Below are 57671 nucleotides of genomic sequence, written 5' to 3'. Positions count from 1 at the left end.
ATAAAAACCAGCACTTACTGTTCTCAATACTATTTTTATTTTTCTTCGGATGGAAATCCTTTTCACAAGAAAAAGTAATGCATCCTAAAAATGAATTTAGAGGTGTTTGGATCGCCACCGTGGTAAACATCGACTGGCCAAAAACATCAATTGATAATGTTGAAAAAGAAAAAGCTGACTATTTAGAAATTTTAAACACCTATAAAAAACTAAATTACAATGCTGTAATTGTTCAAATTAGAAGTGTAGGTGATGCTATTTACCCAACAGAACTAGCTCCTTGGTCAAGATTTTTGACAGGAAAAGAAGGTCAGGCACCAAATCCGTATTATGACACTTTGGCTTGGATGATTGAAGAAGCCCATAACAGAGGTTTTGAATTTCACGCATGGCTGAATCCATATCGTGCCACTTTCGATCTAAACAAACAGCAATTGAGTCCAAATCATGATCTTTTTAAACATCCGGAATGGATGATTGAATATGGCGGAAAATGGTATTATGATCCAGCTTTACCTGAAGTTCAAGAACATTTAACTAAAGTCGTTAAAGAAGTAGTTGAGAAATACGATATTGATGCCATTCATTTTGATGATTATTTTTACCCGTATACAATTCCTGGAAAAGTTTTTAATGATAACGCTTCCTTCAAAAAATATGGTTCAGGCTTAAGCCGTTCTGACTGGCGTCGTGCAAATGTGAGCAATTTTGTACATACCATTTCTACTACAATAAAAGAAAGCAAACCGTGGGTTCAATTCGGAATTAGCCCATTTGGGGTTTGGCGAAATAAAACACAAGATCCTAAAGGTTCTGAAACACAATCTACTTCAAACTATGACGATTTATATGCTGATCCTCTTTTATGGATGGATCAAAAGTGGATCGATTATATTTTACCACAATTATATTGGAGCATGAACAATCCAAGAGCTTCGTACTCAAAATTGGTAAAATGGTGGTCAGAAAACTCCAATAATACCGCTATTTATATTGGACACGCTTCTTATAAAATTAGAGGCGACGGCGATAAAAGCTGGAATTTTGCCAATGAAATTCCAACGCAAGTCGACTTTGCAAGAACTTTCAAAAATGTATCAGGCAGCGCTTATTTCAGCTCGAAATGGTTTATGAATAAAAACTTTGATGTTGCACGAATTTTAGAAGAAAATCAATATAAATATCCCGCAATTCCTGCAGCTGTTCCTAATTTAAAACACATTATAATTGATACGCCTGTTGTTACTGAATTTGTAAAAGACAGTACAAAATATTCATTCAGCTTAAAAAATCCACTTAATACAAATGTGCGTTACATTGTAATTTATGGAGGCGATCATATTTCAAAAATTGATATTAACGATGCAACGAAAATAATCGACAAAATAAGAGTGATTGAAAAAGATGGTATTATTTCATTTTCAATCCCTGCTGAAAAAATCAGACCATATAAAGCCTGCGCAGTTACCTTTATTGACTATTACGCCAATGAAAGCACTCCGGCTGCTGCCGACTTAAAAAAGAATTTTAAAATCTATTTACCTGCCCAACCTAATGAAAACAGATAATCACTCTCCTTGGTTTTGGATCCCGCTTCTTAACTTTGCCTCTGGATTACCATACGCCGTAATTATCTCTGTTTCGGTAATTATGTACAAAAACTTAGGAATTTCAAATGAAGATATTGGTGTTTATACCAGTTTATTATATCTCCCGTGGGTAATTAAACCTTTATGGAGCCCTTTTATTGATTTAACCGGAACCAAAAGAAAATGGTTTTTATCGATGCAGTTATTAATTTCAATTGCATTTTTACTCGTAGGATTTACAATTCCGCTCAATGGTTTCTTTATAATGACACTGGCTATTTTTTGGGTTGCTGCTTTTGCATCGGCTTCAAATGATATTGCCAGCGATGGCTTTTATTTATTGGTTTTACCAAAAGAACAGCAATCTTTTTTCCTCGGAATCAGAAGTACATTTTACAGACTTTCGATGTTAGCAGGAAATGGATTAATTGTACTTTTTGCAGGTTATCTAGAACATAAATATAGCGACAATACTAAAGCTTGGTCCTATACCATGATTGCTGTTGGTTTATTAATGACATTTATAACTGCTTACAACTTTATCTTCACGCCAAAAAATGAAATAAACACATCTGAAAATGATAAAAAAGCACAGCAGCACCAAAGCTTTGCAACGGTATTTATCAGCTTCTTTCAAAAAAAACAAATTGGTTTAATTCTGGCTTTTATCCTTGTTTTCAGACTTGGAGAATCTCAGCTTCTAAAAATGTTAAGCCCATTTTTACTTGACGGAAAAGAATTAGGCGGAATGGGATTAGATACAGAAGCAGTTGGAATAATCTATGGAACTTTGGGTATTTTCGCATTAACAGTTGGAGGAATTTTAGGCGGAATTGCAATCTCTAAACATGGACTTACAAAATGGATGCTTCCTATGTTTCTTGCCATGCATTTACCTATTATAGGTTTTATTGGATTAGCTCATTTTCAGCCTGAAGAAATCTTTCACCTGCATTTAAATCTGTATTTTTTCGAAATTAACTCTCCTCTAAATCTCTATACCTGTATAACGGTTGTTCTTGAGCAGTTTGGATACGGTTTTGGTTTTACAGGGTTTATGATGTATTTAATACATGTTGCCGAAGGAGAATCGAAAACAGCACATTATGCTCTCGCAACTGGTTTTATGGCTTTAGGAATGATGCTTCCGGGAATGTTAAGCGGGTTTATACAAAAATATCTAGGTTACGAGAATTTCTTTATCTGGGTATTATTAGCTACAATTCCAGGTTTGATACTTTCTAGATTTTTAGATTTCCCGAAAGATTTCGGTAAAAAAATAGAATAAACGCTATACCAAATAACGCCCATGGAAATCAATGAAACTAAACAGGCCGAAAGAAACCTGAAAGCAATTGAATTTGAAAAAGCTGGAGAAATTGAAAAAGCAATTGCGTTATACGAAGAAAACATAACAGAAGGTTTTAAAGGAAATCATTCTTATGATCGACTTGCAGCTATTTACAAAAATCAGCTCGATCTAGAAAATGAAATTCGAGTTTTAGAAAAAGCTATTATTGTTTATGAAGCGATTACAATCGAAGACAGAATTGAAGGTTTGCCAAAACTTTTCCGTTTTAAAAACCGATTGGAAAAAGCAATTGAAACCAAAAAACAATTGACAAAACAAAAGAAAGCAAAACTAAAATAAAAGCGATTTTACACTATTTCAGAAATCATGATTATCATAAAACGAACAAATTCTGACGATATCGATTTTAAAAATCTGGTTGTTTTATTAGATCAGGATTTAGCTATTAGAGACGGCGATGATCATGCTTTTTACAATCAGTTTAACAAAACCGATAAAATAAAACATGTTATTGTTTTTTATGAAAATGATAAAGCGGTTGGATGTGGTGCTTTTAGAGAAAAAGAATCAGATACAGTCGAAATTAAACGAATGTATGTTCATCCTGATTATCGAAAAAAAGGAATAGCCTCAAAAATACTGGCCGAATTAGAAATTTGGGCAGCCGAAGTAAAATACAAACACACTATTCTGGAAACGGGAAAAAACCAGCCAGAAGCCATAAATCTATATCAGAAATTAAACTACACCATCATTCCAAATTATCCGCCTTACGAAAAGGTCGATAATAGTGTATGTATGAAAAAGACTTTATAAAAATGAAAATCACTACCGAAGCATTAAAACAAAAAATTGGACAGTTCTTTTTCCCTGCCGTTTTTATTAACGATACCGAAGAAAACATTCAAGAAACGGAACGCCTTATAAAAGAACATAATATTGGCGGACTAACTTTTTTTCACAGTCGTGCAAGCGCTGCAACGAACTACGAAAGCAAGAAAAAAGTTGTTTTTAACGATGACAGCTATGAGAAAATTAAAGTACTGATTGCTCGTTATCAAAAAGCAGCTTCTACTCCCCTCTTAATCAGTATTGATGCTGAATGGGGATTGGCAATGCGTATCGAAAAAACGCCACAATATCCATATGCAATTACGCTAGGTGCTTTGCCTGAAAGCAAATCGAATTTAGTTTACGAAGTTGGAAAACAAATTGGTTTAGATTTAAAAACAGCTGGAATTCAGTATAATTTATCGCCTTTGGCAGACATCAATAATAACCCCAATAATCCGGTTATTGGATATCGTTCTTTTGGTGAAAACAAACAAAAAGTAGCCGATTTTTCGATTGAATATTTAAACGGAATGTCTGAAGTTGGCGTTTTAGGCTGTCTGAAACACTTTCCCGGACACGGAAATACGAATGTTGATTCACATTTAGGATTACCGGTTTTAAAGGAAACTCTTGAAGAACTGATGGAAAACGAATTGTATCCTTTCATAAAAGGAATCGAAAATAATGTCGATTCGATTATGATTGGTCATTTGGCTGTTCCGAGTTTGAATGACGGAAAAGACACATCGGCAACTTTATCAAAAGCTGTTATTCAAGATCTTTTGCGTGATAAACTAGGTTATGATGGTTTGGTTATTTCTGACGCACTAAATATGCGCAGCGTTTCCAAACTATACGAAACCAAAGGACATCTAGAATGGGAAGCATTTAATGCAGGTAATGATGTTTTATGTTTTGCAGAAAATGTTCCGGAAGGAATTGAAGAAATTTTAAAAAATGCTTCACCAGAACGCATTGAAGAAAGCTTTAATAGAATCATGAAAGCGAAAGAAAAAGCTGGAATTCTTTCTGGAAATACTGCTGCTTTGGGCGAATTAAACTTCGAAAAAACAGCAGCTCTAAATCTAGAAATTGCTCAAAATGTAATTACAAAAATCATTGACAATTCAAGCACAGAATTAGCTCTTGCCTCTCAAAAGAACAATAAACTAGCCAAACTAAGTTTATATAAAAATACCGAAAACAGCTTCTTCAAAACCTTAAGTACAAAATTACCTTCCCCAGAATTCGCCTTTGAAAATCTGGAGAATTCAGATAGTACGACAATTAAAAAAGAATTAGAAAATTTCGAAACCATAATCATTTCATTATTTGTTCCAAAAGCAAAACCAATGAATAATTTCGAAATCGACAATGAAGTTTTAAAATTGCTTTCTGATTTGCTTGAAACCAAAAAATGTATCATTTATGTTTTTGGAAATCCATACGTTTTACCCATAATTCCAAATCTTAAAAAGGCTTCAGGATTATTTCAGGCGTACCAAGATTTTGAAGAATTTCAAAAAACGGCAGGAATTCAATTTTTAGAAAATTTTATCACCAGCGGGACTCTTCCTGTAAATATTGATATTCAATAATTTACAACCAAACATAATCAAAACTTATCAACTTATAAATTTTTATAATCACAACTTATTGTAAGAACCTGTAGTTATGTCCTACTTTTGCATCAAATAAATTTTTAACGTAAAACGAATATTATGTCTTTAGTAGGAAAAAAATTCCCAAGTATTGCAGTAGATGCTATCTCAGAAATGGGTGACAATTTAAAAATCAACATTTTTGAAGAAGCAGTAAACAACAATAAAAAAGTACTTTTATTTTGGTACCCAAAAGATTTTACTTTTGTATGTCCAACTGAATTACACGCCTTTCAAGCTGCATTACCAGAATTCGAAAAAAGAAATACTATCGTAATTGGTGCTTCTTGCGATACTAACGAAGTTCACTTTGCTTGGTTAAATACTCCAAAAAACAATGGTGGAATCGAAGGTGTTACTTACCCAATCTTAGCAGATACAAACCGTAACTTAGCTAACATTTTAGGTATTCTTGATATCGAATCTACAAGCTACAGCGAAGATACTGATTCAGTTATCATCGAAGGTTCAAACGTAACTTATAGAGCTACTTACTTAATTGACGAAACTGGAAAAATCTTCCACGAAAGTGTAAACGATATGCCATTAGGACGTAACGTAAACGAATACTTAAGAATGGTTGATGCTTACACACACATCCAAACTAAAGGTGAAGTTTGTCCTGCAAACTGGGAAGCTGGTAAAGAAGCAATGTCTGCAGACAGACTTAGTACAGCTGAATACTTAAGCGCTAATTAATTCTTTTTAAGATTCTGAGGTTCTAAGGTACTAAGACGCTAAGTCTTTTTTTACTGAACTTCCAAATCTTGAATAAAATTCTACAATATAGTTATCAGGTTCTAAGATTAACACTTAGAATCTTAGAACCTTGATGACTTTAGATCTCAAAAAAATAATTTTAACGTTAAGTCATTTTATGGACTAAGGGCTAAAAAAAACTTAGAACCTTCGTACCTCAGCGACTTAGCACCTTAAAAAATAAAGAAATGTTAATCGACTTAAACGAAGATACGTTAGCAGATTTAGTTGCTAAAAACGAAAAAGTAGTAGTACAATATTCAGCATCATGGTGTGGAAACTGCCGTATTATGAAACCAAAATTCAAAAAATTAGCCACAGAAAATGAAGCTATCACTTTTGTTTTGGTTGATGCAGAAAATTCTCCTGAATCAAGAAAACTTGCTAACGTTAGCAACTTGCCAACATTTGCAACTTTTGTAAACGGACAATTAGTTGGAGAAACTCAAACCAACAAACAAGAAGTTTTAATCGATCTTGTAAACGCAATTGCTTAAATTTAGATTAGTTAGACTGGCTTAGATTTTTAGACTTCTTAGAAGTCGTCTATAAATTTAAAAAAGGTCTAAGAAATCTAAGAATGTCTAAAAATCTAAGAAGTCTAAATTATGAAATTACCAGTAATAAAGCACTTAACGCAATTTATAGAAGAAAACGATCAGGATTATATCATTGAAACTATCGAAGTTCTAGAAGCTATGACCGAAATTCCTTCTTTAAAAGATGAAGAATTAGACGTAATTGGCGAATTGATTTCAAATATGTATGGTGCTCTTGAAGTGCACAAAATGGTTTCGCAAGGAACTGATAAAAAAGAAGCTTTAAACGCATTCATGAAACGCGTTTTGGGCTCGATTGACAAATAATATCGTCCTCTTTTTCAGAGAAAAAACAAAAAAACATGACCGAGAAAGCGTTTCTGAATAAGAGACGCTTTTTTTTGTAGTTTTCAGTCAAAGTTTACAAGTACTTATTGTCAGACTGAGCGGAGTCAAAGCCCACGCAAAGCAAATCGACAAAGGTTATCAATTTAAATTGTGGAGCTACTTACTTAGGCTTCGACTCCGCTCAGCCTGACAAGCGTAATAAATCTAAAATTATGAGATAAATTCGTGAATTCGTGGCTATCCAAAAACCAACCTTAATCTCTCCTTAAACCCAAAACAAATACTTTTAGATTCAAATATTAATCCTTACTTTTGAGCCTCATTAATTTTAAACAAAAATCATGGCTTCAATAACATTAGGAGGTAATCCAGTTCATACATCAGGTGAATTACCAGCAGTTGGTTCTAAACTTGCTGACTTCAAATTAGTTCAAAACGATTTATCAGTTGCTTCATTAAGTGATTTCGCTGGTAAGAAATTAGTTTTAAACATTTTCCCAAGTGTTGACACAGGAACTTGCGCAGCATCTGTTAGAAAATTTAACCAAAGTGCAAGCGATTTAGAAAACACAAAAGTTTTATGTATTTCTAGAGATTTACCTTTCGCTCAAAAACGTTTTTGTGGTGCAGAAGGTTTAGAAAATGTAGTTAATTTATCTGATTTTAAAGAAGGAAGTTTTGGTAAAACAAACGGCTTAGAAATCGTTGACGGTCCTTTGGCAGGTTTACATTCAAGAGCAATTATTGTTGTAGATGCTGACGGTACAATTACACATACAGAGCAAGTTGCAGAAATTGCAGATGAACCAAATTACGAAGCAGCTCTTGCTGCACTATAATATTTTCCTATAAATGGAGTTTCAAAAAGATAATACCTTTGTTACCGGCCGATTAAAAAGTATGACATATGCTTTTAACGGAGCTGTAAAACTTATAAAAACAGAACACAGCATTATGGTTCAATTCTCATTGGGAATTATAATGACTATTGCTGGATTCTATTTTCATATTTCACAAACCGAATGGCTTTGTCAAACCTTAGCCATTGGTTTAGTTTTAAGTGTTGAAGGATTGAATACGGCTGTTGAAAAAATTGCCGATTTCATTCATCCTGATTACAGCAAACGAATCGGTTTTATTAAAGATATTGCTGCTGGAGCGGTGTTTTTTGCCGCAATGACTGCAATAGCAATAGGCTTAATTATTTATATTCCAAAATTTACATAGGCAAGGAAAGCAAGAATGGCAAAAACAACCAAAAAGGAAACTGCAGACAAAAAAAACGAATCAAAAACAGAGACAATTAGGTCGTGGAAATTTTCCAAACAGCAAAAATTTGTTGTGGGCTGTCTTTTGGTGCTCTTTTCAATTGCACTATTAGTTGCATTTATTTCTTTTTATGTTAACGGACAATGGCAAGCAGACCAAAGTGCGGTCAGCCAGCTTGGAGACCGAGGCGAAGTTGTAGAAAACTGGCTCGGAAAATTCGGAGCATTTCTTGCGGACTTAATTGTTTATAAAGGTTTCGGAATTGCCTCTTTTATATTTGTACGTTTATTTTTCCTAACTGGTTTATTTTTAGCATTAGAACTTTCTACCAAAAAACTAAAAAACACTTGGTTTTGGGATTTATTTGCAGTGATAATCATTTCAATCCTATTTGGATTTTTCGCAACTTCGGCACCAGAACTTGGCGGAACAATTGGTTATGAACTAAATCTTTTCCTTCAAGACTATATTGGTAAAACAGGAACTTTATTAACATTACTTTTTGGACTGATCGTGTATTTGATTTTTAAAATTAAACTTTCGCCAGAAAAAATTCAATCTTACTTTGACTCTACTAAAAAAGAGTTCAAATCTGAATTAAGTGCTATAAAACCTGTATCACAACCAGAAAGCGCTTACAATCTAGAAGAATTTGCGATTGAAGAAGATCCTGAATTAGATAATATTCATCTTAAAACAGACGATTCTAAATTCGAAATCAACAAAGAAGCCTTAAAACCAACTATTTCACATTCATCAGAAATTGATTTAAATCCAGTTGTAAAACCAGTTCAAATGGATATCAATCCAGTAACTGTAACTACTCCTGTTCATACTGAAGAATTTGTTATTGAAAAAGCCGAGGAAGAAGATATTATTGAAGAAAATCTAGCTTCAAGATTAGTTGCTGATTTTGGATTATTTGATCCAACTTTAGATTTATCAAATTATAAATTCCCAACCATCGATTTATTAAAAGAATATTCGACAGGCGGAATCACTATTAATCAAGAAGAATTAGAAGAAAATAAAAACAAGATTGTAGATACACTTCGTAACTACAAAATTGAAATTGCACAAATTAAAGCAACCGTTGGTCCATCTGTAACTTTATATGAAATTGTTCCGGAAGCCGGAATCAGAATTTCAAAAATTAAGAGTTTAGAAGACGATATTGCATTATCATTATCGGCATTAGGAATTCGTATTATTGCTCCAATTCCAGGAAAAGGAACTATTGGTATCGAGGTTCCTAACAAGAATCCTACTATGGTTTCAATGAAAAGCGTAATTGGTTCAGCCAAATTTCAAGAAGCTGAAATGGAACTGCCAATTGCTTTAGGAAAAACCATTTCGAATGAAACTTTTGTTGTCGATTTAGCCAAAATGCCTCACTTATTAATGGCGGGTGCTACGGGACAAGGAAAATCTGTTGGATTAAATGCTGTTTTAACTTCGCTTTTATACAAAAAACATCCAGCCGAAGTAAAATTTGTGCTGGTTGACCCGAAAAAAGTAGAACTTACGCTTTTCAATAAAATCGAAAGACATTATTTAGCCAAACTTCCAGATACGGAAGATGCTATTATTACAGATAATGCAAAAGTTGTAAATACTTTAAATTCTCTTTGTGTTGAAATGGACAATCGCTATTCTTTATTGAAAGATGCAATGGTTCGTAACATCAAAGAATACAACGAAAAATTCAAATCAAGAAAATTAAATCCAGAAGCGGGACATCGTTTTTTACCTTACATTGTATTGGTTGTCGATGAGTTCGCCGATTTAATTATGACTGCAGGAAAAGAAGTCGAAATTCCAATTGCTCGTCTTGCTCAATTAGCACGTGCCATTGGTATTCACTTAATTATTGCAACACAAAGACCGTCTGTAAACGTAATTACAGGTTTAATTAAAGCCAATTTCCCGGCAAGAATTGCTTTTAGAGTAACATCAAAAATTGACTCTAGAACTATTTTAGATACGCAAGGTGCTGATCAATTAATTGGACGCGGAGATTTATTATACTCAAACGGGAATGATGTAATTCGTGTTCAATGTGCCTTTATTGACACTCCAGAAGTGGAAAAAATAACTGATTTTATCGGTTCACAAAAAGCATATTCAACAGCTTATTTACTTCCAGAGTTTGTTGGCGAGGAAACTGGCATTAATCTTGATATGGATATTTCCGAAAGAGATACCTTATTTAGAGAAGCTGCCGAGATTATTGTCAATGCACAGCAAGGTTCTGCTTCATTACTGCAACGAAAATTAAAATTAGGATACAACAGAGCCGGTCGTTTGATCGATCAACTGGAAGCAGCTGGAATTGTTGGGCCTTTTGAAGGCAGTAAAGCGAGAAGCGTGAACATCTCTGATCTAAGTGCTCTTGATCAATTTTTTAACAATGAACAAAATTAATCCAATCATGAGAACAAAAATTCAGGAAATCAAGAACAATTCTATCACTAACGCGACTAAAAAGTGTTTTCAAATGGCAATTTTATTGCTTTTGAGCTTCACTTCTATTCAAGCTCAGGATAAAAAAGCCAAAGATTTATTGAACGAAGTGACTTCTAAAATAAAAAGCTACAACAATATTGTAATCGATTTTAAATATTCTTTGAATAATGCAAAAGAAAATATTAATCAAGACAGTAAAGGAAATGTAACCATGAAAGGAAATCAATATGTATTGAATTTTATGGGTGTAACTAAAATATTCGACGGACAAAAAACATATACTATTAATCCAGAAGACGAAGAAGTTACTATTTCTAAAGTAAACGAAAAGGATGACAACGCAATCACACCTTCAAAAATGTTGACTTTTTTCAATTCTGGCTACAAATACAATATGGATATTGTACAAAATGTTAAAGGAAGAAAAATCCAATACATCAAACTTGCTCCTACAAACGCAAAAGACCAAAGAAAAGAGATTCTTTTAGGCATTGATGTTCAAACAAAACATATATACAACTTAATTGAAACTGGAAAAAACGGAACAAAAACTACTTTAACCGTTAATTCTTTTAAAACCAATCAGCCTTTATCAAAAAATCAATTTACCTTTGTAGCGAGTAAATACCCGAAATACTACATCAATAAATTAGATTAATTACAAGGTTGAAAATTTTAGACAAATACTTACTAAAAACATTTCTGATTACGTTTACTACGGTATTCGTAATCCTTTTTTTTATATTCATATTACAAACCGTATGGCTTTTTATTGCAGAACTTGCTGGTAAAGATCTTGACTTCATATTAGTTATCAAATTCCTGCTTTTCTCAATGCCGCGTATTATTCCGCTGGTTTTACCTCTATCAGTTTTATTAGCTTCAATTATGAGTTTCGGAAATTTGGCCGAAAACTATGAATTTGCAGCGATGAAATCATCTGGAATATCGCTTCAAAGAGCTATGAGAGTCTTGATTGTTTTTATATTCGTTTTGAGTATTGTAGCCTTTTGGTTTGCCAACAATGTTATTCCTTATGCTGAATATAAATTTGTTAATTTCCGAAAAAATATCGCTCAGGCAAAACCTGCGATGGCAATTGCCGAAGGACAATTTAACGATGTTGGAACTTACAATATCAAAGTAAATAAAAAATCTGGCGAAAACGGAAACATACTAACCGGCGTTACTATTCATGAAAAATCGAATAACGTTGGAGAAAACAAAACTGTTATCAAAGCCAAAGACGGAGAATTAATCAGTAATGAAAATTCTAGTATTTTAAAACTGGTTTTGAATAATGGTTATTACTATCAAGATGTTACTCCAAAAAAATACGAGGATCGCGCTAAGCTTCCATTTATAAAAGCGGCTTTTAAAAAACACATCATCAACATTGATTTATCCGAATTAAATAAAGTTGATGACAGTAAAGAAAGTATTGCTGGAACAAATGCAATGCTTAACGTGAATGAACTGCGCTATACTTTAGACTCATTAAGCAAAAATCTAGACACCGAAATCATTTCATTTTCTGAAAACATCAATCAGCGTGTTGGAATTAGAAAATCAATAGCTCCAATCAATACAGATAAAGCCAAAAAGAAAAAAGCTTTACCAAACGACCTTTTGTCTTTATACACAAACAAACAAAAGTCTGACATTTTAAAAATGGCCAGCAGCAATGTTTCCAGTAACATATATTCAATTGAATCGACTCAAAAAGATCTGAAAGACAAACAGCGCGAAATCAACAAACACTTAACAGCATTATATGAAAAATTCGTAATTGCTTTTGCTTGTTTTTTAATGTTTTTTATTGGTGCACCATTAGGAGCTATTATCCGAAAAGGAGGACTTGGATTACCAATTGTTTTTGCAGTTTTAATTTTCATTTCTTTCCACTTCATCAATACTTTTGGAAAAAGATTATCGCAAGAAGGCGGAATGTCTCCTTTTATGGGATCATGGATGTCTTCGTTTATATTACTTCCATTAGCTGTATTACTTACTTATCGTGCTACAAATGACAACGGATTAATTAATTTTGATGCGATAACAACTCCTATTTCACAACTATTTCAAAAAATTGCTGAGCGGTTTTCACCAGCTCAAAATAAACAATAATTATGTCAACAAAAATTCAACTGAATACCATTGAAGAAGCCATAGAAGATATTCGTCAAGGTAAGGTAATCATTGTAGTCGATGATGAAGATCGCGAAAACGAAGGTGATTTTTTGGCTGCTGCTGATAAAGTAACACCGGAAATGATCAATTTCATGGCTACTCACGGACGCGGATTAATCTGTACACCTCTTACAGAAAGCCGTTGTAAGGAACTTGATTTACGCGCAATGGTTACAAATAATACAGATCATATGGAAACTGCTTTTACTGTTTCTATTGATTTGAAAGGCAATGGAGTAACAACAGGTATTTCGGCAGCAGATAGATCTAAAACCGTTCAATCATTAGTTGATCCAAATACAAAACCTCATGATTTAGCGCGTCCTGGTCACATTTTTCCTTTAATAGCTAAACAAGGCGGTGTTTTAAGAAGAACTGGCCATACAGAAGCCGCTATTGATTTTGCAAGACTAGCCGGTTTTAAACCTGCTGGTGTAATCTGTGAAATTTTAAACGAAGACGGAACAATGTCACGTTTACCAGAACTTTTTGAAGTGGCTAAAAAATTCAATTTGAAATTAGTTTCGATAGAAGATTTAGTTGCCTACAGAATGCAGCACGACAGCTTAATCATAAAAAAAGAAGATTTTGATATCGAAACTCGTTTTGGAACTTTCCGTTTAAGAGCATACGAACAAACTACAAATAAACAAATTCATATTGCGTTAACTAAAGGAACATGGAATCTTGGTGAGCCAATCTTAACGAGAATTCACTCTTCGCAAGTAAATAATGACTTATTGGGCACATTAACTAACAATGCTGAACAGCAGTTAGACGATATGTTTAAAGTGATTAATGAAAATGGTAAAGGCGCTGTTATCTTTATTAACCAAGATATGACAGCTGTAAATTTACTAAACAGAATTTCTGAACTTAAGGTATTGCAATCACAGGGAACTTTGAAAGCTCCAAAAGTAATCATTGATAGTAAAGATTATGGAATTGGCGCTCAAATACTCCATGATATTGATATTTCAAAAATTAGATTAGTTTCTAACACAGAACAAACAAAACGCGTTGGAATGATTGGATATGGTCTTGAAATTACTGAATACGTAACATATTAATTTATGGGAACATTAGAAGAAAGAATTTCAAAATCGGAAACTCATATTTTTAAAGCTGTTTTTCCTATTACAACGAATCATTACGACACTTTGTTTGGTGGTACAGCACTTCATCTCATGGACGAAGTTGCTTTTATTTGCGCTACCCGATTCAGCCGAAAGAAAGTTGTAACGATTTCAACTGGTCAAATTGATTTTAAAAAAGCAATTCCAGCTGGTACTTTAATCGAATTAGTAGCAAATGTTGTCAGCGTTGGAAGAACAAGTTGTAAAATTCATGTTGATATTTTTATGGAACAAATGTATTCAGAACTTCGCGAAACAGTAGTTTCAGGAACTTTTTCGTTTGTTGCAGTGGATGAAAACAAAAAACCAGTACCAATTTTAGACGCCTTAGAGTAATTTTTTCAAAAACCTCACATTCGGAAATACTGATAATTAGACACTTGAAAAATAACTTAAAAAAACCGCCAAAAAAGTTTTTATAATCGGAAAAGCGTACTATATTTGCACTCGCAATCAGATAATGAGAGCGACATACTGGAGAAATGGCAGAGCGGTCGAATGCGGCAGTCTTGAAAACTGTTGACTGTAACAGGTCCGGGGGTTCGAATCCCTCTTTCTCCGCCAGTAGAAGTTTCAGAAGAAACTTTAAAAGTCAAAAGCCTTTAAACACTAGTGTTTAAAGGCTTTTTCGTTTTTACACACTTTTCAAAAAGCACATGTTTTATCAAAGAATGGTTACCCTATCAGTTACCCAGTCTTTTTTTGAATCTTTTTTCTCAAAAATGGGTAACTAAAATAAAAGAATTCCCCGGGAATTCCCTGCTATCAATGGGCTCTCTTAAAATTTTTAATTCAATTTGATTATTAATTTTAAAACTAGATAACATGTTAAAAGTAATTTTTTACCAAAAATCCGACAGAGTAAACAAGAACGGCGAATCTCCAATCTATGCCCGTTTGAGCTACAATGATAAACAAATTTCAATGTCAACCGGACAAACCATTACAAAAGAAAGATGGACCAGTACCAATAACCTTAGAAACCAGCTTAAAATTGAAAAGGAAATAGTAATCAAAAACCTGCTTGATCTTTTTCAGCTTAATGCAGCCAAAAAATTTACTGAACTCTTCAGAATTGATCCTGAGGTTAACCTTCAATTATTAAAAGCTGAACTCACAGGAAAAGTTAAAATCGACCAGCCTGAGGGCCCCTCCCTAATTCAGATTATGGATACATATAATAAATTCTTCACGAAAAGAGTCAATTCTGGAGAGCGCGCAGCCGCTTCACTGCAGAAGTACAAAAGAGCGAAGGATTTACTTTTGGATTTCATTGCAAGTACCTACAAAAAGGGGGATATGCCTGCGTCTGAAATATCAAGCTCCTTTGTTTTTAAACTCGAGCAGTTCCTTAAATACGAGAGCAGTTTTAAAAACCAGACAGGCATCAAAAACAATTCAGTGGTAAAATATATGAAAATGTATAAAACTGCCTGCAATTATGCCATTAAAATGGACTTGATCATAAAGAATCCATTCAACGTCTATGACGGTAGGCTAAGCGTTAAAGATGCGGTTTTCCTGACCCAACTCGAACTGAATACGATCGAGAATAAAATATTTTCAACGCCCCGTCTGGAAAAGGTCAAGGATATATTTCTTTTCAGCTGTTATACAGGATACGCGCCTGTCGACGCCCTGGATCTAAGCGAAAGAAACTTATCCGAAGATTCGAACGGAAACTTATGGATTATGACCAGCAGGGCCAAAACCGCCATAAGAGCCAATGTCCCAGCACTTCCTACAGTAGAGAAAATTATTTCTAAATATAAAAATCAGCAGAAAGGTCTTATTCCCAAAATATCCAATCAGAAAATGAATGCTTATCTTAAGGAAATTGCAGATCTCTGCGGCATAGACAAACATCTTACGTGGTATGTTGCCAGACATACTTTTGCCACCACTGTCACTCTAGGAAATGGAATAAGACTGGAAAATGTATCAGCAATGATGGGACATACGAACACAAAGCAAACCCAGCATTATGCAAAAGTTTTAGATGTTAATATTATGCAAGATATGGAGAAACTGATGTCTAAGTTTAAATGAATTTTACATACAAGATTGTGAACTTGGCCCCTTAAAGTACATCATCCCTTAAGATCAAAAAATTAACCGTAACGATTTCAGAAGTTTTGAGTAAATTTCCAATTGCGTCCAGAGTTCGGACGCAATTGGGATGTACTAAAAAATATAGTGTTTTTTTCCTTCTTGTCATGTTTTCTACCTTTAACACAAGCGAACATAATAATTTAAACACATTTTATATTTAATAATTTAACCGCAGAAAAAAGAAAGAGAAAGTTACGACTTAGTAGCCACTTCAGTAGGAAAAATGAATTATTAGAACGCTAATTAAATTGATTTCGAAAATTTTAAAGAACAGTTCCAATTGTGTCCGCATTGCAGACAAAATCAAACCGAACACTACATACACTTTGCAATTAATAGACAATGAACAAAAAAATAGATTTCTATATCATTGAAAATATCAAAAGTTATTAGACATAGTGCCAATTGGAATGTCTTATAATATAATTTCTTTGTCTTCTCAAGTGCCTTACGGGACAAAATTTGTCCCTTTGTTTAGTGATGTAAATATTTTAGCTGAATGATCTTGCCTTAATTATTTGTCCTTCACAAATGATTTAGCGTTCGAAATTGCATCATTATTAATCTTAGTATATTGATTATATATGTTTGTCCATTGTTGACCAACTCTATTCTTTAAGCTTGCTAATGTACTAATTACTACATCAATTTTATCAATTTCATCTTCATCAATTGAAACCACTTGCCCATCATCATTTAAAGTCCCATAATACATTCCAATTTGAGTTTGGATGTTGCAGGCAATCTGAAAACCTAATTTTTGGTATAGTGGAACTTTTTCTACAAAACAAGATAATGTAATACTACTGAATTCATTCTTCAAAATATTCATCATATTTTTAAAAATTCCATGATTACGAAATTCTGATGATACAATTGTACTAATAATTGATATATCAAAAGGTCTACCAACTACTTTGTGATATAGGATATAACCAATAATTTGATCATAATTATTTGATGCCGTAATTAGGTAAGTTCTTCTGGGCTCAACATCATTAAGTCGCGAAAGATACATACGTGCTCTTATCAATTCACGCATCTCTAAATAAGTGAACATCTCACTGTTCTTATCAAACACATACTTATTTCGTTAGCATTCTCTGAAACCAATTGTAAAATTTGCATTTCATGATCTTCGCTAAGTAACTTTGATATTTTATTTATTGCAATCATTTTAAATCTTTTGAATGTACTTTTTAATTAAATCTTGTCCTGAGCCATAATTCCAAATTGGCTCAATATTATTATTTCTTAAGTCTATTAGAAGAGCATCCTTTAGCTTTTCCTTATCTTCAAGGGTTATACGTAAAGGATTTAAATACCTTTCCTGAAAAAACTGAGAATCAATTTTTGTTAAGTCTATATTTTCAAAATATGTATTCTTTTGTATATTAAATGAACCCTTTAAAACTTCTGCATCACTTTCATCTAAACCTGCAAAAAATTTAGCATGAAAAAGATTAAATAAAGTCATGTTTTTAAATGCTTCACTTTCAACCTGAAATTCTTTGATGAGCGTAGAAGGAACACCTATCTTTTCTTCACTTTTTTCTAGTAATGATTTAGCAATATTCCTTGTCAAAAGGTACGAGTTCGACTCTTTTAGAAATTTTTTAATATCGTCCCATAATTCTATTCTTGTTTTTGCATTTTGATTTAAATAACCTATAAATGGAACAACAATGACTGTATGTCTGTATAGCCCCCTCCACCTAATTAATAATTTATTTAGAAAAGAGAGGCAATTATTCCGCGTATAAACCCCATTGATTAGCTGCTGCAGGTCAACTGAATTACTAACATATGCTAATAGTATTTCTGTTGGATCTGTTGGAAAATCACCTGGATTTCTTCGGGTGAAGTTATAATAAAAAAGGGCAGTATGATTATTTTGACCATTCTTAAAATCTAAAATTACATAAGCAAACTTAGGATCTCCCCATCTGCCTTTAACAAATCCTTGAAAATAGGTATTATTATAGTTTTTAATTTCACTAAGCTTCTTAGCAAGTTCTTCATATGCCAGTTCTTCAAGATTCACTTTTGAATTACTGATGTAAATGGGGAAATCATCTAATGAAAATTTTATAGGAGCAAGATTTTCAATTCCATAAATAAAGGATTCTATTCCTGTAAATGTTAACCCTTCAGATAAGCTCCAATCCTCAGTATCTTCAATACTTCCTTCCTTTATCTCCAAAATTTCTACACCGTCTTCAACATATGATAAATCAAAAGGATTAACAACATGAATAATGAATTCTTCATCGCATGAAAAGCACTTCAATTTCCATCCACCAAAATCATTTATAACCGGAAGTTTTCCTTGTTTAAATTTAAAAATACTGTGACATTTCTTGTTAGGGCATTTTGCCGAAATATTCATCCATTCAATCATAGAATTTTATTATTTAATATTATTACTAATTTAAACATTGCTTACTAAAAGCACTTTCTTACAACTCTACTTTAATTCTTTTTCATTCGTCAAATTGTTTGGCATATCAATTATGCTATCTTCTCCTTTCTCTCCTACTTTTCCTTAATGGACGCGGTCCTCCCTTTTCATAATAGTCATCTATAATCCTCTTAAACTGATAAAGCCTTACGTTATCAGATTTCTTCAAAAATGTATCTAATTTTAAATCATTTGTAAAATATAGTGCAAGCAAATCAAGCTCATCAGTGGCCGATAACTTTTCATTATCATATAATGGCAGCCTTTTATCGAGATAGTCCATAAAATCTTCCTCAGATTCAATCAAATCAGAGAAAACCATTAAATCGTAAATATTCAATGCCCATGCAAACTGGGAATTCTTTTCAATTATTCCATATTGCTGAAGTTTTGAAAGTGAAGAAACAAGTGTCCCAACAAATGAAAAGCTAATGGATATGCGATAGATTTTTTCTTTATTTTTTAGCTTAACCAAGCTGCCATCTAATAATTCAAAATCTGGATCGTTATTTTCATGAGTATATAATGACGCTCTATAGCTCTGGCAAATTGCATCCCCAATAATAGCAGACAAATCAGTTTTTATACTTGCCAAAGCGCCTCTTTTGGCTGCATCGCTTAATAAACCAGCTTTTACCTCAATTAAATAAGTAGCGTTTTCACTTATACCTAAAATATCAAGTTCATATCTTCCATCAATTGAATTTGCACATCTTAATTCTAAATCTGGCTTATTGTATTTGTAGTGCACACTTTGATAAAATTCCACATTTGGCAGCAATTTTCTGAATAATGCAAGTACCTTTTTTTCTATAAACTCATCCTTTGCAATTTGAACCCTGTTGCCCAAAAATGATTCCTTATAATATTTTGCATCAGCTCTTTCAATTAATGACTGTGTCATTAAAAAAAGATTTCTAGAAGGCAGGTTCATTGCAAATAAATAATATTTGCCATCTTCTTCAACTATTGGGTACTTAAAGACTTGGCTTTTGTTTAATATTTCATACTTAAACTTTTCAGGAGTTATAAAACTTACATTATCGCCAAACTTAATAGACAAAGCTTTTATTACTTTTTCTTCTGTGTCTTGTATGTTTCGTATTTGAAATAATCGATCATAAGTTTCAATACCGTTTAGTGGAAATAATATTACTCCATTATTCTCAACAATAATTTCAGGATAAACTTTAGAGAATCCTTCTAAATAAGAGCCTGAAATAATCTCCGCTTTTGTAACTCCGTACTTTGCAATATATTCACTTAGCCTTAAAGTTTGTATCGGATGGGGGCGCCCGTTTGGCATTAAAATACGGAATCCGTAACCCTCTTCTAACTTATTAAATGTGCTTAAAATATCAGATGCGGTAAAACCATAATGATTAATAAGAAAGTCATCGTGACCAGAAAACATTTCTAAATATAATTCGGTAACGTGTTTAATATATCCTTCTCCACGCATGAAAATTGCCTCTGTAATCATATCATATCTTAAATCAGATTCAATTTTAGAATATTTACCTGTAGCAGTTTCAAAACTGAAATAAGTTGAAAAATATCTTCTGATCTTGATTAAAATATTGTTAATAAATGTTAATACTTTACCAGAAGGTATTACTCCTTTATTCACATTAGGAGTAGCTAATGCAATACTTAAACAATATTCGATAAGTGTTTCTGATAGTCCATCATCCTCTGGATTGGATATCATTTGATTATAACCAAAAGCAGCTATTCCTCCTAAAACAAAAATCTTATCGTAGTTATTAATTACTTCAACAACTTCATTAATTAATCCTTTTATTTCTTCATAAACCTTAGGGTGGTTATCCTTAATTTGTTGCATGTACTCTTGATGCTGCTGTTCATTTAAAGTACTTTTTACAAAAACATTTCTTCCTTTTCGAATTAGTTCTACTCCATTTAATCTTACGATTTCTTTTGGAGTAGACTTCTTTTTTGGTTTATTTTTTTTCTTTCTTCCTTTACTTTTTGGCATCTCTTATATCTTGATTAAGAAAATTATTTTTATTTAAAAACCGAAACTATTATTATTGTAAATACCTTGCGATTTCTTTTTCCAATGTATTCCATCTTAATTTTTTACTCATATTAAAAATAGCAAAATGTTTTCTTTTTTAGGAATCCATCAAGTGGATTTTACAATCAAGACATATACTTGAAATATTATTTAATCAACGTTTTTTTCACTCATTTCAACTACACCGGAATTTTCAAGTTCTTGAAATAAAATTTCAATATTATCTCTATATTGAGTTGCAAGATTTCCAAATCTATTGGGTCTTTGCTGACTAAAAGTAAAAACAACCCTTTCTTTTGCTCTGGATAATGCAACAAAAAATGCACATTTATCTTCATCTTCCTGTTGTTGGAAGGACCAGAATGCCCCATCCTCCAATCCAACAAATATAACTGTATGATATTCCAATCCTTTACTTTTATGTATTGTCATCACAGGGATTGTATCTTCTCCGATAAGCATATCTAATGCTAAAACCATATCATTTACAGTTTCATAATTCTTAAGAAACTCATCTCTTAATAAAACTAAAATCCTTGTAAACTCAGCAGGATTCTTATATTGAGGAAACAATACCCTGATGCGGTCTTGCCCCGCAAAATCAATAATATCATCGATCAAAGAATCAAAATGCTGATCAGTAAAAACAGTTTTTTTATATTTTTCTTTTGTTGCTTTTATAAAATTTGAAAGTGCTATTTCTAATTTCAATAACTGTTCATCCTCTAATTCTGTATGAAGGTTACTTAAAAAAGTGAATACTTTTTGTTTCCTCCCTTGAGATTTTTTCTGAAAGATGACATACAGCGTATTAATGATATATATCGGAAGTTCTTGAGAAAGAAGATCTTGAAAAATATTTTCGTCCCTCGCCTTTATTCCATATTGGTTAAAGTAATTAATAAGTTCGCCAACATACTGTCCTAGTTGCTGCTTAACCAGTACACATATATTTCTGGCATCGATACCATCTTCTTCAATCCATTTTTTCACTTCTTGAAATAATATTTCCATTTCATCTGCAGGATTTTCGAAGAACCATACAAAACATTCGCCTTGATTATTGTTCCATTTCGGGGAGGGTGTGGCAAAATCTGTTTTCCCTAATAGATTTTGCGTGAGATGATTTAATAAAGTAACCAGCCTTGGAGCACATCTAAAATTCATTGTAAGCGGAATACGAGTAGCTCCGGTTTCTGCAATAAAATCTTCAAATATAGTTTTTCTGGCACCTGCCCAAATCATTATACGCTGTTTGTCATCACCAACAGCGGTGAATACTGATTTACTCGTTAAGAAACAGCTCTTGAAGAAATCATATTGAATTTCTGTGGTATCTTGAAATTCATCCAAAAAAACAAAATGATAAGTTTGTTGGAGAAATATTCGAATATTCTTATTGCTAATAACTATATACTCCGCAAGCCTCATAACCATTGCAAATGATAATTTAGATTGCTGGATCATTTTCTTCCATACCTTCATTCTAATTTCATCCTCGAGACTATCATTTGAAAAAGGAAGTTGCGCGTGATGAAATGCGAGGATAGTTTTTTTGTGTGTTGTGTTGCGATATTCAGCGTTTTCAGATTCGTATAGATCTAATATTAACTGATCTCCATGAATAATATCATAGTCAGGATTAATTTTAAAATCGTCTGGAAGAGCTTGAATAAAGCGATCCAACAGCTGCTTTGCAAATGAATCAAACGTATAAGAATCAAACCGTTTAGAAAGCTCATCAGCACAGCGCTTTATCACACGTTCCTTTAGATTATAAGCCGCATCCTTTTTAAAACTTATTGCTAAGATCTTATGTGGAAACTTGCAAGTGTTAGTCTGTAAAAGAAAACAGGCACGCTGCGCCAGAAGCTCTGTTTTTCCTGCGCCTGGCCCTGCTACCACGAGATAGTTTTTACTTTTTTTGGCTACCAGAAGTGCATTTTCTTCTAAATTCATCCCGTCTACAGGATTCCAGCAATTGGTTTGTAAAGGCTTCATAAAATGTCAATCCTTTTTTAAAATTGATGATATGCGATCAAAAATTTGTGTGAAGACCTCAGGTAAATTTTCTCTTATCGCATCATCAGTCATTGAGGATAAAACTTTAATGTGTGTTGTTGGCTTTCCTCTGCCCAAAAAATGGTAATTGTACCAGATCATTAACTTTTTTTCATCTTCATTATACGATTCTCCCTGAGCATTTTCAGATTTTAAGGTCGCACGAACTGACGCAATCAATTTTTCATTAAATTTTACATTCTGCTTTTTTTCGTCAGGAATTTGCGGTCCTCCGTTTTCAGGAATTGCATTTTTATAATAATCTGGATAATGGCTAAGCATCAGAAAATCTAAATCTAAGGGAGCAGAATAAAAAATATTCCTTTTATTTAATTTTACTCTTATCCAATTTTCTAAAGCCTGCTTATTGTATTTTTTTAAATCTCGAAGATGCATATTTTCAAGTTCATCATCTGTTAAATATTGATTCTCTCGGAGCTTTAATAAAATCTTCTTGCTAGAGCCTTTATCAATCAATTGTTTTAGAGCATACTTTATTCTTCCCCAACCACCTCCTTCACGTTCTAAATCTAAATCTAAAAGTGTTACATAAGGTATATGAAGTGTTTCTAATAACTTCCATATATGATTGACAAAACGATGTCCAAGAGGAGCAAAAGTGATAATATTATCATCAAAATCAAGTTCCATGACCTCCATAAGACGGTTAAAAATAACTTCCTCGCTGTCTCCTTCCCCAATAACAACTAATTTAGCAAAATAGAGTTCAGGATAATTATGCACTGCCTCTTTTACATATTTATATTCTTCATCTTTTTTATCAGGAAGCAGTATTTGATTAACTTCTGTCTCGTACTCTTCAGTTATTCTAAAATGGAGAATACTTTCCGGATCAAGTCTCTTCACAATTGCGGGAGTATGCGAGGACAATAAAACCTGAGAATTTTCTTTACCTGCTATTGTTTTTAGTATTTTTATTACTCTTCCTAATAATTGTGGAGCTATATGGTTTTCTGGCTCTTCAATAGCTAAAATTGTAAGCAATGGACGATTTATTCCAATATTTTCGTCTGCTTCACTTTCTGCTAGCTTTTCTTCTATCTCCAGCAATGCACAAACAAGCGTCAAATAAAAAAGCGACCGGTACCCCTCCCCTAATTCATCTATCTTGTACGATTTATGAGTGCCTGTCGGACTGAAGGATATTTCTAACTTTTTAAGAATCGAGTCAAAATCGGTACCTGCAAAACTAAGTGTAGAATCTTGATAGCGGATATCTTTATGAAACTGCTGCCACAAGTCTGTTATAGAATTTTGAACGGTGCTAAATTCATTCAGCCCTTTAAAATCATTGTTTATCTCTTTTATTTTCCTATCAAATTCAGTTTTAAAAGCGTCATCCCATTTAATTTTTTTTAAAACGCGATATAAAATACTTCCCGAAGCATATTTTAGTTGTTCTGCTGGTTTTCTAATTGCGGGAACATACAATACTTGTATTAATTTTCTTAAGTGATTTGGGAAAATTTGTTTGTCATCCTCTTTTTCTGGAGTATCTTCTCCTACTTTTATATAGTAAGTTTTACTTTCTATTTCTCCTTCAGGTTCAAAATCAGATTTTCTCCAGATTGCTTCTAATCTTAAACGTATATAAGGGATATCGCCTTGATCATCAACGACCATATCGGTAAAGAAATGAGGAATTGCTTCCATATCATTCTCAACAAAATCAATTCTAACTTCAATTGAAAGAATTCTTTCTTCGATTTCATCAGCCTGCTCCTCTTTTCCGATATGAAAATCTTGGCGGAAAATCTCTCTATCTGCTAAAGAATGACCAAACATTTTTTTCAATGCCTCAAGCGATGCAGTCTTACCTGCGCTATTAAGGCCAATGAATCCAACCAATTTTTCATTGATTGGAATATATATTTCTTCCGGTCCAAAAGATCTAAAACCTTTAATCTTTAACGCACTTATTTTCATTTCAAATAATCTTTTATTAGTACAAATCAAATATCCTTTTTTTTATATTTTTTCTTTACGGAAAACCGTAATTAGCATCTATTTATATTATGTAAATTGCCATAGATACTATAGTAATAAATTTAATTTACTGTAAATGATATTAGCTTGAAGTTTCATTGCTTATAAATATATATAACGTCCATCTACTAAAATGCCCGTATAAATACGTGTTTTTAAAATAAATTTTGTGAGTATTTTTATTTAGTTAGTTTTATGAGCAATATCAGCTACTATTTAATATCTATAGTTAACTAATCCTTCAAATTTTAATTAATCTATATGCAATCTCCCAACAAAAAAATAAAAACATTAGATATCATAGAGGATTTAAATACACTTCTAAAAAAAAGAAACGGTGGAGCGGTTAATTTTAGAGGAATTCATTACCAGGTTTTGTATTCCTGCCAACTAATTCTTGAAAAACTAAATGAACCGGCAGGTAACGAAAAAATAACACTTGAAGGAATTGAAGATATAGACTCAATACAAACTTCCTTGACCACAAGCTCATGTGAGTTTATCCAATTAAAATCGTCTGATAACAAAATAAATGCAGGTGACTTTTGGAACTGGAATGTTCTTCAGAACTTCCTGCAGGTTTATTTAGGAGATAGCTCAAGCACCTTTAGACTGATTCATAATTTCCAAGTATCGGACGGCGCTTTAAAACAACTGTTTGAAAATAGGCTTACATCAAATTCAATGGAACATTGGAAAACAAAAATAACCAGTTACTATAAACCTGCCTTTGATATTGAGGACTTTTTAAGCAGGATATCATATGAAAGAATCTCATTTGATGAAATTACAAAAAGCATTACACAGCTTTTAATTAAATTTTGGGGCGTCAACATCGGTACAGAAAGACAATTTATAAATGCATTAGTCAACAATATTTTACAATGGTCTAAGGAACGAGCAACAATCAGCCATCAAAATGTTCGTGCAGTTTTTGAAGATGTCAGAGACTCCTATTCCAAGGCTGTAAAAAATGAAGCTGTAAAAAACAACTGGATAGAGCAGATAAATTATTCTAATGAATCTCCTACCAGCCTTTTAAATTATTATGATGGTAAAGCTGCCAAGCCTTATCATATTTCAAACGGGCTTCCAGCGCGAAGAAAATTGTGGGAAAAAGAAATAATCCAGGCTGTCAAAACTAATGATGTCATCCTTATCAGGTCATCGAGTGGGCAGGGAAAATCTACCCTCGCCTGGCAGACCGGATATACCCTGAGAGAAAAACGTAATATTTACCAGCTTCATATTGCAAATAGCTGGGAACAGGCTAATTCAATAATGGAATTCCTTCATTCACGTGTTTTGATCGGTGAATTCCCAGTTGTGATTATTGATGGCCTAGATGCAACGGTGGATAACTGGCAGAAACTGGTGCAGCGTACATCAATGCTGCCGGTTAAATATATCATCACTTCCAGATACGAAGATTGGATAAGATATGGGGGTGACATTTCCTCTATCAGCATGCAGCCGGTAGATATCAGTATTGGAAAAGAAGAAGCTGAGGATATCTTCAAGCAATTCAAACAAAAAGGAAAACTGCATCCGGAAATTAAAGAATGGCAGCCTGTCTGGGAACAGGTTTTAGATAAAGGTCTGCTGATTGAATACACTTACTTGCTGACACGTGGTGAAATGATCAGCCAACGCCTTGAATCACAGATTAAAAAATTAAAAGATGATAGAAGTCCAGCTGCCAAAACGGAAATTCTTAGAATCGTCTCGGCTGCAGATTGTCTTGGTTTAAAAATAGAAACCAAAACCCTTGTCTCCTATATTGAAAAATCTGTATCATTTGCTAATCAGGACCGCGGAGAAGTGCTTCAAGAACTGCAAAACGAATATTTTCTTAATTTTGACAGCAAAAATATTGAAGGACTGCATCCAGTCCGTTCTTCTCATCTGCTGCAGCTATTGCACATTACGCTGGCTATTTCAGATACTTTTATTAATCTTTATCAATTACTACAAGATTCCGAGAAGCAGAATTTCTTTCAGACTGCCGCGCTTTTAATCAAAAAAGAAGAATCTTTCGAGTTTTATAACAGTATATCAGAAATTCTAAGCCATGGAACATATATGGATATGGTATATGCCCTTAATGGTGTTTCTCATATTGAACCTCAAAAATACTGGCTCGAAAATCAGCAGCAGTTTGATGAGGCATTCAAAATTGGAGCCTTGGATTTGTTTGTAATGCATACAATACCTGGCAAACAGATCAACACCTATGATGAGCTTTTAAAAGTAATGCCAAGCCAGTTTACTGAAAACATGACCCGACAACGAGATCTTTTGAAAAATTTATCGAAATATGATTTTAAGGGAGGTGATATAAATTATCTCGCCGCTGCATTAATAAACAAAATCAATAGCTCTAATTCCTTCAAACCTTCATATCTGGGACTAGGCCATCTAGCAAAATGGTTTATAAAGCTTGATCTGAAACTAACTATTCCCTTTGACAAAAATTTCTTATCCGAAAACTTAAAAAATCTTTCAATCGAAGAAGCAGTAGGACTTTTTCAATATGCCTTTATATCAAATCCTCCATTGTATGAAAATTATGTTTTGGAGAACAAACAAATTATTATAAACTTTCTTAGAAAAAACACCGAATCCTTAAGAATTGAAGAAAATGGTAACCATATTGACATACATTACATATGGGATGGTGAATCATCAAAAACAACGGTCAATCAAAGCATGAATAGGATTGAATATGTTTATAATTTTCTTCCTTATTATTTAAAATATAATACCCACCCCATTATACTGCCTTTTCCAACAGAAGAAATCATCAGAGTAACTAGAAGTGATGCAACTAAAAGCATCAGTCCAGAAATCGTTCCGGATTCATCTGAAGCTTCATATTCTAACATATGGATAGAAACTATAAGCAGAAATTATTATGAAAATTCAGCTTTTGAATGGCAGAAAAAAAATCTGCAAATACGAACTGCAGCTATTGACTGGTGTAAAAGTGTCTTGAGGATTATTGACTCTTCTTTTGAAGGGAATAAGGCAAAAAGAGATAAGGAAACAGAAATCTATGTGCTAGCGAGCGCTAAACTAAGCGAGTCAATGACTCCTGTTAAACCGTATCCAAAATATGCCAATACTATGCCTGATAAAGCCGATCTAAAGAAGGCTGAACAATTAATCAATTCATGGTTTGGCGTAATTAGGAATTCAAATTCCCAATTTACAAACTTATTTAATCCACAGGGAGAAAATGACCAATATGTAGCATCAAACAATTTCAAGTCCATTTTCCTTAAGCTAAAAGAAATGCAGACTGCTTTTCACGATATCGAAAAACTCACTGCAATGCATTTTGATTCCTCATTAGTAGATAAAGATGAAAATATTATATATGAGCGACTTTACAAAAGCATTACTTACTTGATGAATCATTTTCCATTCAGTACCCAGATTCCTGTGAAAGTCGGGCGCCTGGCTATCGAGAATTGGTATACTGAATTTATTACCAGTGAAATGTCCCAGCTCAAACAAATTTTGGAAGCAGCATCTCAGGAAATCGACTATGATTTTATAATGCCCAAAAGAATCAACAAAATGGAAAATGTTCCTACTGTAGTGATAGGCATCAAAGATTTTGACTTCACAAAAGAAAACAACATTTTTTTACTCGCATATTCACTTCGCGCCTTAGCTGATTACCCAGCCTATTTTTTCTCAATAGTATCAATCCAGGACAACATAGCTGTAAGCGGATTTAGATTCAAAAAGGAAATTTTTGAAATTTTAAATGATTTTGATGACACTAAATTCGAAGATTTAAATTTAAACCTCCCTTTACCTATAATTCCGGATCATGAGCATGCTGATCTTTTGAATGTCGAAATAAGAAAACAGACGACGGAGTCTACGGCAGACCTCAAATACAGGATTTTATTAGAAGTATGGAAGTTATCACAGGCAAGATCAATCTTAAGCAGTGATGAAATATTTGATAAGGAGTGGCTTGAAGAACTAGAACACAAACACCTTGAAACAGTCGAAAAAAACATAAAATTAATCCCTGAAAGCACCATAAACAATAGCTTTATAAAATGGTACTATGAAAACTGTAATTCAAAAAAGCTATGGTCTGATCAGGATATTATTTCTAAGATTTTTGAAGCTGCCAGGCAGGAAATAAACTAATCAGCTATTAAATTTACGTAATACAGTAGAAAAAAAAGGAAAATGTATTACCTGTAATGCATAGTTCCAATCCTCAGCTCCTCAACTTAGCAGTAATGCATGTTTTAAAAAAAACTAACCAATATAAAATAATGGGTATCAATACTATTTATTATTTTTTATAATAATTATTACACAGTAATAGATCTCCATTTATCTGGAAAATAAGGTGTGTTAAAATAAAGATGCGCCAGGTCTTTTAAAAAAGCGTACCCCGCCTTGTCGGTACGATAATTATACCTGAACTCCTCTTTTCTCTTACCTATTTTAATTTTGAAATCTGCAAAATTCAGATCATCACTAATTTTTTTATGCAACCTCAGCTCAGACTGGTAGCCATCAGTAAATGATTTTGAAAACAATTGCTCCTCCAGGTCATTTTCCTTATCGTCAATCAATTCAAGAGAAGTTGAATCAATGCCGTGGTGCGGTACAAATAATCCCAAATCTATTTTGTTGTCTATTATGAACTTTCTCATTACATCATACTCTTCTTCCATATCCAAAAGGGCTGTATATTCCATTAAAACAGCAAGTAGCGGAGAAGTACTGTCCGAGTAATAAACGGGTTTAATCCCTGTCACAGTAAACTTGATTACGCTTTCAATGCTGTTGTTTGCATCCGGAATAAATCCTAACATTTCCTTGGCCGCCTTAAGTTGTTGAAGTACAACTTTGAGATAATTTTTAGCGTTCTGCAACTCACCAAAATCAATGAACAGATTAAGGATACTAATTATTGCAGACGAATGGATATCAAGCAACGGCCTCCAGGATACATTGTTCATATTGATCAACTGAACTAGCTGAAGATGATTATTTTTGTCGTTTGCTGTACTAAAAAATCGCTGTACATTCAGAAAGAAACAATAAATCTCAAGATATTCAAATGTCCTTTTTGCATATCCTATTTCCTCGTAACGTCCTGAAGTCTCCCATGACAATCCGTCCTTTAAGCTGGCAATAGGAAGCGTTCTTTTAAAATATTCTATAAGCACCCCAAAGTAGAGATTGAATACCTGACTGAAATATCTAGTAACCGTTTTATCCTCTTCTAATTTGTTCTTTAATATCCAATTCCAGAATTTCAGCACCAGATGGGTCAAATAGCGCTTCGCTGTTTCAAGGTTGTTGTGCTCCTTAGATTCTGTGTAGATGATAAATCCAACAAGCTTGAAAGTTTCAAATAAAACCTGCCATCTTCTAGATAATTTTTTACATTTTTTCCATTCTTCTTTACTAAACAGCTGTTCTAATAAATCACGAAAATCAGCACTTATGCCATCGGTTGTATTTAAATTGACCAGCACCCTGTTAAAAATTCTGGTTGTCTGCGGATCCACAAGCAGATATTCGCTGAAAAGTTTTTCTGAAAACAGCTGTGTAAGGCGCGAGATGTCCCAACGGTCAAAAGTTGTATTTACTAAATTTCTCTGTGTCGCGACAATAAATGCCTCCAGCGTTGCCTGTACATTGCCCTTTATTATTCCGTTATGGACAATCACGATTTTTAATGGTAGCTCTTCAAACTCAGGAAATGCCGAAACGAACTTATTATAGCTCGCCTGAGTCAGCGAGTCCTGAATGCCGTCTTTACCGTAAAAGTTAGCATCGGTGATATCTCGGTCGGCACCTCCCTTTAACTCAAAGTAAAAACGCTTTTTAATGCTATCTTCATCCGGGCCAACCGCTACAATATCTTTTCCGTATTCGGGAAGCCCTATATACTCTGTCGGTTTGGATAAAATTGTGAATCCCATAACTTCCAGAAGAATTGGAAAAATGCGATTAAGCTCATTTTTCTCAGTTAAGGATTCCAAATATTCCTTAACAACTATATTTTTGATATCCATTCTTTAGAAATTTTCAAGGTTCTGTTCATAAAGCAACGGGTTTTTATAAGCCCTGCTGTCAATCATCATTTTTGACTCAAAATGCACAAGAGGCCGGATTTCACCAGAATACTCATTTTTCATAGATTTGGCCCGCACAATAACCGTTGTTTTTACATCATATAGAAACGAGTTTTTATCCTCATTGATGTCTTTAGGTATTTTAGCATGCACTTCGTGTTCAAGACTATAATAGAGATCCATAAGAGCACGCTCATTTTTTATCGGGTTTAAGTCGTTGAATTCTTCCTTGAATTTTTTAATTTCAAGATACTTTTCCAAGGCTTTTTCCAGAGGCTTTAAAAAATCCTGATCTATTTTCGAACTGCCAAGATTTAGTTTTATGGCATCAAGCAGCAATTCATGGTACACTTCCAGCACTAATTCGGAAAGCTTGTCCTGCAGATACTGTCTTACTTCCTTAAAAGAAGATTCCCTGAACTTCAGTAGCAGTATAAGCAAATCATCAATTGAATATGGAAAACTGCACATGCTTTCAACTGCCTGCATCTGCGCTTCCTTACTCCCCTTTAATAAGTTAATGTGATAAATCCCCCCACTGATGCAGAGAATAATTTTTAAGGCGAGAAAACTGTAATTTCTAAAATTGAACAAGTGCAGGATCTGCGCTTCGGTTTCTTCCCTGTTTATATCGAAAAAACGATTAATGGCACTCTTAAACAATTCAATAGATCCCCTTAAACCAAGCAATTCATGTCTTTTGACTAAAATTTCAAAAAGATACTGTGGGTCTTTATAATTATAAAAAAAATGCTTTAAGACTTTTAAATTTTTTGTATTCTCGATATATATATTAAGTAAATAGTACTTTTCAAATTCATAATCTACCATATTGTACTGGATATTATTAAGTACAGTCAGGGCATTTTCAGGATCTTTAGCCTGCAGCATTGTGCGGAGTTCTTTGATGCAGTCGGCTTTCAGCTGGTCAGAAGCGGCATTATTTTCAATTATACGGCAGAATAAAAGACTTTTTAGGTTTATCTGTTCCTCACTTACAGGTTCAATATTTCTGAGTAGCTCGAAGAGTTTTGTAATCATTTGCCCGTCGGAAAAAGCAAAATCACTCAATGCTTTCAGGGCTGTAACTTTATCTTTTTCAAACAGTGATAACGCAGAAGCGAAAACCTTATCTTCATTTTTTGGAAACAGTCCTACAAGCAGTGGCGGAATAAAAATCAGATATTGTTGGCTAGTATCGTTGCATGCATATTCAGTAAGACTTTCTGCTGTATCGGAATAATTCTCCGACAATCCCCTCAGATAATTATATGTAAAATTATGATTGTATTTCTCCTGCGAATTATAATCCATACAGGATTTTAAAATATTTTCTTCAGTGGTATTGGAAATGATTAAAAATTTAAAGTAGACAGATATAAAATCCATACGCTCCTTTCTGTCCTGTTTTTTATCTTTTAGAACTTTTATAAAATGACTATAAACTAATTCTGGAGAATTTAAATTCTGAAGCAAAAACGCCTTAAAGCCGTTAATCATCTTATCCAGATTATTTTTTTGATAATCAAGACTATTTATATTAAGAAGATATTCCTTCAGATCTTCAGCAAAACGAAGAACATCAACAGTCAAAGCATCAGGTTTGGAATCCAGTTTCTGTTCTGCGGCAATCAGAAGTGCCTCATTAAATAAAATGGAATCAAAATTGATTTCAAGATAATTTGAGTCGCTTTCTGAAATTTTTACAACTCTCATCTCCAAAAGTTTATCATACTGTCCTATTTCCCCCAATTGATATCTATCTTTTATGGTTGAAAATACAGCATTGATCAAATTAAGTATTCCTTCATTGTCTCGACTCATTAATTTCATATTTATTAATTGATGGCTGAATATAATACCCACGGTAATTTAATTTGTACTTTATATACATACTCAAACATACAAAATTGCCAATTGTATGTTTTACGTTTTCCCGTAGTTATTAATTAAATTAACAAATTAATTCCCTTGCAGCTTCAACATTTAAAGATATTCCATTATATAAATAGCGTGGAAAATTTAGGATCCTTTTCATTTCAGGGCATCAATTAAAAATGTTACAGAAGTGAAGTCTTAATAAAAATCTTGAGCTACTGTTTTCATTTTCTCATCGTAAATTGTTTCTTCACTAAGCTAATCTTAAATTCGTAATAATGCTTATTGTTCAGGTGTGGCTAAAAATTAGTTTATTTCTTTGCGTTTCTCACTATCCTATGCTCCAGCCCAACCACGTAATTTTGCAAAAGGAGATATTTTATAAAGCCCAAAATTATCTTGACTTTAATTTCAATCGATTAAACTCCTTCACAACTGGATTCATAAAATTAGGTAATTCATAACCTCTTGATTTCGCAAACATTATCGATGCAATATACTTAAAATCATCTATCTGCAATGTGTCATACCCATGCGAGATGGTTGCTAATTTCTCATCAACCATATAAAATGCCAAGATTTCACTTTCCGCATGTCTAATCCTTTCGCGACTGTCCAAATTTTCTATTTTATCCTTGTCATAAATGTACATTTCTGTTACAAAAAGGATATTGACTATTTTATCAGATTCAATTCGACTAGCTATCTCATTAAATTTTCTGTATAATGTGGTTTTGATCGAAAAACCAAAAGAAACTAATTCAAAGGTTTCATCGCTATACACAATCATGCATGTTGGCATTAGTTTTTTTTGCATTTGAAAAAGCACCAAATGCATTAGCTCAAATTTGTTAAACACATCACCATCAGGATAGGTTTCGTTTAGATTTTCAATTGGAACTTTTATAGGTCCTGGGCCGCACTGTAGCACAATTCTTGATGCCTTTTCAAAATTTTCATTTTTACAATAAAAAATATAGTCATCAACAAAAAGAAAATCTTTAGGAACTTGATAAAAATTCATCTTATTTATTTTCCCTTCTAGTTCATTGGATATTCTGCAATCCCCATTGACCACTTTTTTCATCTCGGACAAGAAGAGTTTCATCTGGTTTATCCCAAATATCAAATTATCATATAAATCTTCGGTACGTCCATACTCAGAAAATAAAAATTCTGCTGAAAACATGACCTCTAATTGTCCCATGCTTAGGAATGTTTCCCGCAGCGAATCAACTATTGTTGAAATTTTCACATCATTATCAATAGTAAAAACCAATTCCGGCAGTGACAATGTCTGTCCCGAATAAATGGTGATGGTAATTCTCTTCTCTAGATTAAATGGTTGCTGTTTAAGCACCTCGTTCCGTTTTTCTATAAACCATTTACCAACATGGTTAACGAGATATTGATCACGCAACTTTTCATATTCTGGCATAAATAAAGTATGAGCCAAAGATTTTTGCAGAACAAAGGTGATGTTCCTATATTCCGAAAAGAAATTATCCAGATAACTTATATTATCGAAGAAGTCCGTCCCTTTTTCAAATTTTTCCAAACTGCTTAAAGCGTTATAAAATTTATGGAGTGCCGGATAGAGCAAGCCTCTTGAGTTATTCATTTTGTCTTTAATTAAAAATCTAAAGATAAGGAAAACTACAAAGTCGATCTGAGTCAAAATAGAACTGATCATAAATTTTATCTGAAGGACATATAATAATCAAAATCACATTGCTTTGATAACTTGAAGCATGGAATTCAAGTTAATCCGTGAGAGTATTTAAGAGCAAATTATTTAAAGATTTTGACCTTACAATTCATAAACCAATTATGAGAAAGTATTAAAAAAATAAATGTAAACTGTATTTTAAATACCTCAAAACTTTTAATTCAGTAACAACCAAATGTATAAATGGAGTAAAATCGTTTTCTTAACAAATAGTTTAAAAAAAATTTCTCCAATCAAAAAAACATTTTATCTTTGCACCCGCAATGAGAAAATTATTGCGTCTTACTGGAGGAATGGCAGAGCGGTCGAATGCGGCAGTCTTGAAAACTGTTGACTGTAACAGGTCCGGGGGTTCGAATCCCTCTTCCTCCGCCAGATGAAGTCTGAAAAGCGACTTTTAAAAATAAAAAGCCTTTAAACATAAGTGTTTAAAGGCTTTTTTATTTGAAAGGGTATTGAACCCTGATGAAAAAATGGTTACTATTATAGTTACCTAATCTATTTTGAGCTCTTTTTTTAAATCTGGGGCAAATGATTAAATACTAATTTATGATTCATTGCTTTTGAGTATTTTATCAATTTTACCGCTGTCATACAGAAAAATATCCCCCAGCCTAGTATAGGGAAGAATTCCGGTCTGCCTGTATTTTATGATCGTATTATTGGAAAGCCCGAACATCTTTTTTAAATCTTCATTTCTGTAATATTCAGGCCGCAGGGTTTTTCCCTGGCTTATTTTTGAATCAATTGCTTCCAGTTTCGCTACCACAGGCTCTATCAGCTCCTTTACTTCCATCACATAAGACTGCCTCTTTTCTTTCTTCATCATCATTGAGTCTTTTAAATATTATTAATCTTTTCTACTATCCTTTCTACCGCTTTTCCAGCCTTCTTCTTCTCTCCTGCATCACTGCAATAAAATCATCTAGAAATTTAATCTGCTTGATCTTGTAGGTGTAACCTTTGCATTCCGAAAACTGCCTGCTTATCGTGCTTATTGTTTTCTGTCCTCCTTCATTATCATTATAAGTAAAATTTTTGCTTATAAATTTCTGGAAATCACCTCGATTTTTTTTCGCGTCATTTGAATCAAAATATAAAATGCCTTCATCCATTAAAACATAGAAGAGATTTGCAAGTTCTATTTTGCTGTAAGAGCTTCTACATTTTTTTAATGGAATTAAAGAAGATGAACCATCTCCCTGCATTGTGACTAATTCTTTTGAAGTAATCAAATCCTCCAATTTTTTTAATCTCATATCAAGTTTAAAATAATTGTCAACAATTGTATATGTTTTAGCTCTTTTCATTTAGATTCAAAATATTATTACTCCACATGAAAAAATATTGTACTGCGCTTTGTTCTGCTTTTAGTCGGGATGTAAATTATATAACCATAAGCATTCAGCTCTATCATACATTTATAATAAGTCTTTGGTGAAGCAATTTTAGCTATTTTCTGAATTTCAAAGCTGTATGCTTCTATAGGATTTATTATCCCATTATTCTTTCGAAATTGAATTAGTGCAGCAAATATTGCTACATGTGTAGGGCTGATGCGAAAATCTTTCTCAATAGCCAGAAAAAAATCTGATAAAACTTTTAAATCATCCATTTTACTTGTTCTTGATTTCAACAAAAATCAAAATAACAATTAAACAAATTTATCCACAAGTACAACTTTTGTTGTACCCTAGTTGTACCCCTTTATTTAATTAAAAAACTGAAATAAAACTATAAGTAAAATGCTCTATAAAAACATTTAGATATTTTTTAAAATATTTATTTTCGATAAAATTCTACTAATAAAATCAGAAGAAAGAACCAAATGGAGGGGTTGATTGATAATTTAAAAAATTGATAAAACAGTAGTCAAAGAATTAGATGATAGTTTTTTGTAATGATTAATTAAATATCTAATAATTTAAAAAAATCACACAACTTCATTTCTTTCGCTTCACAAATTCTAATTAAAGTATTTAGACTTATGGCGTAATCTTTATTATATTTTATTTCTCGAACAGTTTTTTCATCGATATTATGTTCCCGAGCAAATGAGCTTTGAGATTTGGCTTTTGATACCCACTCAAGTGCTATGTAGTCAACTATTATACGATTCTTGTCCTTCATAATTAACAAAGTAACTTTTTAAAGCTCAAAATAATTCGGATTAAAATCCGAATTATAGATTATTTTGTTATATTTGTCACTGAATTAATATATTTGCGATTCTTCATTAAAAAAATATGAAGCATTCGCTTGGAGTCTCGTTTCCGAAAACTGCTAATTTTTAATCACACGAGATGACTAAGTGTAAATGCTCACGCCTCTAATAATTGGCGTGGGCTCTCTTATTCGTGTGAAAAGGTTCTTAGCAGTACCTCGGAAGTGAATATGTTGAGTTCCGCGCCTCTTTTATTTTTTAGAGATTCATTCTACTTAACCTAAATTCTTAGCATTGCTTTTATTTTTATTGTCTCGCTTTTAGATTTATTGTCTAACAAATAAACCTACATGCTTATGAAATAAAAAAAAGCAGAATTAAATATAGCATAGATGTACCTTCTCATTTCTAATACTATAAAAAAAGCCCTCTAACCCGCGATCAAACAAGTATAGAGAGCTGAATTAATAAAAACTTTCGTTTCAAATTAACTAACCCAAAATTATGAAAACTTATTCATGGAAAAAAGGGTTGGCAACGCTTTGGTATCCGCTTATTTTCGGATTCTATCTCTTTTGCACGCCAGCCTTAGCAAGGAATATCTTGTACTCTCTCCTTACACAACAACAAAAGCAGATCTCTGGTATTGTTACAGATGGTACTCTTCCTCTTTCAGGAGTCAGTATTTCGGTGAAAAACCAGAAAAATACTGTGGTAACAGACTTTGACGGCAAATTTGTCATAACAGTATCCACAAATGACATCCTTATTTTTACATATATCGGCTATAAAACAATAGAAATCCCTGTAGCTAAGCACTCAGAGCTAAATGTACAGATGCAAGAAAATACAACAGCACTACAGGAAGTAAAAATCAATGCAGGATACTATACAGTGAAAGAAAGCGAACGCACTGGCAGTATAGCAAAAATCACCGCAAAGGATATAGATAAACAGCCTGTTACCAACATACTTTCTGCAATGCAAGGTCGTATGGCAGGAGTTACAATTACCCAAACAACCGGAACACCCGGAGGTGGATTTGATGTGCAGATAAGAGGAACTAATAGTTTACGTGCTGATGGAAACCAGCCTCTTTACATAATCGATGGAGTTCCTTACGCATCAAATTCTATATCCAATAATAATATCTCGTCGATTATTATTCCAAGTGCTAATGTAAGCCCCTTAAGTTCAATTAATCCTTCGGACATTGAAAGTATCGAAGTGCTTAAAGATGCGGACGCTACTGCTATTTATGGATCCCGTGGTGCTAATGGAGTTATATTGATCAACACAAAAAAAGGCAAAGAAGGAAAAACCAGATTCACAATCAATACAAACACAGCCGTAGGAAATATAACTCGCTACATGAATTTAATGCATACGAATCAATACTTGGAAATGCGAAAAGAAGCATTTGCAAATGATGGAATTGTAAAATATCCAGCAGCGGCCTATGATGTAAACGGCACTTGGGATCAAAGTCGCTATACTGACTGGCAGAAAGAACTTATTGGAGGCACGGCTCAAATAAATGATGGTCAGATATCAATAAATAGCGGATCTGCTCAGACGCAATTTCTTCTTAGTGGTAATTACCATAATGAAACTACCGTTTTCCCTGGTGATTATAAGTATAAAAGAGGCGGAGCAAACTTTAATCTAAATCATCAATCAGCAGATAATAAGTTTAAGATAAATTTGTCTACCTCATATTCTTCACAAAACAACAATTTACCTGCTACTGATTTTACAAGAGAGGCAAGATCGCTGTCTCCAAATGCTCCCGCCCTATATGATGCTTTTGGAAACCTCAATTGGGAGAACGGAACGTTTAATAATCCCTTACGTAATCTTGAAGCGCTATACAAAGCCAATACAGCTAATCTTATTGCAAATGCAATTTTATCATACCAGATAATCCCAGAGCTGGAATTTAAAACTAGCATAGGATTTAGTGATCTCCGTTATGATGAAATCAGAACTTCACCATCAACGATATATAATCCCTCACTTGGACTAGGAAGCGAATCTTCATCATTATTTATCAATAACAGCACTAGAGAATCGTGGATTATTGAACCTCAATTGAATTGGAATAAAAAAATTGGGAATGGTAAAATAGAACTTTTAGCTGGTGCTACTTTTCAACAGCAAAAAACCGCACAGCTTGTACAAGAAGCAGATGGTTTTGCAAGCAACAGCTTAATTTATGACTTAGCATCAGCCACATATCTCTATGTATTTACAAATCAGCAGACACAATATAAATATCAAGCATTCTTTGGCAGGGCAAACTTTAATTGGAAAGATCGTTATATTGTTAATCTTACAGGAAGAAGAGATGGCTCAAGCCGCTTTGGTCCGGGCAATCAATTTGCCAATTTTGGTGCCATTGGAGCAGCCTGGTTATTTTCAAAAGAACCATTGCTAGAAAATAAAATTCTAAGCTTTGGGAAATTGAGAGCCAGTTACGGAACTACTGGCAATGACCAAATCGGAGATTATAATTTCTTAGATACCTATAGCTCGGCGGGTAATAATTATCAAGGGACAGTTGGTCTACAACCCAATCGTTTATATAATGCAAACTTTGGATGGGAAACCAACAAAAAAATGGAAATAGCTTTAGAACTAGGTTTTATTCAAGATCGCATTTTTTTAACAACTGCCTATTACCGCAATCGTTCATCCAACCAATTAGTTGGAGTTCCACTTCCCGGAACCACAGGATTCAATTCCATATTAGCAAACCTAAATGCAACGGTTGAAAATAAAGGACTAGAACTGACCATTCGAACAGTTAATATCAATAAACAAAATTTCAAATGGACAACAAATATTAATTTAACCGTTCCAAAAAATAATTTAATAGCGTTCCCTCAATTAGAAAACTCTACCTATGTTAATCAGTATGTAATTGGAAAATCCATCAACATTCAAAAGGTTTACAATTACATTGGCCTCAATACCCAAACAGGAATTTATCAATTTGAAGATGTCAATAAGGACGGAAAAATTTCATCCCCTGATGATAGACAAACGGTTAAAGATTTCAGTCCAAAATATTATGGCGGTCTGCAAAATCAATTCAACTTAAAAAGGTGGCAGCTTGATTTTCTATTTCAATACGTTAAACAAGAAAACTGGAATTCAATAAGTATGTTAGGCCTAACTGGGGGTATGTCTAATAAAACTACAGAAGTATTAAACCGCTGGCAGAATCCCGGAGATACTGGTCCATATCAAATGTATAGTTCAGGAACAAATTCACTGGTAACAGCTGCAAATAACCTGTACACCAACAGTAATGCCGCTATAACCGATGCGTCATATCTTAGGCTTAAAAACATTTCAATATCCTATAATCTACCTGAAAACAGCCTGAAAAATTTAAAATGCCGTATTTCTCTTCAAGGCCAGAATATACTAACCTTCACCTCTTATAAAGGAGCTGATCCTGAGTTTATAGTATCTGGATTTTTACCTCCTCTTAAAATATATGCATTAGGATTACAGCTAATTTTCTAACACTAACGACTATGAAAAATTATATACAACAAAGACAGCTAATTTTCTTTACTGGTAATAAAATAAAATTATCAATTTATTTCGCCTGGATACCGATATTTTGCTCTTTACTCTATTCCTGCGATAGTTTTGTAGATGTAGATCTTCCGACTTCTCAATTAACCGGAAATACAGTATTCGAAAATAAAAATACTGCCAATGCTGCTTTGGTAAATGTTTACGCTCAGATAAGAGACAACGGATTAATCACGGGAAAACCAACAGGAATTTCTAACCTTTTAGGAAACTACTCGGATGAATTAACGTTTTATGGAACAGACAGCAATGCTGCTAAAGATTTCTATAATAATACTATTATAGCATCAAATACTACTGTCGCAGGATGGTGGAATAATACATACAAACAAATATATGCTGCAAATGCTGTAATTGAAGGAGTAACTAATAATACAAAACTTATTGAATCAGACAAAAATCAATTATTAGGCGAGGCTCTTTTTATCAGAGCCCTGCTTCATTTTTATCTTGCTAATATTTATGGCAATATACCATACATTACAACCACCTCTTACCAAACAAATGCTCTCGTTTCTAAGAAACCTGTTTCTGAGATATATTCTGAGGTTATAAATGATTTACAAAAAGCAATATCGTTATTACCCTCTAATTATATTACTTCGGGTCGCGTTCGTCCAAATAAATCAGCAGTGCAAGCTTTACTAGCAAGAGTTTATTTGTACGATAGCAAATGGGAATTGGCCGAACAAACCGCTTCTCTACTAATTAATAACACGAATCTATATTCTTGGGAAAACAATATTGATAAAGTATTTTTAAAAGAAAGCACCTCAACCATTTGGCAGCTGATGCCCTCAACAGCTGGTAAAAATACAGATGAAGGAAATCTTTTTGTATTTACCAGTGGACCGCCACCGCTTGTTGCTTTAAATAATGAATTATTTAAAGCTTTTAGTTCCGATGATTTAAGAAAAACCCATTGGATAAAAGCAGTCACCAACGGAACCTCAACTTGGTATCACGCTAATAAATACAAACAGAAAAGCCCAACGGGGACCTCGGTTGAATATTCAATTGTAATGCGTTTAGAAGAACAATACCTTATTCGTGCAGAAGCAAGAGTACATCTCAATAAATTGGAAGAAGCCAAAGAAGATTTAAATAAGATTAGAAATCGTGCGGGTCTTCAAAACACAACTGCAACGACAACTGAAAATCTACTGCAGGCTATTCTAAACGAAAGAAAGCTTGAGTTATTTACTGAGCTCGGACATCGATTTTTCGATCTTAAAAGAACAGCAAATCTGGATAATGTTCTCTCTGGAACAAAACCTGGATGGAATACTACTGACAGACTCTTTCCACTCCCTGATTCTGAGTTGAGGGTAAATCCAAATCTACTTCCTCAAAATGACGGATATTAAAAAACATTTACACATCCAATGAAAATCAATAACAAAAGACTAGTACAGGTTGAGTCATTTTTATCCCGTATTACATTTTTATTTTTTGTTTTAGTAGCCTGCCCTTTATTGGGGCAGGTAAAACAAAAAAAGATGCTTCAGGAATCCGACTATCATCTGTGGCACACACTGCAATCTGAAAATATTTCTGAAAACGGAAACTGGATAAGTTACAAACTAGTTTATCCAAATGGTAAACACACTCTTTTTGTTAGAAATACAAAACTGAACATACAGTATGTTTTTCCAAATGCATTTAATGGAAGTTTCAATAGGGAAGAAAGTTTCGCTTGCATTACTCCAATAGCAGGACTGCAAATACTTAATTTAAAAACTGGCAAATCGCATACTTATGCTGGAATAACCCAATACAAATACACAAAAAATAAAAAATACATTATTACATATAGCAAAGCAGGAGATCCTTCTCTGGAAATAAAAAAATCCTCAGGATTAACGATAATGAAAATTGATAATCTTCGCGAATATAAAATCGCTCCACAAGAAAATGCTGTTATGTTTACTGATGGCCGTTGCATCGGATTTGTAACTTTAACTGACAAAATGCAAAAGACTATAATTGTTGAAAAATCCGAAAATCCATTTTTAAATTTAACGTGGCATAGCAATGGAAATGCTGTCGCTTTTTTACAAAAAAAAGATGATCTTGGTGAAAACAATTTATTTTTCTTTAGCCTTAAAAATAATAAGCTTTTTAAATTCGATTTCGAAAAACTTTTAAACCTTAAAGATGATTTCATAATTAGTCCTACTGTGACGACTAAATTGACCATATCTGATGATGGACAGCGTGTTTTCTTTGGAATAAAAAAACGAGAAGATAATTATTCCGTAATAGATTCAACACAAGTACAAATATGGAATGCCTCTGATAAGTTATTGTATTCGCAGCGAGAAGAAATTGGGCAATGGGATAAAGTAGCCAAGCTAGGTGTTTGGTTTCCTTATGAAAATAAATTTAAACAAATAACTAGTAATCAACTTCCAAAAGTAATCCTAGCTGGGAACCAAAAGTTTGCTATCACATTTAATCCGTGGCAGTATGAACCCCAATACAAACAACAGGGAGATATAGACCTCAACTTAACCAATCTTATATCAGGGGATTCAAGCATGATATTAACTAAACATTCTGGAAATAAAAATCACACAATTATATCTCCAACAGGTAATTTCATAACCTACTTTAAAGATCAAAAATGGTGGGTATATAACATAACAAAAAAGATTCACTTTAACTATTCTAAAAATATAACTCAGCCCTTATTTGATCAAAATTATAACTCAGCAGGTGAAGTTCCTGCATATGGAATTTTAGGCTGGACAAAAAATGACTCTTCATTATTAATTTATGATCAATTTGATATTTGGGAAGTTTCCTCCGATGGCAGAACAGCTAAAAGATTAACACACGGCAGAGAAAAAAACATACAATTCAGGATAGCAAAACAACAGTATGAAAATATTAAAACGGAAAACTACAATGGTTTCTACGCTTTAGAAATTGATCTCGACCATGAATTAATTCTTCAGGCAAAAAACAATCAAAAAAGCGGTTACTTTATTTGGAATAAAATTGATGCAGAAAAGCCTCTGGTTTTTAATGAAATGAAAAATAGCTATCTGATGAAATCCTCAAAAGGAGAAAGTTATATTTTTCAACAGCAGAGTTATGAAAAAGCTCCTTCAATCTGGTTTAAAAAAGATAAAAAAAGCAGTAATAGGTTAATTGTTCAAAGCAACAAACAGCAGAAAGATTTTTATTGGGGTAAGGCTGAAAAAATTCATTATTCTAACAAAAATGGAACATCTTTAACAGGCGCACTTTTTTATCCTGCCAATTATAATCCCGCTAAGAAATATCCCTTAATAGTCAGCATCTATGAATTAAAATCTCAAGAATTTTATCAATATGTTAATCCCACTTTGTATTCTGATACAGGATTTAACGTAACGAATTATACCGCTCAAGGCTATTTCGTTTTGTCCCCTGATATTATATACGAAATTGGGAATCCCGGTATTTCTGCAGTAGATTGTGTTCTTTCAGCAACTCAGTCTGTAATCGACAAACATATTATTCAAAAAGATAAGATAGGTTTGATAGGCCACTCTTTTGGAGGTTATGAAACTAATTTTATAATTACCCAAACCAATTTATTTGCAGCTGCGGTATCTGGTGCAGGTGTCGCAGATTTAACAAGCTGGTATTTAACAATGGGATGGAATACCGGTACTCCAGAAATATGGCGTTTTGAAAATCAGCAATGGCGTATGGGAAAATCACTTTTTGAAGATAAACAGGCATACAGCCGCAACTCTCCATTGGAATTTGTACAAAACATTCAAACTCCATTACTCTCCTGGACAGGGAAGCAAGATCGGCAAGTGCATTGGTATCAAAGCATAGAATTTTACTTAGCATTGCGAAGACTGCAAAAAGAGCATATTTTATTAGTGTATCCTAAGGAAAAGCATGTTATAATGAATCCAAAGGATCAGCAAGATCTCAGCAATCATATTAAACAGTGGTTCGATTATCATCTGCAGAATAAAAGCCTTCCCTCTTGGGTTAGTTATAAATAAAAACAATGCAGTTCTTTATAAAAATAGAACTGCATTGTAAATGAACCTAACATTCTAGTCAAGCCCTTTAAAGATTAGTTTAATTTGTATAAGACTTTGTTACAAGTAGTACCACTGGCATTCAAACCAAAAACTTGTTGATTTGTGTCCTCAATGGTACAAATTTCACTCCCTTGATTGTTACAATCAATTGATTCAGAACATGGATTCGGATTATTGATGTATCCTTGTTCAGGCGCACTTACGTTAGCTGCTTTGCCATTTGGATTTGAGGCAAAAGCACCTGCAATTGCAAGGGCAAACGCTGCCACAGGCAAAAGCTTTTTCACATTTAATGTTTCCATGATAATAAAAATTAAATTAAAAAAATATCTACTTTTTTTACAGGTGTTCGATTACATTCCTGATACTGAGCGCTAAGTATATGATAATCATAATTCACTTTTGTAATGCTGTAAAAGTGAATTACTAAGTTGATAACAAACTATATAATTACCAATAAGGGCGTAGAGGTAATTTTCTTGAACAATGATATTTCTTATTTTTTGGTTTCCAATATTGTAAACATAAAAGCTCGAAATATAAGAAGCATCATTCAAATTATAAACGTCAACGGTACTTGCCTGGCTCCATAAATCTTTCGACTCATATAATCCATGAACTGGCGAGTAAATAAAAAGAAGGTTTTTATAGACTGCACTGGCTTTGTTAACTATAAGCGGCGGAGCAGACATTTTCTTTTGATTCCTGCTTGAAATATTGGAAATTTTAATTTGTGCATGACTTGTAGTATCTATAGTTTTTCCTATATATTTTAAGTCAAGAGAATCATTAGCTACCACGAATTCATTCCGATATAAATAAACATAAACGATACGTTTTATCTTTGGGCTGTAATGCAGCATGCCGTCTGTATCAAAAACTCCATCAATTTGTTTTTTTAACAGTTTTGGATTTAATTTTACTTTTTGATTCTTTCCCAGAAAGATGGATCCAATTATATTTTCATTATTCTTTACCGCCTGCCCTCGAAAGGCAACATTCAGAGAATCGATTGGTGTAATTATTGAAAAAAACGCTTTTTGATTCATAAATAATGATGCTTTCCAATCTGAGATTTTTCCCCTAAATAGACAAGGGACATTTCCATCAGCAACAAAAAAGTAAGGTGCTGAAATATTAATTTTGACGGTCTTAAAACTAAAATCACTCTTATCCAATTCTATTTTAAATGATGTTTTCTTTTGCAAAACACTATCGAATGACAGTAGATGTAACGGAGCAGTATTATTTCCCAAATATATATTTCCATTTGCTGCTCCAGCAAAATAATACGAATTATAAAGAAGATCAACTTCACTCCTTTTTACGGCCTGATGATGAGGAAAACGGCGTACAAAATTATTCCGGTGATGTATTATATTTTCAGATGAAATAAATAAAATAGTCACTAGACCAACACTAAAAAAAATCGAAAGGGCGAAAGAACTGGCAAGAACAGCGGGTTTTGAAATAAAAGATGTCTGAGACACCCTACCGGCCGATATCAGGATACCCGCTGCTGCCAGCATTATGAAAACCAAATTAAAAAAGAAATGTTCCTTCCATCCCATTTTTTCCAAAATCCCACCACAGGAGCATGGAATAAAAGAACTATAATTTAAAATAATATAGATGTATGATGTAAACATGACCATCAGGTTAAAAGCTGCAAAAAGACTGATTAATCTCCATCCTTTTAAAACAATAAATAATGCTATAAGTAATTCAATTATCGGTATCATCCAAGCAATTGATCCAGCAAAAGCACTTAATAAAGGGGATTGTCCCAATTGAACCTGAAAATTTTCAAAATCAAGCAATTTACTTACTGCTGCGTATATAAATAGAATCATATACAATAAACAAATTGCATCAAGAATCTTACTTTTATTAGCTGCACTTAATTTCATGTCTTCTAATTTTTAAGTTGATAACTCTTATAGAATATTTAATAACTTTATCCGAAACAGAAAATTTCTAATTCTTATCTTTTCCATTATTGAAATAGTGAGTTTTAAAATACTTAACTTAAAGAAGAAAAGTATTTTTAAATGTAAATCGATACTTTGAAGCTTGAACGAAAGCAAAATTACAATAGACTGTTTTATAAATTGCTTTGAAAATCAAGCCAAAACCTTTAAAAATCAGGCATTTTTTACATACATTATCAGTAAAATAAATATTTTTCTTACATGAAACTATTTTGATCTAATAACAACTAATATTAAATGATTTTCTAATATGATAAAGTAATTACTTTACGATCATTACTAAAGCAAAATTACTACACACTTTTTAGACACTTGTTATCAAAATCAAGCCAAAAGTTTTCAAAAACAGGCTTTTTTCACAAATAAAGAAATATTTTTTCTTACTTATTATTGTTTCACATAAAACATTGACGTTAAAAGCCTAATTTTTAATTTTATAAAATTGTTATTTTAATAAACAAAATTAGATTACCCTTTTTAGTTACTTGTTATCCAAAACAGGCCAAAACTTTTCCAAAACAGGCTTTTTTAGTTAAAGTTTTGAAATGATACCCAATGATTTAATAAAATGAATCTCTAATCATTTTATTAACAATAAAAATCTAAATCAGAAAAAAATCAAAGCAAAATATTGGACACAGTCAGAGAAGTGCGCATAATGACTTTTTCTCGTTCCTCCAAAAAGCCACCCTTCGGGACTTATAGCACTTCAACTGTCTGATTGTCCAATTACAGACTGCTTTCTTTTTTTCCTTTTTCTTTTTTAAGTATTTATTCATTCTAACTGCCTAAAGTTATCATAGGTAAATTTTACTTATCAAAATTTCGAAGATTCTCATTAAATTAGTTCCTGGCTTTTAAAAAATCTCCAAAGATGTCCACGTTCCTGACATCAGCAAGATGAACGGTTGTTTAACAACCGCCTATCTTGCCACCCATTTCCTCGGAACTCGGCGGTGGAGAAACTTAAAAGCAAAGAGTTTGATAATAATGAAAATGAAAGATGATGAAAAGAGAAAATTCAAACAGAACACGAATCGTGGGACTGCGATTCACTCCATTGGAGTATGCCGAACTGGAAAAGAGATTCAGAGCGAGCACCTGCCGAAAATTAAGTGATCATATCAGAAGACACTTATTCAACAAACCCATTGTCGCCACCTACAGAAACCAGTCTTTAGATGAACTTATGGAGGAAACATCTGTACTTACTTCCGAATTACGGGCAATCGGCAATAATATCAATCAGATTGCCAGAAAGATAAACACGCTCAAAACAGTTCCCGATTTTAAAGGACATCTTTATCTGTTCGAGATCCAGAGAAAAAGGCTTTTTGATAAAATGGAAGAAGTCTCAGACCACACCCAGAAAATAGCAGAAAAATGGTTGCAGTAATAAAAACAAGCTCCTCCATAAGAGGCATTCTGAATTATAACGAAAATAAAGTTGAGATGGGAAAAGCTGAATGCATCAGTGCGGTGAATTATCCGCTGGAACTGGAAAAACTGAGTTTCACTTCAAAATTAAACCGCTTTCTAAAACTGGCAGAACTCAATACCAATGCGAAGCGGAATTCGGTGCATATCTCTCTCAACTTTGATCCTTCGGAGAATCATTCGAAAGAAAAACTGGCTGAAATTGCAGATACTTATATGGAAAAACTGGGATTCGGCAGACAGCCTTATCTGGTGTATCAGCATCATGATGCGGGACATCCGCACTGCCATATTGTAACAAATAACATTCAGAGAGACGGAAAAAGAATCGACCTGCATTTATTAGGGATTAGAAAATCAGAACCTGCCCGAAAAGAAATTGAAGAAATGTTCGGACTTGTAAAAGCTGAAGGAAGAAAACAGAAAGAACAATTTTCGTTAAATCCGATAGATGTCGTCAGAGTCCAATACGGAAAAGCAGAGTCCAGAAAGGCGATCAATTCAGTTTTAAACAAGATTTTATTTGATTACAAATATTCAAGCCTGCCTGAACTCAACGCGGTTCTAAACCTCTATAATGTTCATGCTGACAGAGGAAGCGAGGAATCGAGAGTTTTTAAAAACAACGGACTGCTTTATAAAATACTTGACCAGAATTCAAAACCTATAGGTGTGCCGATAAAAGCAAGCGAATTCTACAGCAGACCTACCTTAAAATTTCTGGAAGGAAAGTTTAAGTCTAATGACGCAGAGAAAGAAACTTGTAAAAAATATGTAAAAAATGCCATAAAAATGGCTTTCTATCGTGAAAGCATATTTTCTCCCGAAAAATTATCCAAAGTATTGCAAAAAGAAAGTATTCACATGATACTCAGAAAAAGCATAGAAGGACAGCTTTACGGAATAACTTACGTTGACCATAAAACCAGATCCGTTTTCAACGGAAGCAGTCTTGGAAAAGAATTCAGTGCAAAAGGAATTCAGGAAAACTGTGCTATCAATATTCTTGAAATAGAAAGAAAGAATCAAAACTCTATTCCAAAAAATTCAGAGAATTTTCAACATCTTGAATCAAGAGAGTACATAAGTGGAAATCTAGCCGAAATTTTGCTTCGCGGAGAGAAAATAAACGATTATGTTTCAAAACAATTTAACAAAAAAAAGAAAAGGAGACATCATAAAAATATTTAAAAAAGTAACGGATGCATCAAAATTCATTTGTTACTTTTTTTCTCAATTTGGTTTGAGCTTATAAGATTTCTTGTACTAGGTATTGTACTAGGTAGTAAAGTTTAAATTAATTTCCTTCAAGCTAATTTTTATTATTTTTTTTAAATCTAAAAAATAATATTGTTTTTACGGAAACCCATAATTATACAAAGTTTTTTTTATGTAGTATTGTAAGATTTTCCAACGTCGAGATATAATTCACATTTTTAATGTCGCCAGTAATTACTCTACGTATAATTAAACTGAATATTAACTAATATAAACCGAACCACATAATAGATAAAACAAGTTGTAAAACCAATTTAAAACTTCATTCTCTAGGCAGTAATTTGAGATATTTCTGCTTTACTCACATCATTATTTATTATGAATATTAAAGAAATAAACTCTATGAAAACATATAATCCCTTTACAATAATAGATTTCTTTTGCGGAGCAGGAGGTTTTTCAGAAGGATTTAGCCAAATGGGATTCAAAATTGTCAAAGGATATGATAATTGGACCCCTGCAATAGACACATTTAACCACAATTTTAACCTTCAATGTGAAATAAAAAATATTTTAGATTTTGAAAATTCAATAGAAGAAATTGAGAATATCCCTAATACATCTATAATATTAGGAAGCCCACCTTGTGTAAGTTTTTCCTCGTCAAATAAATCAGGAAAAGCAGATAAAAAATTAGGATTACGCTTAATAAAGACCTTTTTAAGAATTGTTGCTGTAAAAAAGCATCAAACTAATTCGGTTCTTGAAGGATGGTTTATGGAAAACGTGGTTAATTCTAAGAAGCATTTACAAGAAGTATATACGTTTAGTGATTTAAATCTTGCAGAATGGGCATTGGAGAATGGCAAATCTCCTGACGATGAAGCTTTAAAACTCTTATCAAATACATTTATTATAAATTCTGCCGATTATGGTTCACATCAATCACGTAAAAGATCTATTTCTGGAGAAATAATCTCTAAAAGAATTTTTGTTATTCCTACACCAAGCCACGTAGAAAAAGGCGCTTCTTTAAACTCTTGGAGAACACTTGAGCAATTAATTGACAAACTACCTCCTCCTAGTTTGAAAACACTCGAAAGCGATATTATTGATCCTGTTTATCCCGAAATAAAAATTAAAGCGTTAGAACTTACTGACCATTTTTACGATAGTGGGCTTTATGAATGTGAATGGAGGCAATCAAAAGAATTGAAAACAAATCATCATTGTATGGGGAAAATGTCTTTTCCCGAAAACTTGGATAAACCTAGTCGAACAGTAACAGCAACAAAAAGTGGAACATCTAGAGAAGGTCTAATATATAAATCAGATTATGTTCGTAAAGGAGATGGGGAATATCGCTCTCCTACGGTTAGAGAGATTTCTTCTATTATGGGTTTTCCAATTACATATCAATTTACCGGGAATTTGTATGCAAAATGGAGACAAATAGGGAATGCTGTTTGTCCGACTGTTAGTAGAGCATTGGCTGTGGAATTTTTAAAACAAAATGATTATCCAATACCTGAAAAGTTATTTTTAAAACAAGAAATTAACTTAGACGGTATAGTAAATTTAAATTCTTTTAAAGAAGGCGTTTTTACCAATCCTCCTAAAAGAACTAAAAACTCAAAATACAGAAGACATCCCATTAAAGACGGAAATCTAACAGTCACACTTTCAAATTTCAACATTGTATCTAATAAGAAAGACGTTAGAAAATGGAAAACTTCTATTCAATACGGCACAGGTGTTAATTTTAAACATCAAGAAGTTTCAGATGGCTTTTATAAAAGCATAGAAGATTTGATAAAAAAAGAAGTTAAGGAAGGAGAAAAATTTATAAAGATTATTAATAATGGTTTTTCTGAAAAAATTGCAGATTCATCTTTAATGCAGAAAATGTATGAACAGCAAAAATCTGAAAATGGTAAAAGAGAGCCTACTTATCTAATGGAAGACCTAAAAAAAATAATCAACGAAACTGAATTAGATCAAGAAATATATACTCAAGATCAATCAAATTCAATATTTAAGTTCAAAGAAAAAATTCCAATGAGACAAATCTTGGCTTTATATGGAGTAAACAAAATTTCAACATTAACAAATAAAACTCTCAAATAATAATAACTATGCCTGTTCACTTTCATCCAAATAATCCAATAGATGCATTAGAGAGTATTATCGTAAAAGAAGACGGAAGTCCTCTTCACGGTGAAATTGATGTTTATCGAAAACTTTGGGAGGATTTGAGTAAAAGTGAAATTGAATGGGATATTTGGCACGATTTGAAATTAACTGAACATTCAGACCATTTGAATTATTATAAAAAAACAAGTGCACAAATTGATTTTGTTATTCTTTCAAAACATGGACTGATAATATTGGAAGTAAAAGGTGGAGCTATTTCTACAATCGATAATATGTTCTATTATGGAAAAAAATTTGAAACTCCAATGAAACAAAATCCTTTTAAACAAGTGGAAGGATATAAATTCACTTTAAAAGATAATGTTCTCAATAATTTAAAAAACTGTTTTTTTTGCGAAGTTGTCGCCTTTCCGCATGTTGATTATCCTTTTGACTCAAAATTGATTGATTCTAATTTACTATGGACAGCATACAACGCTACATTTTTTAATAATTCAATTGAAAAATTTCTTTTAGATGCTATAGAATATTCAAAAAACAAACACAAACGACATTTCAGAAATTATGAAGATCTTACAGCGAAGGAGTACACTGTAGTCAAAAAAATACTAAGCCCAAAAATTGGTGATAGAAACCATAATGCTTCTATTAACACGTTGGAGTGGCTCGGGATTCATAACATTGAAATTCTTGAAGGTCTCTATAAAAATCAAAGAATTTTAATTCAAGGTCCTCCAGGTTCAGGAAAAACAACACTTGCCAAAGCATTTATTGACAAGCAGTCAGACAAAAAGGGGATTTACTTGTGCTGGAACAATCTTTTAATGCATTATACTAAATCATTGTTGGATGAACGAAATTTGTTAAACAATGTAGAGATAACAACATTTTTTCGTTTTTTTCAAAAACTTAACCCTGAAATAGATTATGAAAAACTGAGTCGGTTCTCAGAAGATGAATTTTACGATTTGGTAAAAGAAACTATTTCAATATTAGAGAAAGGAAGCAGATTAGTCCCTTACGACTTTATTGTTATAGATGAAGCACAGGATGTATTTGACAAAGGTTTAGACTTATTTGTTAATTCATTTTCAGGATACAATAGTAAAGGGCTACAGAATGGGAACTCTCTTGTTCTTTACGATATAGATCAAAGTTATTCTATTAGTGGGAGAAACGTTTCTGAACTTGCAGATTTGATTTCAGAGTATTATTCTCATTTCAAGCTGAACGAGGTAAAACGAAGTATTCAAAATCCTGATATTCGAAAATTAAGTGCTGAAATATTAGATAACCCAAAAGTATTTAGCAATGAGGATTTCAAGGATTTATATTCTAATATTTCTATTTACTATCATAAAGATTTACAAAGTGTAAAAAAGCACATCGTTAAATCAATCTTAACACCAATTCGTGAAACTGACTCTTCTTTAAAAGGTAATGATTGTGTTGTTTTGATAGAGTCAACTTTTCTTAAAGGAAGTTATAAAGGAAGCGACGATTTAAGAGAATTATTGATAATTAAAGATATTGAAGAACTTTCTGAATCAAATGTCGGAGACACTGCGAATAAGCTTCGATATACCTCAATCCTGAAATTCAAAGGACTGGAAAAAAAGAATGTTTATATGATTATTTCTGACCCCTCGGAACTTAATAAATATGAAATGTTTGTGGGAATAACTCGTGCAATGTTGAATGTAGAAATAAATATAGTACAATAGTGAATCTTATAGACCAACATATTCGCCAGCATTTACTTCACTTTCAGAGCGAAGAAGATACTTTTTTTCAGGAAATTGTTGCGTCAATTCAAAGTGAAGAAAAAGAAAAGCATATTCTTTTACTCTGTTACATTCATTTATTATTAGATGAATTATTTAAAGAAGATAAGCAAGAGACGAAAACACTACATCTACATTTTGAATATGATCTTGATGATGTCTCACTGTTGGTAATTGCTCAATATTTTTTAATACGATTTTTCATAAAAAGTAGTAAAACAAATGTTTCAACTTTAAACGTTGGTAATCTTCAAAAAGTAAAAACAAAACTTAAATCAAGATTAATGAAGCTTTCTACCTGTCCCAATGGCGCAAGTGGAAAAAATGGAGGTAATAGAACCTATAAAATTTGGCTTAGAGATAAAAAAGAAGTAAATAAATTACTTAATTTTTATAACCAGTTTGGTAACAATATTGATGTTTCGGCTAATTCAATTTTCAATTGTCAGGTTCGGTTGACTAATTTCATGAATGACATTTTTGCAACAAGACCTTATGCTTGCACAATTGAGAATTACAGCACCTATCCAACATTCAATCTATTAAACACAAAATTAACTTTAAATGAAATAGATGAAACTGACAATTCAATCATTGACAACTTGGAAACTGTTATCTTATTTGACTGTGAAGAAAAGAAGCAGATGCAGTATTTTTCTCTGCAAGAGATAAAGAATAATGATATTAATCTAAAAAACTTTTTAGTACTCTCTTTTGGTAATAAAAATAGCTCTGTACAAAGTCTAAGAGATAAGTTAGATTTAATTCAGAGTAGATTTAAAATCCCTAATAATGATTGTTATCCGTTTCTTCAATCTGAGTTGGACTTCGTTTTAGGGCAAAAAAATAATAAACATATCCGTACTTTATTTATTGGAAATAACAATTCTGATTTGTGGAATACTTTTGTAATCGAAACAGCTATTCTGGATTTATATGAATTACGCTCTATCAAAATGATGAATTTATATTCCTTGTGTTTAAATGAAGAAATTAAAAACTTCATACTTAAAGATATATTTTTAGAGAACGATTCTTCCAAAATGATATCGGACGAAACAAAGCAAAAATTATTGGATTTAAGCGATGAAAATAAATCATCATTAAAAGACTCTTTGGAGAATGTTTTGGATTTGATTATCGCTTCTGATTTCAAGCAAGTTTTATCTAAAAAGATAAAAAATGAAACCTTATTGATAGTTGACGATTTTATACTCAAAACAAAAAAGATGAAACAACTGCTATCCTCTTCACTTCAATTGTCAGCCGGAAATAAGTTGTGCTCTTGGTTTGATTTTAAAAACATTAATGGTGGTGAGATTTTGGTTTTATCCTATCAAGATCAAGGAAAATATCCTTATTATTTTTATCCAAATATTATAGAAACAACTGTTTCAAAAAACACAATTATTGGAGCTATATACCACAAATTTCTATTTTCCAACAGATACCAATGGGCAAAATATAATGTAGCAAATGAATTTTATAAACTTTCAAATCATCCAATAAGACAAAAATATTTTCAATGGGAAAGGTTAAAAAAATCTATCAATAGCTTACGCCCTCAAAAAGAAGATAATACAATTTGGGACTTAGAACAACAATATTCAAGCAATTCTAATCGAGAAACAATTAAGCTCAAATTAAAAGGTGAAAGAGAGAAAACTTTCAACAGTTCTGAGCTTTTCATTTATACAACGGACAATAAAGCTTTTAAAGTTGAAAAAATCGAAACAATTGTAGAAACAATTGATAAAGATGAAAAATACTACATTCACCATCTTGATGAAATTCAAGAAAGTATCAATCTATATGAAAAAATGATAGACACTACTCAGCAAGAAGAGGAATTGAATGTGATTCGGCAAAAGTTTCAAATTGATGAGGATACAACCGGAAGGCTTTGGAAACTTTTATTGAAACAAAGGGCGTTAAACTCAAATGAAGAATTATTATATGAAGAACTTGGAATGTTTTTAGAAAATAAAGGTCTAAAAATAGTCTCTTTTCTTCATTTCAAAAATAATTGGTTAAGCCCCGAAAGCGAATCTATTGCACCGCTCAATAAAAAGGTGTTCATAGAATTATGTAATTTTCTAAATCTTCCAAACACATATTTTATTCTCATACAAAGATTAAAAAATGCGTCTAAACAATCAAATCGCCAAAGTACCCGTCAAATGAACCGCCTTTTACAAGATTTGTTTAATGACGGTAGTTTTGATGAAGGAGTAGATATTAGTAAGACGGTTAAAGCTAATCTTGAAAAATATATTAGAAAACACCCTTTAGAAGAATTAGGTATTCATGAGAAATATTTAGGAGACAACTTAATTACCTTGGTTGAGCTGATAAAAGCAGAGGTGACGTTAAAAGAATTAGAAAAATTCAAAAAAGTTGAATAATGAACAAAGTATTACAAAAAAGAAACTCTTTAGAAACTTTTATACTGGAACAAACATTAGGCCCAGGAATAAACGGATATAAATATGTTGACATAGATGATGAAATTTTAGTAAAAAAAAATCTAAGCGCAGAACAATCATTGAGCTATGACACCGAGATTTTGGACATTGTTCCTGCCGCTATTTACAGCACAGGTATTCTTTTTCCAGAAGATAAAAGCGGGACTTGCGGAGAAGGTGCTATTCTTGATAATAATGAACAAACAGAATTAGAAGATGGAGTTGACGAAAATGATTCTCAAGATAATAGTATGGAATCTGAAGAAGTTTCCAATGGTGTAGAATTAAACCAAATGTATCCCAAAACTATGGGAATAACCTTCTGTTTAGATGAACAAATTTTAGAAAAAGGGGAAATAGAATTTGATGTTTCATTTAGATATTACAAAAAACTAAAACAGGACAAGGAAGGGAAATTCAATAAAAAATATGGGGTATTATGTGAAATTGATGTGGATGAGTTCAAAAATTTTCTAATCGAACACAAATTAGTGCAATTTTCAATTGTAAATAAAGGACAAAACGATTTTGTACTGTTGTCTAAAATAAGTTCAGAACAAATTACTGAACTAAAAACTACTATTAGATCTATTCAAAAGAACAAAGCCGAAAATTTATATGATAAGACAAATATCATTTATCGTTTACCTCTTTTATCTAAAGAAAAATGCTATTTGAGCAATTTAAAATCAACCATTTTTTATGAGTTGAAGAATTCAGTTACTGATAGCAACAAAAGACAAGAGTTATATGCCATTACACAACAAATAGAACTAATTGAAAATATTACTGAACATTTACGAAACATTTTAGACGTTTATTCAGGAGGATACGGACTATGGGAATCTAATCCTATAAAAAAAACAATCAGACTAAAAAACATTGATTTTCCAAAAACCAAAAGTAAGACATCTTTTTTACACAGTAAACCTCAGGCAAATGAAGATATTACTATAATTGATGACACTGAATTCGAAAAAAAGGGTTTAGAGCACCTGTTTAAGTTTAACATAGACGATAATCAAAATAATTATGCTTCGCTATCAGCGAACGTTCAGTTAAGTAGAGACTCAAGAAAAGAAGTCAATAAGATTTTTGTAAAAGTTCAATTAGTTAATACAAGTACAGCCTTTACATTAGATAAAGAAAAAGATAGTAGATATTTCTCTACTTTTAATGAAGTAGTGAATCAACGAACATTCTTTGGTGTTAAAATTTCTGTAGAAAATGAGTTTTTAGTGTCTTATTCTGATTATAAGTATTCAGTAGATGAATCAGGTATTTATGATGAAGACACAACGACTCAATTTATTTATGATCAATTCAAGGATTATGCTATTGGACACGGGTGCTCAGTAAAATGGAGTAGTAAAAATAAAAAAGTAGAAACAGAGTATTTGCCTGAATGTGAAACGCCTGATATAGATCCAATACCAAGAGATAAAAGTAAACTTGCAATAGAGAATAATGAAGGTGAATTTACATCACCATTGTTTTTAGAGAACTCTCAAGCTCAAGAATTTAAATGGCTTTCCCTATTTTCTAATGCAAAAGACGATGAAGTTATCAATGGTTTACTGGCGTTTGTAGACTCTTACGGCAAATGGATTGAGAACAAGAAAGAAGATGTGAAATATCAAAATGATTTAAGGGACATCGCTCATCAAGAATTAGAAAAATGTGAACAAGATTATCAACGAATGAAAGCAAATGTTGAAACCTTATTTAAAGGAGAAGACAATAAAGACAATCTTGCTTCATTTAGATTAATGAATGCCGCTATGTTTATGCAACTATGGCATTCTGTAAAAGTTAAAGATGATAAAGTAATCCCCCTACTCGAACAAAATGATTTTAATCTTTTTGATTTCGATTTTTATAAAATTGCTGACGATAAATTGTTCCCACCGTATAATGAATCTGCAGGATGGAGAGCATTTCAGCTAGCATTTATTTTACTGAATCTTGATGGGATTTTCAAATCAGAAAATGATGAAAATTGGAAAAAAAGAAATGAGTGGGTTGATTTGGTTTGGTTCCCAACAGGAGGCGGAAAAACGGAAGCATATCTTGGACTAATTGCTCTTACAATTATCAATCGAAGAAAATTATACAAAGAGAACGGGGGCGGAGTTGCTTCCATTATGAGATATACTTTGCGATTACTTACAATGCAACAATTTCAGCGAGCATCGTTGGTGATAATGGCATTAGAATTAATAAGACGTTGGAATCAATATGGATTAGGAAGTGAACCTATCACAATTGGATTGTGGG

Annotated in this window: 40 protein-coding genes and 2 tRNA genes (2 of these 42 cut by a window edge); 28 read left to right on the top strand and 14 right to left on the bottom strand. The window is 32.7% G+C overall.

All coding sequences use genetic code 11. The annotated features are described in order from the left end of the window. The 17 genes from BOW57_RS09970 to BOW57_RS09890 form a co-directional block, all read left to right on the top strand. A protein-coding gene (locus BOW57_RS09970) for a glycoside hydrolase family 10 protein (RefSeq protein ID WP_129053996.1) crosses the window boundary here: on the top strand, positions 1-1568 show its 3' portion. It extends 4 nt beyond the left edge of the window; only the last 1568 of its 1572 coding nucleotides appear in the window; its start codon lies off the left edge, out of view; it ends in the stop codon at positions 1566-1568. Continuing rightward, positions 1555-2877, top strand: coding sequence for an MFS transporter (locus BOW57_RS09965; protein ID WP_129053995.1), 1323 nt, complete (start codon positions 1555-1557; stop codon positions 2875-2877). The genes BOW57_RS09970 and BOW57_RS09965 overlap by 14 nt, the downstream gene beginning before the upstream one ends. Positions 2878-2898: 21 nt before the next feature. Further along, the gene (locus tag BOW57_RS09960) at positions 2899-3240 is read left to right on the top strand and encodes a hypothetical protein (protein WP_129053994.1); all 342 of its coding nucleotides are present in this window, start codon (positions 2899-2901) and stop codon (positions 3238-3240) included. Between the two features lie 27 nt (positions 3241-3267). Continuing rightward, on the top strand, positions 3268-3717 hold the full coding sequence (locus BOW57_RS09955) for a GNAT family N-acetyltransferase (protein WP_129053993.1): 450 nt from the start codon (positions 3268-3270) through the stop codon (positions 3715-3717). 2 nt (positions 3718-3719) lie between these two features. Beyond that, on the top strand, positions 3720-5333 hold the full coding sequence (locus BOW57_RS09950) for a glycoside hydrolase family 3 protein (RefSeq protein WP_129053992.1): 1614 nt from the start codon (positions 3720-3722) through the stop codon (positions 5331-5333). Positions 5334-5456: 123 nt separating this feature from the next. Beyond that, on the top strand, positions 5457-6095 hold the full coding sequence (locus BOW57_RS09945) for a peroxiredoxin (RefSeq protein WP_089054578.1): 639 nt from the start codon (positions 5457-5459) through the stop codon (positions 6093-6095). A 248-nt stretch (positions 6096-6343) separates the two neighbouring features. Beyond that, a complete protein-coding gene (locus BOW57_RS09940; protein WP_007805605.1) occupies positions 6344-6652 on the top strand; it encodes a co-chaperone YbbN in 309 nt (102 codons plus the stop codon). Positions 6653-6763: 111 nt separating this feature from the next. Next, complete coding sequence (locus BOW57_RS09935) at positions 6764-7021, top strand: hypothetical protein (RefSeq protein WP_089054577.1); 258 nt, start codon at positions 6764-6766, stop codon at positions 7019-7021. 362 nt (positions 7022-7383) lie between these two features. Beyond that, on the top strand, positions 7384-7881 hold the full coding sequence (gene tpx / locus BOW57_RS09930) for a thiol peroxidase (RefSeq protein ID WP_129053991.1): 498 nt from the start codon (positions 7384-7386) through the stop codon (positions 7879-7881). A 13-nt stretch (positions 7882-7894) separates the two neighbouring features. Next, positions 7895-8269, top strand: a complete 375-nt coding sequence (locus BOW57_RS09925; RefSeq protein ID WP_089054575.1) for a diacylglycerol kinase — start codon at positions 7895-7897, stop codon at positions 8267-8269. A 15-nt stretch (positions 8270-8284) separates the two neighbouring features. Continuing rightward, entirely contained in the window at positions 8285-10735 is a 2451-nt protein-coding gene (locus tag BOW57_RS09920) for a DNA translocase FtsK (protein WP_129053990.1), read from the top strand. 7 nt (positions 10736-10742) lie between these two features. Beyond that, the gene (locus BOW57_RS09915; protein ID WP_129024196.1) at positions 10743-11435 is read left to right on the top strand and encodes an outer membrane lipoprotein carrier protein LolA; all 693 of its coding nucleotides are present in this window, start codon (positions 10743-10745) and stop codon (positions 11433-11435) included. A gap of 8 nt (positions 11436-11443) precedes the next feature. Next, positions 11444-12904, top strand: a complete 1461-nt coding sequence (locus tag BOW57_RS09910) for an LptF/LptG family permease (RefSeq protein ID WP_089054573.1) — start codon at positions 11444-11446, stop codon at positions 12902-12904. A gap of 2 nt (positions 12905-12906) precedes the next feature. Further along, a complete protein-coding gene (gene ribB, locus BOW57_RS09905) occupies positions 12907-14037 on the top strand; it encodes a 3,4-dihydroxy-2-butanone-4-phosphate synthase (protein WP_164973687.1) in 1131 nt (376 codons plus the stop codon). A 3-nt stretch (positions 14038-14040) separates the two neighbouring features. Then, positions 14041-14439 (top strand): acyl-CoA thioesterase, encoded by a 399-nt coding sequence (locus BOW57_RS09900; RefSeq protein WP_089054571.1) that lies wholly within the window; start codon positions 14041-14043, stop codon positions 14437-14439. Positions 14440-14579: 140 nt separating this feature from the next. After that, positions 14580-14667: transfer RNA gene (locus BOW57_RS09895), tRNA-Ser, on the top strand. Between the two features lie 261 nt (positions 14668-14928). Next, positions 14929-16152 carry a site-specific integrase gene (locus BOW57_RS09890; RefSeq protein ID WP_129053989.1) on the top strand — a complete coding sequence of 408 codons (1224 nt, stop codon included), beginning with the start codon at positions 14929-14931 and terminating at the stop codon, positions 16150-16152. 577 nt (positions 16153-16729) lie between these two features. On the opposite strand, the gene BOW57_RS09885 is transcribed toward BOW57_RS09890, so the two are convergent. From BOW57_RS09885 to BOW57_RS09865, 5 genes are all read right to left on the bottom strand, one after another. Then, the gene (locus tag BOW57_RS09885; RefSeq protein WP_164973686.1) at positions 16730-17257 is read right to left on the bottom strand and encodes a GNAT family N-acetyltransferase; all 528 of its coding nucleotides are present in this window, start codon (positions 17255-17257) and stop codon (positions 16730-16732) included. 135 nt (positions 17258-17392) lie between these two features. Next, positions 17393-18616, bottom strand: a complete 1224-nt coding sequence (locus BOW57_RS09880; RefSeq protein WP_129053987.1) for a hypothetical protein — start codon at positions 18614-18616, stop codon at positions 17393-17395. A gap of 115 nt (positions 18617-18731) precedes the next feature. Then, the gene (locus BOW57_RS09875) at positions 18732-20675 is read right to left on the bottom strand and encodes a hypothetical protein (protein WP_129053986.1); all 1944 of its coding nucleotides are present in this window, start codon (positions 20673-20675) and stop codon (positions 18732-18734) included. 192 nt (positions 20676-20867) lie between these two features. Next, positions 20868-22718, bottom strand: a complete 1851-nt coding sequence (locus BOW57_RS09870) for a UvrD-helicase domain-containing protein (protein ID WP_129053985.1) — start codon at positions 22716-22718, stop codon at positions 20868-20870. A gap of 6 nt (positions 22719-22724) precedes the next feature. Beyond that, positions 22725-24725: an ATP-dependent endonuclease gene (locus tag BOW57_RS09865; RefSeq protein WP_206734740.1), complete on the bottom strand. Its 2001-nt coding sequence runs from the start codon at positions 24723-24725 to the stop codon at positions 22725-22727. 321 nt (positions 24726-25046) lie between these two features. On the opposite strand from BOW57_RS09865, the gene BOW57_RS09860 reads away from it, so the two are divergent. Next, positions 25047-28958: a hypothetical protein gene (locus BOW57_RS09860; protein WP_129053984.1), complete on the top strand. Its 3912-nt coding sequence runs from the start codon at positions 25047-25049 to the stop codon at positions 28956-28958. 170 nt (positions 28959-29128) lie between these two features. Here the strand turns inward: BOW57_RS09860 and BOW57_RS09855 are convergent, their stop codons facing one another. The 3 genes from BOW57_RS09855 to BOW57_RS09845 form a co-directional block, all read right to left on the bottom strand. Beyond that, entirely contained in the window at positions 29129-30850 is a 1722-nt protein-coding gene (locus BOW57_RS09855; RefSeq protein WP_129053983.1) for a hypothetical protein, read from the bottom strand. Positions 30851-30853: 3 nt separating this feature from the next. Continuing rightward, positions 30854-32743 (bottom strand): hypothetical protein, encoded by a 1890-nt coding sequence (locus tag BOW57_RS20610; RefSeq protein ID WP_164973685.1) that lies wholly within the window; start codon positions 32741-32743, stop codon positions 30854-30856. A gap of 439 nt (positions 32744-33182) precedes the next feature. Beyond that, entirely contained in the window at positions 33183-34409 is a 1227-nt protein-coding gene (locus BOW57_RS09845; protein ID WP_129053982.1) for a hypothetical protein, read from the bottom strand. 395 nt (positions 34410-34804) lie between these two features. Between BOW57_RS09845 and BOW57_RS09840 the strand changes: the two genes are divergently transcribed. Beyond that, positions 34805-34892, top strand: a tRNA-Ser gene (locus BOW57_RS09840). Positions 34893-35064: 172 nt separating this feature from the next. On the opposite strand, the gene BOW57_RS09835 is transcribed toward BOW57_RS09840, so the two are convergent. From BOW57_RS09835 to BOW57_RS09820, 4 genes are all read right to left on the bottom strand, one after another. Next, entirely contained in the window at positions 35065-35346 is a 282-nt protein-coding gene (locus BOW57_RS09835) for a helix-turn-helix domain-containing protein (protein ID WP_241687429.1), read from the bottom strand. 43 nt (positions 35347-35389) lie between these two features. Further along, positions 35390-35827, bottom strand: coding sequence for a hypothetical protein (locus BOW57_RS09830; protein WP_129053981.1), 438 nt, complete (start codon positions 35825-35827; stop codon positions 35390-35392). Positions 35828-35844: 17 nt separating this feature from the next. Further along, the gene (locus tag BOW57_RS09825; RefSeq protein ID WP_129053980.1) at positions 35845-36132 is read right to left on the bottom strand and encodes a hypothetical protein; all 288 of its coding nucleotides are present in this window, start codon (positions 36130-36132) and stop codon (positions 35845-35847) included. A 293-nt stretch (positions 36133-36425) separates the two neighbouring features. After that, a complete protein-coding gene (locus BOW57_RS09820) occupies positions 36426-36647 on the bottom strand; it encodes a helix-turn-helix domain-containing protein (RefSeq protein ID WP_129053979.1) in 222 nt (73 codons plus the stop codon). Positions 36648-37212: 565 nt separating this feature from the next. Between BOW57_RS09820 and BOW57_RS09815 the strand changes: the two genes are divergently transcribed. The 3 genes from BOW57_RS09815 to BOW57_RS09805 are packed head-to-tail and all read left to right on the top strand — an operon-like array spanning position 37213 to position 44303. After that, positions 37213-40215 carry a SusC/RagA family TonB-linked outer membrane protein gene (locus tag BOW57_RS09815; protein WP_371413527.1) on the top strand — a complete coding sequence of 1001 codons (3003 nt, stop codon included), beginning with the start codon at positions 37213-37215 and terminating at the stop codon, positions 40213-40215. 11 nt (positions 40216-40226) lie between these two features. Beyond that, positions 40227-41657 (top strand): RagB/SusD family nutrient uptake outer membrane protein, encoded by a 1431-nt coding sequence (locus BOW57_RS09810; protein WP_129053977.1) that lies wholly within the window; start codon positions 40227-40229, stop codon positions 41655-41657. A gap of 18 nt (positions 41658-41675) precedes the next feature. Continuing rightward, complete coding sequence (locus BOW57_RS09805; RefSeq protein WP_129053976.1) at positions 41676-44303, top strand: S9 family peptidase; 2628 nt, start codon at positions 41676-41678, stop codon at positions 44301-44303. A 74-nt stretch (positions 44304-44377) separates the two neighbouring features. Here BOW57_RS09805 and BOW57_RS09800 read toward each other — a convergent pair whose 3' ends face one another. Continuing rightward, positions 44378-44647 carry a DUF6520 family protein gene (locus BOW57_RS09800; RefSeq protein ID WP_129053975.1) on the bottom strand — a complete coding sequence of 90 codons (270 nt, stop codon included), beginning with the start codon at positions 44645-44647 and terminating at the stop codon, positions 44378-44380. 87 nt (positions 44648-44734) lie between these two features. Continuing rightward, positions 44735-46255 (bottom strand): MauE/DoxX family redox-associated membrane protein, encoded by a 1521-nt coding sequence (locus BOW57_RS09795; protein WP_129053974.1) that lies wholly within the window; start codon positions 46253-46255, stop codon positions 44735-44737. Between the two features lie 1087 nt (positions 46256-47342). Between BOW57_RS09795 and mobC the strand changes: the two genes are divergently transcribed. From mobC to BOW57_RS09765, 6 genes are all read left to right on the top strand, one after another. Next, positions 47343-47732 (top strand): plasmid mobilization relaxosome protein MobC, encoded by a 390-nt coding sequence (gene mobC / locus BOW57_RS09790; protein WP_241687428.1) that lies wholly within the window; start codon positions 47343-47345, stop codon positions 47730-47732. Next, positions 47720-48964, top strand: a complete 1245-nt coding sequence (locus BOW57_RS09785) for a relaxase/mobilization nuclease domain-containing protein (RefSeq protein ID WP_129053972.1) — start codon at positions 47720-47722, stop codon at positions 48962-48964. Before mobC ends, BOW57_RS09785 begins: the two co-directional genes overlap by 13 nt. A 405-nt stretch (positions 48965-49369) precedes the next feature. Then, complete coding sequence (locus BOW57_RS09780; protein WP_241687427.1) at positions 49370-51118, top strand: DNA cytosine methyltransferase; 1749 nt, start codon at positions 49370-49372, stop codon at positions 51116-51118. Between the two features lie 8 nt (positions 51119-51126). Further along, positions 51127-52869: a nuclease-related domain-containing DEAD/DEAH box helicase gene (locus BOW57_RS09775; RefSeq protein ID WP_129053971.1), complete on the top strand. Its 1743-nt coding sequence runs from the start codon at positions 51127-51129 to the stop codon at positions 52867-52869. Then, complete coding sequence (locus BOW57_RS09770; protein ID WP_129053970.1) at positions 52869-55334, top strand: hypothetical protein; 2466 nt, start codon at positions 52869-52871, stop codon at positions 55332-55334. Before BOW57_RS09775 ends, BOW57_RS09770 begins: the two co-directional genes overlap by 1 nt. Then, positions 55334-57671: the 5' portion of a helicase-related protein gene (locus tag BOW57_RS09765; protein WP_129053969.1), read on the top strand. Its footprint extends 1937 nt past the window's final position; the window shows 2338 of its 4275 coding nt (coding positions 1-2338); it begins with the start codon at positions 55334-55336; its stop codon lies off the right edge, out of view. The genes BOW57_RS09770 and BOW57_RS09765 overlap by 1 nt, the downstream gene beginning before the upstream one ends.

The sequence above is a fragment of the Flavobacterium sp. YO64 genome (assembly GCF_004119505.1).
In the GTDB taxonomy this organism is placed as follows: Bacteria; Bacteroidota; Bacteroidia; order Flavobacteriales; family Flavobacteriaceae; genus Flavobacterium; species Flavobacterium oncorhynchi.
This window is presented reverse-complemented; position numbering and strand designations above follow the sequence as displayed.

Excerpts from the sequence above, each read along its gene's own strand:
- BOW57_RS09965 (WP_129053995.1), top strand. The coding sequence starts at position 1,555 with ATGAAAACAGATAATCACTCTCCTTGGTTTTGGATCCCGCTTCTTAAC.
- BOW57_RS09960 (WP_129053994.1), top strand. The coding sequence starts at position 2,899 with ATGGAAATCAATGAAACTAAACAGGCCGAAAGAAACCTGAAAGCAATT.
- BOW57_RS09955 (WP_129053993.1), top strand. The coding sequence starts at position 3,268 with ATGATTATCATAAAACGAACAAATTCTGACGATATCGATTTTAAAAAT.
- BOW57_RS09950 (WP_129053992.1), top strand. The coding sequence starts at position 3,720 with ATGAAAATCACTACCGAAGCATTAAAACAAAAAATTGGACAGTTCTTT.
- BOW57_RS09945 (WP_089054578.1), top strand. The coding sequence starts at position 5,457 with ATGTCTTTAGTAGGAAAAAAATTCCCAAGTATTGCAGTAGATGCTATC.
- BOW57_RS09940 (WP_007805605.1), top strand. The coding sequence starts at position 6,344 with ATGTTAATCGACTTAAACGAAGATACGTTAGCAGATTTAGTTGCTAAA.
- BOW57_RS09935 (WP_089054577.1), top strand. The coding sequence starts at position 6,764 with ATGAAATTACCAGTAATAAAGCACTTAACGCAATTTATAGAAGAAAAC.
- tpx (WP_129053991.1), top strand. The coding sequence starts at position 7,384 with ATGGCTTCAATAACATTAGGAGGTAATCCAGTTCATACATCAGGTGAA.
- BOW57_RS09925 (WP_089054575.1), top strand. The coding sequence starts at position 7,895 with ATGGAGTTTCAAAAAGATAATACCTTTGTTACCGGCCGATTAAAAAGT.
- BOW57_RS09920 (WP_129053990.1), top strand. The coding sequence starts at position 8,285 with ATGGCAAAAACAACCAAAAAGGAAACTGCAGACAAAAAAAACGAATCA.
- BOW57_RS09915 (WP_129024196.1), top strand. The coding sequence starts at position 10,743 with ATGAGAACAAAAATTCAGGAAATCAAGAACAATTCTATCACTAACGCG.
- ribB (WP_164973687.1), top strand. The coding sequence starts at position 12,907 with ATGTCAACAAAAATTCAACTGAATACCATTGAAGAAGCCATAGAAGAT.
- BOW57_RS09900 (WP_089054571.1), top strand. The coding sequence starts at position 14,041 with ATGGGAACATTAGAAGAAAGAATTTCAAAATCGGAAACTCATATTTTT.
- BOW57_RS09890 (WP_129053989.1), top strand. The coding sequence starts at position 14,929 with ATGTTAAAAGTAATTTTTTACCAAAAATCCGACAGAGTAAACAAGAAC.
- BOW57_RS09885 (WP_164973686.1), bottom strand. The coding sequence starts at position 17,257 with ATGCGTGAATTGATAAGAGCACGTATGTATCTTTCGCGACTTAATGAT.
- BOW57_RS09880 (WP_129053987.1), bottom strand. The coding sequence starts at position 18,616 with ATGATTGAATGGATGAATATTTCGGCAAAATGCCCTAACAAGAAATGT.
- BOW57_RS09875 (WP_129053986.1), bottom strand. The coding sequence starts at position 20,675 with ATGCCAAAAAGTAAAGGAAGAAAGAAAAAAAATAAACCAAAAAAGAAG.
- BOW57_RS09870 (WP_129053985.1), bottom strand. The coding sequence starts at position 22,718 with ATGAAGCCTTTACAAACCAATTGCTGGAATCCTGTAGACGGGATGAAT.
- BOW57_RS09865 (WP_206734740.1), bottom strand. The coding sequence starts at position 24,725 with ATGAAAATAAGTGCGTTAAAGATTAAAGGTTTTAGATCTTTTGGACCG.
- BOW57_RS09860 (WP_129053984.1), top strand. The coding sequence starts at position 25,047 with ATGCAATCTCCCAACAAAAAAATAAAAACATTAGATATCATAGAGGAT.
- BOW57_RS09855 (WP_129053983.1), bottom strand. The coding sequence starts at position 30,850 with ATGGATATCAAAAATATAGTTGTTAAGGAATATTTGGAATCCTTAACT.
- BOW57_RS20610 (WP_164973685.1), bottom strand. The coding sequence starts at position 32,743 with ATGAAATTAATGAGTCGAGACAATGAAGGAATACTTAATTTGATCAAT.
- BOW57_RS09845 (WP_129053982.1), bottom strand. The coding sequence starts at position 34,409 with ATGAATAACTCAAGAGGCTTGCTCTATCCGGCACTCCATAAATTTTAT.
- BOW57_RS09835 (WP_241687429.1), bottom strand. The coding sequence starts at position 35,346 with ATGATGAAGAAAGAAAAGAGGCAGTCTTATGTGATGGAAGTAAAGGAG.
- BOW57_RS09830 (WP_129053981.1), bottom strand. The coding sequence starts at position 35,827 with ATGAAAAGAGCTAAAACATATACAATTGTTGACAATTATTTTAAACTT.
- BOW57_RS09825 (WP_129053980.1), bottom strand. The coding sequence starts at position 36,132 with ATGGATGATTTAAAAGTTTTATCAGATTTTTTTCTGGCTATTGAGAAA.
- BOW57_RS09820 (WP_129053979.1), bottom strand. The coding sequence starts at position 36,647 with ATGAAGGACAAGAATCGTATAATAGTTGACTACATAGCACTTGAGTGG.
- BOW57_RS09810 (WP_129053977.1), top strand. The coding sequence starts at position 40,227 with ATGAAAAATTATATACAACAAAGACAGCTAATTTTCTTTACTGGTAAT.
- BOW57_RS09805 (WP_129053976.1), top strand. The coding sequence starts at position 41,676 with ATGAAAATCAATAACAAAAGACTAGTACAGGTTGAGTCATTTTTATCC.
- BOW57_RS09800 (WP_129053975.1), bottom strand. The coding sequence starts at position 44,647 with ATGGAAACATTAAATGTGAAAAAGCTTTTGCCTGTGGCAGCGTTTGCC.
- BOW57_RS09795 (WP_129053974.1), bottom strand. The coding sequence starts at position 46,255 with ATGAAATTAAGTGCAGCTAATAAAAGTAAGATTCTTGATGCAATTTGT.
- mobC (WP_241687428.1), top strand. The coding sequence starts at position 47,343 with ATGAAAAGAGAAAATTCAAACAGAACACGAATCGTGGGACTGCGATTC.
- BOW57_RS09785 (WP_129053972.1), top strand. The coding sequence starts at position 47,720 with ATGGTTGCAGTAATAAAAACAAGCTCCTCCATAAGAGGCATTCTGAAT.
- BOW57_RS09780 (WP_241687427.1), top strand. The coding sequence starts at position 49,370 with ATGAATATTAAAGAAATAAACTCTATGAAAACATATAATCCCTTTACA.
- BOW57_RS09775 (WP_129053971.1), top strand. The coding sequence starts at position 51,127 with ATGCCTGTTCACTTTCATCCAAATAATCCAATAGATGCATTAGAGAGT.